Genomic DNA, 57,671 nt, shown 5'->3' on the forward strand with positions numbered 1-57,671 from the left:
GCCCGTACCGGGGTCGAACAGCAGGCCACCGCCACCCTCTGGTGGGCGCCCGGCCTGCTGCTGGTCATCGTGGCCGGCGGCTTTTTCTTCGGCCGGCGACGCCTGACATGACCCTGGACCGCTACCTCATCGCATCGATGATTCGGGGTGGCATACCCATTCTCGGTCTGCTGCTGGGGCTGTTCGCGTTCCTCACCCTTGCAGAAGAGCTCGAAGACGTGGGCAAGGGCAGCTTCGAGGTGCTGGACGCTTTGCGGGTTACGGCACTGTCCGTGCCGAAAATCATGCTCCAGCTGCTGCCCGTGACCTCGCTGGTGGGGGTGCTGGTCGGACTGGGCACCCTGGCCAGTCAGCAGGAGCTCGTCGCGATGCGCGCTGCCGGCAGTTCCTCCTGGCAACTCGCCCGACCGGTGACCCTGATGGCCCTGGTCATCAGCGCTGCGGCGCTTGCCACCCAGCAGTGGCTGGTACCGGCTTTCGAGCAGCCCATTGTCGATCTTCGCGCCAACGCGATCGAAAACGGGCCCGTCGCAGGCGAAGTCTTCTGGACCCGCAACGACCACAGCATGGTGCGCATCGGCGGTGTCCGTTTCGGCCTCATGCCAACGGATCTTGAGATCCACGAAATCGACTCCGGTGGCCATCTCAAGCGCCTGCTGCAGGCGCGCAGCGCGAACATCCTGACTCCGGCCCAATGGCAGCTCAACAACCTCCAGGTGACCGAGATCAGAGCGGCGGGCACCCAGGTAACCCACCTCGACCGGCTGCGCTGGGACAGTGTCCTCAGCGTGGAGCAGATGGCCACCCTGGTCAGCGCCGCGGACGCCCTGCCGCTGACGGAGCTCGTCGCCTACATCCGCCATCTCGACAGCAACGGTTTGGACAGCCACCGCTACCGGCTGGTGCTCTGGCAGCAGCTGAGTCTGACTCTGGGCATCTTCGGCATGGCCCTGCTCGGCGTACCCTTCGTGCTGGGCTCGACACGCAGCATGGCCGCGGGCGCCCGGATCAGTCTGGGGGTCATTGCGGGCCTGCTGTTTTATCTGCTCGAGCGAACTACCGGCCAGGTTGCCCTGCTTTACCACCTGCCCCCTGCTCCCCTGGCTGTGGGCCCGGATCTGCTGATCACGGCTGCCGCCATTGTCGCACTCAGCCGGGTGCGCTGAACGTCCAGATCCCGGTGTCCATCCGACGGAAGTCCCCTGCGCCGACCCGCTGCCAGAGCTCGGCTGACACCCTGGGGTTGCCCTGGTCGGACTCGATGTCGAAGACCCGGAAGCTGGCATCCACGCTCGAGGCAGGTCCGGTGCACAGGATCCGGGTGGCGCCCACCACCACCTCCCGATTGCGGTGCTGATGACCATGCAGTACCAGTTCCACACCCCGTCGAGCCAGGATGTCTGCCAGCACATCCGCATCCTGCAGACGTTTGCGGGCGCCGACCAGCCCGGGTACCGGCGGGTGATGCAGCAACACCACCCGCACCGCATCCGCCGGCTGCGCCAGCAGGGCATCCAGTCGTTCGCACTGGCGCTCACCCAGTCTGCCCGTCGCGGAGAATGGCTGGGTCGGACGCGCGCTGCACAGCCCGACGACCCGCACACCAGCAGAGTCCCGGACCAGGGGATACCCGGAATCCGTCAGGTGCAGGTAGTCGCCCCAGCGTGCCTGCACCCGCGCCATGGACTCGGCTGCATAGACATCATGGTTTCCGGGTACCACCAGCACCTGCTCCGGGGTACCGAGGCGCTGTATCCAGGGCAGCGCGGCATCGATTTCTTCCGCGGTGCCGGTCTGGGTCAGGTCGCCGGACACCAGAATCTGATCCGCTGCCAGGTGCCCTACGACGTCGAGCAATTCCTCATACCAGACTGCCCGAAGACTGTGGCGGCGGCGGCGCCACCAGGAAAGATAACCGAGGTAGCGCTTACCGGACTGGGAACGACCCCGATAGCTGCGCCAGCCGGGCGGACGGGTCAGGTGCAGGTCGGTCAGATGGATGAGTCTCATACAGACTCCAGCGCCGCGTCCGCACGCAGTCGATGTCGATAGCCCTGCACTATGAGCAGTGCACAGCCGATCAGGTTGACCAGTGCGGTGGCAATCGACGCAGCGCCGACTCCGGTCAGCCCCAGAATCGGCACGAGCCCGGCAAACGCACCCAGATAAACGGCTGTTGCGAGGATCTGCACCTTGAGCAGTGCGCGCGCCCTGCCCATCACATAACCCGCAGGACGCAGCGTCGCGCCGCTGAGTTCCACCGCCGCCGCTGTCAGCAGCAGAGTCAGGAGCAGACCAGCCGCCGCAAATTCAGTACCCGCAACCAGCACCAGCAGCGGCCGTGCAGCGAAGATCGAAAGCACGGCGACCGCGATCCCGACCCCTCCGGTCAGCGCGCCCGTGCGCCAGGTGACATTGAGGAAGCGGGGTAGATCATTGCGCCACAGCCTCGCCAGATCCGGGAACACGACCTGACGCAGAATACTCACCGGTTTGGCCAGCACGTTGGCAAGTTCCCGGGCGAAGGCAAACAGACCGGCAGCCGCGCTGCCGAGCAGGGTACCCGCCAGCAGGGTGGCCACCTGTTTCGGCGCTGCATCCAGGGTCGACTGCCAGTACACGGTGAAGAGAAAACTGCGGACATCGCCAGGATCGAGCGGAATCCGGCTCGCTTTCACGCCGCCGTACTGGTTCCGGAATGCGCGGTAGGAACGCCACCAGGTGTAGGCCTGTTCGACAAAGTAAGCCAGCGCCCACACCATCAGGTAGGCGCTGACCTCCGAGCGCCAGGGACTCAGCAGCAACAGCGCCACCGCGCCAAGTTTCACCGCCGGACCGACCGCCAGCTGGGTGCTCAGGGTGCCGAACCTGTCGAGCAGACGCAGCGTACCGTTGGCGGTGCCGGTGACGCTCAGAAGCATCACGGGTACATAACAGGACGCCGCCAGCCGCAGCTCCGCCGGCAGGCCGAGCTGCTCCGCAAAGAAGATCAGTAAAACCGCACCGGCGACTGCCGCCAGCAGCGAGACGGTGAGGTCCAGTCGCACGAAACGCAGCAGCAGTCCTTTGAGTTCCGCAACCCGGCCATCTTCCGCCAGGGGCACGCCGTAGCGGATGACGGCCTCACCGGTTTTCAGATTGACGAGCTGGCGGATCAGCATCGCGGTTGCCTGGACCATCACCACCAGCCCGTATTCGTCTACTCCCAGTGTGCGCGCAGCCAGTGCATTGGCGGCGAGGGCAAGCACCGCGCCCATGGTGCGGCCACCCACGAGCAGACCGAAGTTGGCGATCAGGCGCTTCGACCTGCCCGGTTTGGCGACTGTGCCGCTCACTTGAAGGCTCCACGACGGTACAGCTCCCAGACCAGAGGCCAGCCGAAGATGAGCGGATAGCGTTTCTGTTTCGGCGTGGCGGTCACCGTCACCCCCGAGTGGCGGGCCACTTTCCACAGGATGTAGTCCACCGGGTCGTCAAAGGTAAACGCGGATTTGCTGAGGCGCAGGAACGACAGCGTCTTGCCGGCCAGCCGCCGCATGCGCCAGGTGGATTGGGGTGGTGCGGTCAGCTGAGGTAATGCGGCGTGGAGGCGATCAAAATAGTCCGCATTGGCCTGATAGAGGGCGGCGTAGCGACTCGACTGCTCCGGACGCAGCTCTGTCGAGTAAGTCAGGCTGAAGGTCCGCTCCCAGAAATCGGCAGAGTTCGACACGCCCGCAGTCGCAACGGAGGCAGCCGCCATCAGTCGCTCCGCCGCTCGACACACCAGCCGCTCAAATCGCTCTGTCGTTGCCATATTCGCGCTGTAAACCAGCACACAGGGCTGGGCGAAACGCGCCCAGAAATAGGGAGCCAGATCTGTACTCACAGCGCGCTCGAGCGCATCGAGAGTCAGCACCGCGACCTTCGCCCGGGCGCCGGATGCGCTTACGTAATAGACGTTGGGTGGCAGGACGCGCAACAGTACACGCTGCCAGCGGGGCAGCGGCTCGAGATCGCGCAGCAGCACATAGAAATCGAGCAGGGTGTCCTGCTGGCCGCGGGTGAAGGAACCATAAAGTACAATGGCTTCTATCGAATCGCCGGAACCGCCAAACCGCGCCATCAGCTCGGCAAAAATGCCGGCAACCTGGGGATCTTCCAGGTAATCGTCTGACGCCGGGATGTCGGCGCTCCGGTCTGTGCCCAGCATGTGCCGGACGCCTGCCCGGAGATCAGCCATCACCATACGCGCTGCGGGTGGTCGAGAATGTCCGGTAGGCGCGCGGGTACGCCTGCTCCGCCGCCTTCGCATCCTGCATCCAGGAGACCAGGGGACCGGAGATCAGCCGCACCACGAAACCCTGCAGCAGCCGCACCATAAGCACCCCCGTGGTACCCACTGTCCAGATCACTACGGCGAGAAAGGCCCAGTCGGGACGGCCGATCAGCGTAAAAGCCGTCAACAGGATCATGCACGGATTGCGTCGAGCGGTGATGAGCCGGAAGTAGGCATCGAAAGGACGCCAGGTGAACAGCGCCAGATCGCCCAGCTGATGAAACAGCCCTTCAGCGATACGCCCGCCGATGTAACCGGCGAACAGAGCAATGTACAGCGTCTGCGCATCCTGACCCAGCAGTGCTGGTGGACTGGCCAGCGACAACCCCCACAGCCAGTACCAGAAGGGCGGATGCAGGATGTCCATCCCGTGGTCGAGCAGGTGGCCGAAGCGGCTCGACAGCACGGTGACACGCGCAAGCTTGCCATCCACCGTGTCGAGAAAGGTCATTATCCAGCCCGCAATGAGGCCGGTGACATGGAAACCTTCGTAGAAGCACCAGCCGGCGAAAACCATCAGCAGCACACCCGTCATCGTCACCGCGTTCGGAGTGATGTGACGTTCCGCGCACCAGGCGACCACACGTTTCGCCGGACGCGGCCACCAGAATTTGGTCACCAGATCCGTAATGCCTTTGTACGCACTGCCATAGAGTCTGTTGCTCAGCGCCGCCCGGTCGGATTCATTAAGTGGTGCCAGCGTCGGCGGGTCGGTCCGTCGGAGTGTGCCTTCAAACGCCTGCAGTGCCTGCGCATCGAAGCCTGGCAACTGGCGAGCGTCGCCGCCGCGGCCGTCTTCCCCTTGCAGGGCCACCAGCGCCGCCGGTACCTGGGCGGCTGGCACGTGTGCGGCGGCTGCCCGATCTTCGTGCATCAGTAAACCCAGCCGTTCGAGCAGCGCGGTGATTGTGCGCACCTCAAAGAGATAGTCGGCGCGCAGCAGCAGTGCGCTGTCGCCGTTCGCAAGCACCGCCGGGTCTTCCACAATGCGCACTTCCGGACAGGCCGCCAGCTGACGGCGAATCCGCTCCCGGGAACTGATGCCCCAGAGCACGACGGCGCTGTCACCCAGGATATATGCGTTGGTCGTCATGTTTTTCCTTCTGAAGAAACGAACAAGTGCGGATCTGCAGATATCTGATCAGAGGGTGCTACAGATCGAGAGCGGTCACCGCATCTATGATCCGGGTCACCTGTTCATCCGTGTGGGCGGCCGACAGACTGAAACGCAGCAGGCTGCCACCTTCCGGTGCGGCCGGGGGCAGCATCAGGTTGCAGTACACGCCGCCTTCGAGCAGGCGTTCCCAGGCACTCAGCGCAAGCTCCCGATCCCTCAGGCGCACGGCAACCACGGGACTCATCTCCGGACCCAGACGCAGCTGTCGCTGTGCAAACGCCGTGTAGAGACGTTCCGCATTTCGCCACAGCTGCGCTTTCAGTTCAGGGCGCGCAATGAGTTGCCGAAGTGCTTCACGGGTTGTGGCAATCACACTCGGGCAGGGAGACGCCGTGAACATGTAGGGCCGGCTCACGTAAGGGAACAGGCCGAGCTCAGCATGGCGACTGACACAGAATCCACCCGTGCTTGCCAGGCTCTTGCTGAAGGTTCCGACGACAAAATCAACCGCTTCGAGCATGCCGGTGGATTCCACCACGCCGCACCCGCGTTCACCGTAGACGCCGAGTGAGTGCGCTTCATCCACAAGCAGCATGGCGCCGTGGCGATTTTTGACTTCGACGAACTCGGCCAGCGGCGCCGTATCGCCCAGCACACTGTAGAGTCCCTCGACCACGACCAGGCTGCGTGGCGCCCGCTCCTTGAGCCGTGTCAGCCGTCTGTCGAGGCTGTCCGGGTCGTTGTGTTTGAAGCGGTAGATGCCGGCGGGTGTCATCGAGGCGCCGTCGTAGAGGCTGGCATGGGCGTCTGCATCCAGCAGCACGGCATCTTCTGCGCCCAGCAGTGCGGCGAGAGTGCCCAGATTTGCGGCATAGCCGGTGGAAAACACCATCGCCTGGGGATAACCGTAAAGGGCGGCAATTTCAGCTTCCAGTGCTTTGTGCCCGCTGTAGTTGCCGTTGGCCATTCGTGAGCCGGTAGTACCTGTTCCCGAGTCGGCAAGCGCCCGCTGACCCGCGGCGATACAGGCCGGATCGAAAGTCAGCCCCAGATAGTTGTTCGTGCCGGCCAGCACGGTATGACGGCCGTTGATCACTGCCTCGGTGGGTGAAACCATCTCATCTATCACCACCTTGCTCGGATCGGCACTCGCAAGCGCAGCTCTGGCATCCGCGATGCCGGCAAATTTGGCCAGCAGGCTCATGGCTTCAGCTCATCCACAAGGGCTGCCAGCTCGGCGATGGTCCGGATCGAGGCGAGCCGATCCACTTCGATGAGAATATCGAAGTGATCTTCCACATCGGCAATGAAGTCCATGACCTGAATCGACTCGAGGGCCAGGTCATCCACAAGGTCAGTTGCCCCCGAGAGCTCCGGACAGTCTCTGCCCTGCTCTTCTGTAAGTGCCTCAAGTGCCGGAACGAGTAACTGGCACAACCGGGCTTGTGTAGGTGTCACCAAACAAACTCCCTTTTCAGCAGGACAGATCAGGATTCAAACAGGGCTTTCACCCCGTGAGCAAGCTGGATCTGGGGAATCCAGCCGCTGGCCTCGGTGAAGGCGGTGTTGTCACAGAGCCAGGCCGGGTGAACCAGTTCGTTTACCTTACCCCGACTGAGCATCACCGCACGACCGGAAATTCGCGCGAGGGATTCATTGAGTCCTGCAAACGTCTTCAGCAGCGGCGTCGGAAGCGTCAGGTAGACGGGCCTGCGTTCGCTGACACAGGCAGCGATCGCCGGCCAGTCGTAGCCTTCCGCACTTCCGTCATGCAGGCCATAAGTTCTATGCCGGTGCCGGTCCGGCTCCTCGAGCCAGTGGCAGATCGCATTGACCAGGTCGTCGACGTGGAGGAAGGACAGCCGCTGGCTCCGGTTACCGCCCGGTACCGGCAGAAGTCCCCGCCGCGCCCAGGCCAGTGTCGATTTCAACTCCACGTCTCCCGGACCATAGACGGCGGATGGCCGGAAGACACACCAGTTGAGCGCGGTAAATCCGCCGAGCACGCTTTCGCCATCCGCCTTGCTCTGAGCATAGAAAGACAGGGTGGGCTCGGTAGCGGCCAGCGAAGACAGATGCAGCAGTGCCGGTCGCGCACTCAGCCGTGCAACGGCAGTGCACAGCGCCCGCACACCAGCAACATTGGCGGTTTCGAACTGCTGCCGGCTCATCCCGCGCACGGTGCCCGCACAGTTGATCACCGCACAGGTCCCCGCAAGCCCACGACCGAGTGCGGCAGGGTCGGCGAGATCTCCGCTGATCTGACTCGCTCTCGGATCTATATCCCGATTACGTGGCGATCCTTCCCGTACCAGCACCCGCACCGACCAGCCATCATCGAGCAGACGTGAAAGCAGACGCGCTCCGATGAAACCTGTGGCACCGGTCAGAAACAGGGAGGATTTTCGGGTTTGCGGGACCGCACCGGAAGTACCCGGGTCGAGGCGTCCACCCGAGTCACCGCTGTGTGCAGACATCCGCGGTCAGATGGTCGCGCTCAGGCGTTTGCCTGAGCTTCAACACCGGCTGCAGGCCAACCCCGTGTGTCCCAGGACATCCGGGCCATGAAATCGGCTCTCGCGCGTGATCGCGACAGCTTGCCGGAAGACGTCCGCGGCAGGGTTCTCGGCGGAGTCAGATCAATATAGGGCGTAACGCCGAAATGCTCGCGTATCAGGCCCTCAAGCTGGGCGGCAAGCCCTGGCTGGTCTTTGCGGGATTCCACCACGAGGATGGCGAGTTCTTCGCCATTGGGCCGGCTCACCGAAAACGCCGAGGTATCACCCATCCGCACACCCGGGGTGGTCTCGGCGAGATGCTCGAGATCCTGAGGCCAGAGGTTCCGGCCATTGACGATGATGACGTCCTTCTTGCGGGCTGTGATCACAATATGGGTACCGATGCGGTAGCCGATATCGCCGGTGTCCAGCCAGCCATCCGCAGTGAGTACTTCACGGGTCGCCACTGGATCCCCGAAATAACCGCGCATGACATTCGGTCCGCGCAGGCAGATGCGTCCGCACTGGCGCTCGGGCAGGGATACACCCTGTTCATCGCAGACCTTCACTTCGTAGCTCGGCAGCGGTGCACCGCAATCCACGAGCTCCAGACAGTTGTCTTCCGCAGGTTCCGCATAACCCGTTTCGATCATCAGATCTTTGTTGACCCGATCGACGGTGAAACTTTCGCCAAGCGGTCCGAAGCTGATGCCGAGTCCGACTTCCGCCATACCGTAGCAGGCGACAAAAGCTCTGGAGTCGAATCCGACCGGACCGAAAAGCTGCGCGAATCGGCGCAGGGATTCCGGATGAATGCGCTCCGCACCGACACAGGCCACCCGCCAGCTCGACAGATCGTAACGTGCGTGATCGGCTTCCCGCAGCCGGGTGGCGCACAGCGCGTAGCCGGTGGGCGGGCTGGAAGAAACCGTGCCGCGATTGTCGCTGATGAGCTTCAGCCACAGGCGCGGTCGCATCGCAAAGGTACGGGGGCTCATGTAGTCCACATTCAACTGACTGTAGAGCGCACCGAGCACGAAGGCCACGAGGCCCATGTCGTGGTAGAAGGGCAGCCAGGACACCAGGCGATCCTCTTCGGTGAGTTTTACACCGATCTCACAGATCTCCCGCAGATTGTTCAGCGCGGCTTCCTGGGTCATCTCCACACCACGCGGAAAACGCGTGCTGCCGGAGGTGTATTGCAGATAGGCGGCTTCACCCGTCGTCAGGGGCTGGAAGTCGCCTTCACGTAGCGGCAGCGCATCGAACTGCTCCATGCCGCCACAGAGCACCAGACCGAGACCGCTGGCAGCCTCTTCGAGAAAGTCGCAATAAGCGGGGGGTGCCACGGCAACCGCTGCGCCGCAGCTTTCCAGCAGTCGACGCAGCTGGGCTACGTAGGCCTTCTGTCCACCCAGTTGCAGTGCTGCCGGCAGGGGTACCGGAATGAGACCGGCGTACTGACAGGCGAAGAAAAACTGATGGAACATCGGATGGGTGTCGGCGACGATCGCCACCCGCGAACCACGGGGCAGATCGAGCGAAACCAGTCTTTGTGCAAGCGACCGCGCACTGTTGCGCAACTCGCGATAACTCAGTGAATACTCGAGCCCGCCTTTACCATCGTAGAAATTTACACCTGTCTGACAATGAGACGCAGCTTCCAGCGCTTCGGCCAGACTTGTGTATTTACTTTGGGGTTCCACAACCTTGCAGGGTGTCGAGTTCATGGTCTCGTCACTTAATTTATGTAGTTATAGTTATAAGTTGTTATTAATCCACCAAGTTTCGCCCGGAACGGCAGCCGAGTAAACCAACCGGGCGCCATTAAACCACAACGCGCGTCAATAGAAACTCCATTGTGTTTCAAGAATGATTCAATTTGTGACCTGGTCGGGCCTGTCCCGGGGTCAGTTCAGGACCGCCCGTTGTCCACCCACTCGTCGAGAAAGCTGCGCAGGTGCTCCGACCGACTCGGGTGGCGCAGCTTGCGTAGCGCCTTTGCCTCGATCTGGCGAATTCGTTCCCGAGTGACGTCAAATTGCTTCCCTACTTCTTCCAGGGTGTGGTCGGTATTCATGTCGATACCGAAACGCATGCGCAACACCTTGGCCTCCCGGGCGGTCAGTCCGCCCAGAACATCGCGTGTTGCCTCTCTTAGACCCTCGGAAGTCGCTAATTCAATCGGCGAGCCGATGGTGATGTCTTCGATGAAATCCCCAAGATGGGAGTCTTCGTCGTCACCGATGGGTGTTTCCATCGAGATGGGCTCCTTGGCGATCTTCAGCACCCGACGGACTTTGTCTTCCGGCATTTCCATCCGCTCACCGAGTTCTTCCGGGGTCGGCTCGCGGCCCATTTCCTGCAGCATCTGGCGGGACACGCGATTGAGCTTGTTGATCGTTTCGATCATGTGCACCGGAATACGGATCGTTCGCGCCTGGTCGGCGATCGAACGGGTGATGGCCTGGCGGATCCACCAGGTTGCATAGGTGGAAAACTTGTAACCCCGTCGGTACTCAAATTTATCCACCGCCTTCATCAGGCCGATGTTGCCTTCCTGGATCAGATCCAGGAACTGCAGCCCGCGATTGGTGTATTTCTTCGCAATGGAAATCACCAGCCGCAGGTTGGCCTCGACCATGTCCTTCTTCGCCCGGCGCGCTTTGGCCTCGCCGAGTGACATTCGCCGGTTGATGTCTTTGACCTCGGCAACCGTCAGGCCCGTCTCGTCACAGAAATTCTTCAGCCGCTTCTGCGCCCGGATGATGTCGTCCTTGTGCGCTTCCAGTGCGGCCGAATAGTCTTTCTTCTGTTTGATCAGCCGATTGACCCAGGTAATCGACGTCTCCGAGCCCACATAGGCCTTGCGGAAGACGTCCCGGGGTACCCCGGCGGTTCTGACACAGGTATGCAGAATGATGCGCTCCTGACGACGCACACGCTCCAGCCCGTCGCGGGCCATCAGCACCATCTCGTCATAGTGACGCGGCACCAGTTTGAAGGGGGAATAGACCTCCGCCAGTTTCTCGAGCTGCGCCTGGGTTTCCTTGTGCGCGCGACCCTTGGTTTTGATCAGTTTCTGGGCTTTGTTGTAGTGGCGCTTGAGCAGCGTGAAGCGGCGCTTCGCTTCGACCGGATCAGGACCCTTTTCCTCTTCCGTGTCATCGTCCTTCGGTTGCACCTTGACCGCGCCGGGCTGCACCTGCTGCGCCTGGGGCACGTTGTCTGTCGGATCCAGGTAACCCACCAGCAGATCAAACAGCTTGCCTTCTTTGGTGACTTCGTTATACGTCTCGAGCAGATACTCGGCGGGACCGGGGTAATAGGAGAGAGCGGAAAGCACATCCCGGATGCCCTCTTCTATGCGCTTGGCGATTGCGATCTCGCCTTCCCGGGTCAGCAGTTCGACGGTACCCATCTCACGCATGTACATGCGTACCGGATCCGTCGTCCGGCCCGCTTCGGTCTCCACCGCCGCCAGTGCAGCTGCCGCTTCCTCCGCAGCGATCTCGTCGGCGGTATTTTCGCTGTTGGTGAGCAGCTCATCCGCATCGGGCGCGATCTCATAGACCGTGATGCCCATGTCGTTGATCATCCGGATGATGTCTTCGATCTGATCCGGATCGGATATGTCGTCGGGGAGGTGGTCGTTCACCTCGGCATAGGTGATGTACCCCTGCTCTTTGCCCTTGGCGATGAGCTCCTTGAGTCGGGACTGCTGCTGTGCGATTGGGTTACTCATAGATCCTCATTCGTGATACTGATTCGGCACCCCATGCCTTCAGGTACGAAGGTTCGGGGTACGCAGGTTTGAGTTGCGCAGGACAGGGTGTCCTGTCGAACCCGTGTCAGCTTCCGCGACGGGCTATTTTACCCGTGTGCGCACCCTGATCGACCCGTCATCAGACAAACGGGCGATTGTACTCACCTATGTGAGGGCACGTAAAGCCGATTACAACCGCAACGCTTCAGTCAGCGCCACCCCGCCGCAACGCCCAGAATTCCTGGAGCTTGTCGGTCGAGGGTGCATCTTTCATCTGGGCAAGCAGACTGCGGCGGCGGCGGCGCGCATGCTGCTCCACGTACCTGGCCACACCCTCTGTGAATTCGGCAGCCAGCGCACCCTGATCCAGGTGCAGGGGTCGCGCTGCGAGGACGGCAATCTCCCCATGCGCTGGGTGGCCGGCCCAGCGCCCCAGCAGTTCGCTCAGCTCGGTTTCAGGATTTTTGTCTATATAGTTGACCACATCGACGAAAACGTCCGGCCCGGCGCATTCGGCCAGAGCGCTCAGCAGCGATCTATCCACCGAAGCCACCACCCCAGGCTCCCGCAAGGCGATGCTCAGCAGTCTGCGCGTGAGCGGAGTGAATTCCGCCGGCCCCGCAGAACCCGGCTGCCGGGCCGCCAGCGCCGGAACCGGCGTCCTGGGACCTGCCCCGCCGGATTCGGTTCCGCGTCCGGCAGCCGGATTCGAAAAGCCGGTGAGTGATTCCAGGCGCCGGGTCATCAGCTGTTTGAGCACACCTTCAGGCACGCGTTCGATGAGTGGGAATGCCAGGCTGGCTAGCTGAGCCTGGCCATCAAGATTCTGCAGGTCCAGCCCTTCTGCGAGGCGGTTGAACAGATACTCAATGGCCGGAGATGCACTGGCCACTCGATGATTGAATGCTGCACTCCCCTCCTTGCGAACCAGAGAATCCGGATCTTCTCCGTCCGGGAGGAACATGAAGCGCAACTGCCGCCCATCGGTGAGTGACGGCAGCGCGTTTTCCAGCGCGCGCCAGGCGGCCTGTCGCCCCGCCCGGTCACCGTCGAAACAGCACACCACCTCTGACGCATAGCGGTAGAGTTTGTGAAAGTGCTCGGCTGTCGCCGCTGTTCCCAGTGTCGCCACCCCATTGGCGATACCGGCCTGGGCCAGTGCCACCACATCCATATAGCCTTCCACCACGATCAGCCGGTCAATGCGACGCAGGGCCTGACGGGCCTCGAACAGTCCATAGAGCTCCCGGCCCTTGTGAAAGATCGGAGTCTCCGGACTGTTCAGATACTTGGGTCCTTCCTGGGTGCCAAGTACCCGGCCGCCGAAGCCGATCACGCGCCCGCGCGTATCCCGGATGGGAAACATGACCCTGCCACGGAAGCGGTCATAGGTTCGGCCGTTTTCATGCCGGATGAGCAGACCGGCTTCGAGCAGCAGCGCCTCGGTGACCGACGTATCCCCTGCCAGGGATTCAGTGAGCGTCTGCCACTCCTCCGGAGCAAAGCCGATGCCGAAATCCCTTGCCACCATGCCCGTGAGGCCGCGCGCGCGGAGATAGTCGATGGCCGCCGGGGAAGTCTTCAGCGCGTTCCGATAAATCTGCTCTGCCTTCGCAAGCACATCGAACAGCCCGGTGTTGTTCCGCTCGGGTTTTCCCCGACCACCTTCGCGCGGTACTTCCACCCCGACCAGCTTCGCCAGGGTTTCCACCGCTTCAACGAATTCCAGCCGGTCATGCTCCAGCAGAAAAGTCAGCGCAGTGCCGCTCACGCCACAGCCGAAACAGTGGTAGAACTGCTTTTCCGGGCTGACGCTGAAGGAAGGGCTCTTCTCGTCGTGGAACGGGCACAGCGCCTGGTAATTCCTGCCCGCTTTCTTCAGCTGCACCCGGGCATCGATCACATCAACGATGTCGATCCGCGCCAGCAGATCATTGATGAAAGATTGTGGTATGCGCCCCGCCATGGGCGATTACGTTACCAGTGTCAGCGGCCGTACACATCCTCGAATCGGACAATGTCGTCTTCTCCGAGATAGGCGCCGACCTGCACCTCGATGAGCTCGAGCGTAAGGCGCCCCGGATTACCCAGACGATGCCGCACACCCAGCGGGATATAGGTGCTTTCGTTCTCCGTCAGCGTGAGCGTCTCTTCGCCCCGGGTGACCTCCGCTGTGCCTCTGACCACGATCCAGTGCTCGGCCCGATGGTGGTGCATCTGCAGGGACAGCCGTTCCCCGGGTTTCACTTTAATGCGCTTGACCTGATAACGCTCACCCTGACCGACCGCCTCGAAGCTGCCCCAGGGGCGGAACACCTCCCGATGACTGACAAACTCCTCCCGGGCAGAGGCTTTCAGTCGATCCACCAGAAGTTTCACGTCCTGAACCTGATCCTTGTCCGCGATGAGCACGGCGTCGGCGGTCTCCACCACCACCAGATTCGACACGCCCACCGTGCCTACCAGTCGATCCTCAGCCCGAACGTAGGAACCGGTGGTCCCCACTGCCAGCACATCGCCCTGGAAATGATTGCCCGCCTCATCCTGCTCGGAAGCTTCCCACATCGCGGACCAGGAGCCCACATCGCTCCAGCCACAACTCACCGGCACCACCATGGCGCGATCGGTTTTCTCCATCACCGCGTAGTCGATCGAGATCGACGGAGCATTGAGGAAGCTTCTGCCGGGTCTGAAAAAATCCAGGTCCACACTGCCTTCGCCGAACGCAGTCTGCACAGCCGCCGCGAGATCCGGGTTATGTCGTTCGAGTTCCTGGAGATAGGCACCGGCACCCAGTAGAAACATGCCCGAGTTCCAGAGATAAGCGCCGCTGGCGAGATATTCCTCAGCGCGCGCCTGATCCGGTTTCTCGACAAAGGACCGGACGGCAACCGCTGTGCCGGATTCCCGGGCGCAATCCGGCGCTGCCGTCTCGATGTAGCCGTAACCTGTCTCAGCACGGACCGGCTTGATACCGAAGGTGACCAGCCCCCCCTGCTCCGCCGCCTGCTGCGCCTGAGCCACCGCCGCAGCGAAGGCTTCCGGTTCACGAATGAGGTGATCGGACGGCAGGACGAGCATCAATGCATCGTCCGCAACCGCTCGGCAGGCATGAGCAGCGAGCGCGATAGCCGGCGCAGTATTTCTACCTTCCGGCTCGAGTATCAGATGGGACCAGCGACTGCCCAGCGCGCGGCACTGCTCCGCCACCAGAAAGCGATGTTCTTCGTTGCAGACGATGACGGGTGCTTCGGCGCAGACACTGGCTGCCCGGGACAGGGTCTGCTGCAGCATGGACTGATCCGACAGCAGCGCGTGGAACTGTTTGGGAAACAGCGCCCTGGACAGGGGCCACAGGCGGCTGCCGGTGCCACCGGCCAGGATCACGGGAATCAGACGCATGGCATCTCCGGTTGGACAACGGTCACGGTGCCAACATACCGTAATCGCACGACGAACCGGACCTTGTGCCTGTGACAGTTTGCAAGCGGATTATGAGTGGCTGTGTCAGGGAGAACGCGGCAACTGCTGACCGGCGCAGGGAAGGATCCGCTCAGCCCAGACGTGCTTTCACCAGAGCGCTGACTGCGCCCATATCGGCACGTCCGGCGGCGGCTTCTTTGATCTGTGCCATGACTTTCCCCATGTCCCTGACCGAGGCTGCGCCGGTTGCCGCAATGGCCGCAGTTACCAGTTCGTCCAGTTCCGCCTCGTTCAGGGGTTCCGGCATGAAGGACTCGATCACGGAGATCTCGTACGCTTCCTGATCCGCCAGATCCGAACGACCCGCACTGGTGAACTGACTCAGAGAATCGTTGCGCTGCTTGAGCATCCGGGTCAGCACCGCGATCACGTCCGCGTCGGTCAGCTCCCTGCGCTCGTCGACTTCGAGGCGTTTCATTTCCGCATTGACCAGGCGCAGCGTGCCCACGCGCACCTTGTCGCGGGCTTTCATGGCAGCTTTGGTGGCATCGAGGATGCGGGTTTTCAGGTCGGTCATCGATCGGCTCCCGGGAGCCTGCACCGGCCCTGGGCGGCCCGGACGACGCCGGACCGCCTGCGGCGGCCCGTCGACGAGCCGCCGTGGCGGGTCATCAGAATGTTTTCTCGAATCTTCGCGATTCGCGCTGGAGCTTCTTCATGTGTCGCTTCACCGCCGCGGCCGCCTTGCGCTTACGCACCGAGGTCGGCTTCTCATAGAACTCGCGACGACGCACCTCTGAGAGCACGCCGGCTTTTTCGCAGGAACGCTTGAAGCGACGCAGAGCGACATCGAAGGGCTCATTCTCTTTGACTTTAACGATGGGCATAAGAAGTTTCTTGTCGAGACAATCCGATTGGAAAACGGGCGCGAATTCTACTCAAGAGCCGTACCAGATTGCAAAGGGCCGTTTCCGGGTTTTCGCGGCAACCGGCTCTGCCCGGTTTCGAAGTGCTAACGGCTCCGCCAAACCGGTATGATCCCGCGATGCTTGTGCTGGGTATCGAGACCTCCTGCGATGAAACCGGAATCGCCCTCTATGACGGCGCCCGGGGCCTGCTCGCGGACGTTCTGCACTCCCAGGTGGGAATTCATGCGCCCTTCGGGGGCGTTGTCCCGGAGCTGGCCTCCCGGGACCATATCCGCAAACTCGTGCCTCTGGTTCGCCAGGTTCTCGAGCAGGCAGATGCGACCCTTGGCGATCTGACGGGTGTGGCCTATACCAGCGGTCCCGGCCTTGCCGGGGCGCTCATGGTCGGTGCCGGTTTTGGCCGCAGCCTGGCCTGGATGCTGGGTATCCCCGGAATCGGCGTGCATCACATGGAGGCCCACCTGCTCGCCCCGCTGATCGAAGCCGAGCGACCCGAGCTGCCCTTTGTCGCCCTGCTGGTCTCCGGCGGCCATACCCAGCTGGTGCAGGTGGACGGCATCGGCGCATATACCCTGCTCGGCGAAAGCGTCGACGACGCTGCCGGGGAAGCCTTTGACAAGGCCGCCAAAATGCTCGATCTCCCCTACCCGGGCGGTCCGCACCTGGCCCGCTGCGCGACCACCGGCGATCCGCAGCGCTTCCGTTTCCCGCGACCCATGACCGACCGTCCGGGCCTCGACTTCAGCTTCAGCGGTCTGAAAACCTTCACGCTGAACACGGTGGCCGCCCACGCACCCCTGGATGACCGGGACCGGGCGGACATCGCCAGAGCCTTCGAGGAGGCGGTGGTCGACACCATCGTCATCAAGTGCCAGCGCGCGCTGGAGGCAACCGGCAACCATCAGCTCCTGATTGCCGGTGGTGTGAGCGCGAATCTGCGGCTGCGCGCTCAGCTCGAAGCCCGGCTCGATGCCCGCGTCTTCTACCCTTCCCTGCGGCTGTGCACGGACAATGGCGCAATGATCGCCTTCGCTGGATACCTGCGACTGGCAGCGGGAGAAGGGGACGAACTGGCCGTGCGGGTCCGGCCACGCTGGCCCATGGCGGAACTGACCGAGGTAGGCGGTCCGGCAGTGGTCGCAACAGCGGCACCGGTCAACTCCTGAGCGCGGGCGGATGGCTGTGGATCGAATCCTCATCGACGATCTGCAGGTACACTGTGTAATCGGAGTACACGACTGGGAGCGCTCAGTACGACAGAAACTGCTCATCTGCGTCGAACTCCTCACCAGCCTGAAGCGCGCCGGCGAAGCCGACGACCTCAACCTCACGATCGACTACGCCCGGGTCGCCGCCGACATCGAGGCGCTGGCAGAATCCGGGAAGTTTCAACTCATTGAAGCGCTCGCAGAGGCAATCGCCACTCACCTGCTCGAGCAGCACACCCTGCCCGCCGTCCGCATCAGGGTCCGCAAGCCGGCCGCACTGAGCCAGGCGGCCTCGGTCGGCGTAGCCATCGAACGAAGCCGGAAACCATGAAAAACACCACTTCCCGCGTCTGCCGTATCTTCACCCTGTCGCTTCTGCTCGCGCTGGTTGCCGGATGCGGTCCGCAACCGCCGGCCACACCCCCGGCAAGTCCGGACTCCGCAGCAGTCTCTGCCAGCGTCGACCTGCGCAGCATTGGCGCTGCCATCACCGGCCGCAGTGCGCTTGCATTGCGCGACGCCCTTGCCAGCGGAGAACTGCGTGCTGCGGAGGTCACCGCCGCGTACCTGAACAGGATCGAGTCGCTGGACGATGCCGGCCCGCAACTGCACGCGATCATCGAAATCAATCCCGACGCGCGGGCGCTTGCAGAAGCACTGGATGGGCGCTTTGCGCAGAATGGCCCCGTGGGGCCGCTGCACGGCGTGCCCGTGGTGCTGAAGGCCAACATCGACACCGCCGATGCCATGGCCACCAGCGCCGGGAGCATCGCTCTGGCGGACCATCACGCCAACCGGGACGCCTTCCTGGTGTCGCGCCTGCGCGAGGCGGGCGCCATCATCCTGGCAAAAACCAATCTCAGTGAGTGGGCCAACTTCCGCGACGACAACGCGTCAAGCGGCTGGAGCAGCCTCGGCGGACAGACCCGTAACCCCTTCGTGCTGGATCGCAACCCCTGCGGGTCCTCGAGTGGATCGGCCGTCGCCATCGCGGCAGATCTGGCGCCGCTGGCTGTCGGTACCGAGACCGATGGCTCCATCGTCTGCCCTGCGGGGATCAACGGCATCGTCGGGATCAAACCGACGCTCGGCCTGGTGAGTCGTGGCGGCATCATTCCGATCGCGATCTCCCAGGACACCGCGGGACCCATGGCCGCTGACGTGTTGAGCGCCGCCCTGCTGCTGGAAACCCTGGCCGCTGCAGACCCTGGGGACCCGGCCGCACACTCACTGCCTACCCCGGGTTTTCTGCCGGACACCGGCAAACTCCGCCTCGACGGTCTGCGCATCGGCGTGCTGCGGGAATACTTCGGTGTCGGAACCTTCCCGCAACTGGAGAATGTCTACCAGAGCGCCGTGGACCAGCTTGTTGAACTCGGCGCGGAAATCGTCGATCCGGTGACGCTGACGCGCTCGGACGATGCGCGCGATGCCGAGTTCGAAGTCCTGCTGCACGAATTCAAAGCCGGAATCGCCGACTACCTCCAGCAGCAGGGACGGCCAGCCGGTCTCGGCAATCTCGCGGATCTGATCCTCTACAACGATACCCACAGAGACCGGGTGATGCCGATCTTCGGCCAGAGCGTCTTTCTCGAAGCCGAGGCACGGGGAGATCTGACCTCGGACACCTACATCACCGCGCTGCAGGCCAGTCAGCAGGCGCTGCGCGATGCGGTGAACGGACTGTTCCAGGATCTTCAGATCGACGCGCTCTTCCATCCGGTCAACGGGCCGGCCTGGAAAATCGACTGGGTTGCCGGTGATCGCTACAGTTTCGGTGGCACCGCCTATGTGGCTGCGGTCACCGGTTATCCGAGTGTGGCAATTCCGGCGGGACTGGTTGCCGGGCTGCCGATTGCCGTGGCATTCACCGGGCTCGCCGACACGGATCAGCAGATCATCCAGATGGCCTGGGTTCTGGAACAGGCACTGGGTAAGCGGCCCCAGCCCCGGTTCATACCCACCCTCGAAACACAGCGCTGAGGGGCACCCGTTCGGAGCGTCAGGCCATCGGTGTGCGCTGCAGTGCCGCAATCGCATCGATTCGCGCCCGCGCCAGGGCAGCGCCCAGCGCCGCACCCGCAAGACCGCGGCTGCGCAGCGGCCCGGCAGTCACCGTCCGCGTCACGTCACGCACAGCCTGGAGCAGATCCGCCAGATCCACGTCGTGGAGCATCTCCAGAACTTCGAGCAGCGCAGCGAGGACTGAGTCCGGATTGAATCCACGAACCGAAACCAGTGCCTGGTAAACGTCTTCCGCCGGACTGTCACGCCAGCAGGTCAGCACATCCCGGTACTGCAGCACGGCAAGCGCAAGGGCACAGTGTCGACGCGGCGCCTTGATCCGCTCGCCGAATGCGCTGCAGGCATCCGGTTCCAGCACCGCCGTCATCGCTGCATAACGCTGCTCGATGCCGGCGAGGGACACCGGCACCACGGGCAACACCCGGGCAAACTCGGCAAACCAGGGGAACAGTGCGTCAGCCTGCTGCAGCACCTCGAAGAAACGCCCGGGTGCATCGGCAGCCAGCGCCTTTTCGAGTTCGATCCAGACCCGCTCCGCGGACAGTTCGCTGAGCCGGTGTTCTGCCGCGATCTCCCGCATCAGTTCGAGCGTTTCCGGTGCAACTTGGAAGTCCGTGAGTTTTGCCGCGAATCGGGCCACCCGGAACACCCGCAAGGGATCCTCTGCGAAGGCTGGTGAGACATGACGCAGTATCCGTGCTTCCAGATCCGCCTGACCGCCGAAGGGATCGATCAACTGACCGTCAGCCGCTTCGGCCATGGCGTTTACCGTGAGATCCCGGCGCAGAAGATCCTGCTCGAGTGTCACCTCCGCGCCCGCGTGTACCGCAAATCCGCGATGGCCCGGCCCGCTGCGTCGCTCAGTACGGGCCAGCGCGTACTCCTCACCGGTTTCAGGGTGCAGAAAGACCGGAAAATCCCGGCCTACCTGCCGGTAACCCTGATCCTCCATAGCCGCCACACTGCCACCCACAACCACCCAGTCCCGTTCCTTCACAGGCAGACCGAGCAGCCGGTCGCGTATCGCTCCACCAACCAGGTAGATTTCCATGGGCGCTGCAATTTCAACAGATCGGCCGGGCAGGATACTGGATCGCAGGCTTCCTGGCAGAATCCCGCTGCCTTGCACCGACGGCAGCCGGGACTCAGGCGGCCGCTTCTTCCGGTGGACAACTGGCAGAGGCCACCACGCTGTCCTGCCAGACGGATTCCAGATGTACGGGAAAGCCCCAGAGCCGATGCAGGTGTTTGAGCACCTCGGTCGCTGAATCCCCGAGTGGACGTCGGGCATGCCGAGTGTGACGCAGCGTGAGACTGCGATCGCCGTTCAGATCCACCTTCACCACCTGAATGTTCGGTTCCCGATCGCCCAGATTGTATTGACTGGCCAGCAGCTCCCGCACCCGCCGGTAGCCGCCGTTGTCATGAATGGCCGCTACTTCGATTTCCGGGGCCTCGTCGTCATCGACGACCCCGAACAACCGCAGTTCGCGCATCACCCGGGGAGACAGAAACTGCTGGATGAAGGACTCGTCCTTGAAATCGCGCATCGCGCCGTGCAGCACCCTCTGCCAGTTGCCGCCCGCGATGTCAGGGAACCATTCGCGATCCTCTGCGGTCGGTTCCATGCACATGCGCTTGAGATCGGCGTAGATGGCAAAGCCGAGTGCGTAGGGATTCACTCCGCGGTAGCCGGGATGATCGAATCCCGGCTGAAACAGCACCGCCGTGTGGGACGCCAGAAACTCCATCATGAAGCCGTCTGTGACCAGACCTTCGTCATAGAGCTGATTGAGCAGCGTGTAGTGCCAGAACGACGCCCAGCCTTCGTTCATCACCTGAGTCTGGCGCTGGGGATAAAAGTACTGGGCGATCTTGCGCACGATGCGGATAATTTCCCGCTGCCAGGGTTCGAGCAGGGGCGCATTCTTCTCGACAAAGTAGAGCAGGTTTTCCTGGGGCTCGCAGGGAAAACAGGGGGTTTCGTCCCGGTCCATCTCCTGTGCCCGGGGCAGTGTGCGCCACAGATCGTTGATGGTGCGCTGCACGTATTCCGCGCGCTCAGCCTGACGCCGCTTCTCTTCCTCAGCCGAGATCGGATAGGGCCGCTTGTAGCGATCCACACCATAGCTCATCAGTGCATGGCAGGAATCGAGTATCTCTTCCACCGCCTTCACGCCATGTCTTTCTTCGCAGGAGCGGATGTAGTTCCGCGCAAACAGCAGGTAGTCGATGATGGCGCCCGCATCCGTCCAGCTCCTGAACAGATAATTGCCTTTGAAAAAGGAATTGTGTCCGTAGCAGGCATGGGCGATCACCAGTGCCTGCATGGTCATACTGTTTTCTTCCATCAGGTAGCTGATACAGGGATTCGAGTTGATGACAATTTCGTAAGCAAGACCCATCACGCCCCGCTGATAGTTGCGCTGCACTTCCACGAACTGCTTACCGAAAGACCAGTGGCTGTAGCCCAGGGGCATTCCGATCGAGGCATAGGCATCCATCATCTGATCCGAGCGGATGATTTCGATCTGATTGGGATAAGTATCCAGTCCGAAGCCTTCCGCAATACGGCCGATTTCACGGTCGTAGTCGCCGATGAGCTCAAAGTTCCAGTCGCTGCCTTCCGAGAGCGGCTGTCGGGTCCGCGCCCTGTTTCCGCTCATGCTGCATCCCTCTTCTGAAAGAGATCGTGGAACACGGGAAAGATGTCGCCCGGCGTCATGATCTGTCTCTGGGCAAAGGTATTCGGAAATTTCTTCGCGACCTCTTCGTATTCGCGCCACAGCGCCTGGTGGCTGCGCTGGGTGATTTCCACATAAGCGAAGTACTGCACCAGCGGCAGCAGCTGTTCTTCCAGGACCTTTCTGCAGACCGGAGAATCGTCGTTCCAGTTGTCGCCGTCTGAGGCCTGGGCGCCATAGATGTTCCACTGATTCGGCGAATACTTTTTCTCGATCACCTCGTGCATGAGCTTCAGAGCGCTCGACACCACGGTCCCGCCGGTTTCCCGGGAGTAGAAGAACTCCTGCTCGTCCACCTCCTTGGCTACTGTGTGATGCCGGATGAAGACAACTTCGGTACGCTGATAGTGCCGCTTCAGGAACATGTACAGCAGCAGGTAAAAGCGCTTCGCCATGTCCTTGATCTGCTGATCCATGGATCCTGACACATCCATCAGACAGAACATCACCGCCTGGGAGGTCGGCAGCGGCTTCTTCAGATGCAGGTGATAGCGCAGATCGTTGGTGTCCAGAAAGGGCACCCTGGCGATCCGCCGTTCCAGTTTGCCGATTTCCTCGCGCAGCCGGTACACGGACAGTTCGTCACCATCCCGGGCTGCTTCCGCGAGTTTTTCTTCGGCGGCAGCGAGCAGCTTCCGGGACTCGCCGGACAGGGCTATGCGGCGCGCCTTGGATGCCCGCAATGATCGCAGCACCGAGAGTTTCGCCGGCACACCGTCCGTGCTGAAACCCGCATGCTCGTATTTGAAACTGTGGTTTCCCTTGAGATGGCGTTTGGTGAGATTCGGCAGGGCCAGGTCGTCGAAGAGGAACTCCAGGAACTCCTCCTGGGAGATCTGAAAGGCAAACTCGTCCATACCTTCCCCGGAATTGGCCGCCTCTCCACCTGCACCTCCACCACCGCCGCCTTCCGGACGCTTGATCCGGTCTCCGGCCACGAACTCCCTGTTGCCGGGATGGACGACGCTGCGATTTCCGCCTGAGCCGTGCTGAAAAACCGGCTCAGACAGGTCGTCTGCGGGAATCACGACTTCTTCGCCGCGATCCATATCGGTTATGGAGCGTTTGGATACCGCCTCGGTCACCGCCTCCTTGATGCGCTTCCGGTATCGGTCCAGGAAGCGCTGACGATTAACCGTGCTCTTGTTTTTCGCATTCAGTCTGCGATCGATGATGTACGACACGACACCCCTCCGTCATGTATCGATCATTGCGACTTGCGCACTCTCAGATACCATTCCGCCAGCAGCCGCACCTGCTTTTCCGTGTAGCCGCGGCGCACCATGCGGGCCACGAAATCATCGTGCTTGCGCTGATCGTCGCTGGAGGACTTGGCGTTGAAAGAGATGACCGGCAACAGATCCTCCGTGTTCGAAAACATCTTCTTCTCGATCACCGTGCGCAGCTTCTCGTAGCTCAGCCAGGAGGGATTGTGGCCGTTGTTGTTGGCCCTCGCCCGCAGCACGAAGTTCACGATCTCATTACGGAAATCCTTCGGATTGCTGATACCGGCAGGCTTTTCGATCTTCTCCAGTTCCTCGTTCAGTGTCGCCCGGTTGAGAATGTCTCCGGTCTCCGGATCCCGATACTCCTGATCCTGAATCCAGAAGTCCGCATAGGTGACGTAGCGGTCGAAGATGTTCTGCCCGTACTCCGAGTAGGACTCGAGATAGGCAGTCTGGATTTCCTTGCCGATGAACTCCACGTACTTCGGCGACAGGAACTCCTTGATGTAACGCAGCAGGCGATCCCGGGTCTCCTGATCGTACTGTTCCTGCTCGATCTGCTGTTCGAGCACGTACATCAGATGGACCGGATTTGCGGCCACTTCGGTGGCATCGAAATTGAACACTTTGGAGAGAATCTTGAACGCGAAACGGGTGGACTGCCCGCTCATGCCTTCCGCAACTCCGGCGCCGTCCCGGTATTCCTGAATGCTCTTCGCCTTCGGGTCGGTGTCTTTGAGGTTTTCACCGTCGTAGACGCGCATTTTCGAGTACACGCTGGAATTTTCGGGTTCTTTCAAACGGGAAAGCACCGAGTACTGGGCCAGCATGCGCAGCGTATCAGGCGCACAGGGTGCCGCATGCAGAGAACTGTCGGAGATCAGTTTCTGATAGATTTTGATCTCTTCGCTCACTCTCAGACAGTACGGCACCTTCACAATGTAGACACGGTCGATGAAGGCTTCGTTGTTCTTGTTGTTGCGGAACGTCTGCCATTCGGATTCGTTGGAATGCGCCAGAATGATGCCGTCGAAAGGAATCGCTCCGATGGCTTCGGTACCGTTGTAGTTGCCTTCCTGGGTTGCTGTCAGCAGCGGATGCAGCACCTTGATCGGCGCCTTGAACATCTCCACGAATTCGAGCATGCCCTGGTTTGCCTTGCAGAGGCCGCCGGAGAAACTGTAGGCATCCGGATCGTTCTGCTCGAAATCTTCGAGCTTGCGGATATCCACCTTGCCTACCAGCGCGGAGATGTCCTGGTTGTTTTCATCGCCCGGCTCGGTCTTCGCGACCGCCACCTGATCGAGAATCGACGGCAACTTCTTCACCACCCGGAACTGGGTGATGTCTCCGCCCATCTCTTTCAGGCGTTTGGCCGCCCAGGGTGACATCACACCGCGGATGTAGCGGCTGGGAATACCGTACTCCTCTTCGAGGATGGCGCTGTCCTCCAGCGGATCGAACAGCCCGAGCGGCGATTCGTTTACCGGCGAGCCTTTCAACGCGTAGAACGGCGTGCGCTGCATCAGCGACTTGAGCTTCTCCGCCAGCGAACTCTTGCCGCCGCCCACCGGACCCAGCAGATACAGGATCTGCTTGCGCTCTTCGAGGCCCTGCGCCGCATGGCGGAAGAACGAGACGATCTGCTCGATGCATTCTTCCATGCCGTAGAACTCGCCGAAGGCGGGGTAGCGTTTGATGATCTTGTTGGAAAAGATTCTCGAGAGCCGGGAATCTTTTGAGGTGTCTACGAACTCCGGCTCTCCGATGGCGAGCAGAAGTCGTTCCGAGGCGGTGGCATAGACGCTGGGGTCCTGCCTGCAGAGATCCAGATACTCCGTGAGCGAAAGCTCCTCTTCCAGCGCAGCGTCATAACGATGCTGATAGTGTTCGAATACTCCCATGGCCAGCTCTCCTTTGCTGCTTCCGGTTGTCCGAAGCTTGAAGCTACTAACGCTTCTACATTGGATCCTAGATGTGAATCACAGTTTCGCAAGAAGGAGTGCCGGTCGGATGGTCGGACGGTAGGATCTGTGCTACCAGCGGTCGCAGGGGCGGCAGCGGATGCCGGAATCAGGCAACGGCTATGTGGAATGACGCTCGATCGCCTGGACTTCTGTGTATTCACCGGTCTCGAGACACAGTGCGGTGAGCGATCGTCCCCAGACACAGCCGGTATCGAGACCGATCAGATCCGCATGGCCCGTCTGACCCTCGATGGCCGCCCAGTGCCCGAACAGAAGTTTTATTCCCAGCGGAGCAGCCGCCCGCAGCTCAAACCAGGGAATCAGCCCCGCCGGCGCCTCGGCCAGCCCGCCTTTGTGAGAGAAATCCAGAGCACCATCCGCGTGCAGCAGGCGCATTCGAGTGAGGTAGTTGGTGATCAGCCGCCAGCGATCCATGCCGGTAAGATCATCCCGCCATCTGGCCGGCCTGTTGCCGTACATGCCCTCGAAATAGCTCCGGTGCGCGTCTGAGCGCAGCACCATCTCCACTTCCTGCGCATATCCGTACGCTGCCTCCAGACCCCACATGGGGGGTATACCGGCATGCACCATCGCATATCCGAGATCGGCATCCACCAGCAGCAGAGGTTGCCGCCGGTACCAGCGGGCAATCGCATCGCAGTCGGGCGCAGCAAGCACGTCCTGAAATGTATCGCCTCGATTGGCCTTGTGGCCGCCGAGACAGATCGCCAGAAAATGGAGGTCGTGGTTGCCCAGCACAGTCACGGCTGACTGACCAAACGACATGATCAGCCGCAACACCTCGAGGTTCTGGTGACCCCTGTTTATCAGATCACCGACCAGCCAGAGTCGATCCTGGGCAGGATCGAAAGCGATCCGCTCCAGCAGCGCACACAGCTCGCCATAGCAGCCCTGCACGTCTCCTATCGCGTAGGTGGTCACGCTACGCGGCCCCGGAAACAGCCGCCGCCCGGGTCAGTGCACGATCCTCGGCATGGAAAGTGACGGGATGGAAAGTGAAAAAGCAGGAATGTCCGCAAGAAACAGGGTCCCGTCGTCCCGCTCGAACTCGTAATGTCCTTGCATGCTGCCCACGGGTGTCTTGAGAATGGCCGCACTGGTGTAGCGGAATCGCTCACCCGGTTCGAGGCGCGGCCGCTTGCCGACCACGCCCGCGCCCTTGACCTCCTCCACGCCGCCATCCGCATCGGTGATCAGCCACCGGCGGTTGAGCAGACGGGCCGGCGAGCTGCCTTCGTTGGCGATCGTGATGGTATAGGCGAAGACGAAGCGCTGCTGATCCGGATCGGATTCTGCCTCGATGTAGCGCGGTTGCACGTCGATCGATATCTGCGTCATTCATCGCTCTCCCGGGGACGACGCCACCACATTGGTGATGTCCACGTATTGTTGCACGCTGAGCTGATCGGCTCGCGCACCCGCGTCCACTCCCGCCCGGTCCCAGTCGACCTCGAAACGCTTGAGAGCGTTCGCAATACGTTTGCGACGGCCGGAAAATGCAACCCGCAGGACCTGACCCAGGGCGTGGACATCCACCTGCTGCGGAGAGGACCGCGGCACCAGGCGCAGGACCTGGGAATGCACTTTAGGCGGCGGGACGAAGGCTTCCGGCGGCACATCGAACAGCGCCTCCACTTCGCAGTGATACTGGGTGATGACGGTCAGCCGCCCCCAGGCCTTGGTACCCGGCTCGGCAGCCAGACGGGCGCCAAGCTCCCTCTGCACCATGAAGTGCATGTCGGTGATGGCACCGATGCTCTCGAACAGCTTCATCAGCAGCGGGGTGGTGATGTTGTAGGGCAGATTGCCGACGATGCGCCAGCCTGGCGGGTCGAGCAACCTGTCCACGTCTACTTTCAGAATGTCCGCGCTGTGCAGCTCGATGCCGTGGAAGCGTGCCAGCAGCGGGGCGATCAGATCCCGATCGATCTCCACAGCCTGGTAGCGTCGGCTGCTGCCGAAAAGCTGAGCCGTCAGCGCTCCATGCCCGGGGCCGATTTCGAGAAGCTGGTCATCGGCGCGGGGACGTACTGCGCTCCCGATCTGCTGGAGCACACCCTCGTCTTCGAGAAAGTGCTGGCCGAAGCGTTTTCGCGCGAAGTGTTTCATCCACCCCGGCCGGACGGTGCCGGCGGATTCATGACCAGCCGTTCTGCGAGATCGAGCGCCGCCTGCAGGCTGCCGCTGTCTGCCCTGCCAGTGCCGGCGAGGTCAAGCGCGGTGCCGTGATCGACTGAGGTCCGCACAAAGGGCAGGCCCAGCGTCACATTCACCGCCTCGCCAAAACCCTGGTACTTGAGAACCGGCAGCCCCTGATCGTGATACATGGCCAGGACCGCATCGGCACCGGCCAGCTGCCGGGGGGTGAACAGGGTGTCTGCCGGCAGGGGACCCCGCAGCCGTGCGCCGCGCGCCCGGAAAGCATCGAGCACGGGCGTAATCGTGTCGATTTCTTCCCTGCCGAGGTGTCCGCCTTCACCCGCATGAGGATTCAGTCCCGCCACCAGAACTCTGGGCCTGCGGATCCCGAAACTCCCCTCCAGCCCGCGCAGCAGAATCTCCAGCGTCTGCGTCAGTACCTCGCGCGTGAGTGCGGCGGCAACATCCTTCAGGGGGACATGGGTCGTAGCCAGCGCCACCCGGAGGTTGCCGGCGACCAGCAGCATTACCACATCGCTGACACCGGCCCGATCACGGAAAAACTCGGTGTGGCCGGTAAACGGGATACCCGCCTCATTGATGATGGATTTCTGCACAGGGGCGGTCACCAGCGCCTGGCAGCTGCCTGCCACGCAGTGATCCGTCGCAGCTTCCAGCATCCGCACCACATAGCCGGCATTGTTCACATCCAGCACCCCGGGCCGCTCACGCACCGGCAGGGCCAGGTGATGCACGGTCAGCACGGCGGGATCCCTGCTGGGGTTTTCGACGTCCGCGTCAATCTCGAGTGGCAGCTTCAGTCTCGCTGCAGCACGACGCAGCAGGTCCGCATCACCGAATACCAGCCACTGAGCGCGCCGCGTGCGCTGAGCGAGAGCGACCAGCAGATCCGGGCCTACTCCCGCCGGTTCTCCGGAGGTGATGGCGAGCCGCGTGCGCTGTCCCATGTTTTCCCGGAGTGTGTCCGCTGGACCACTGGTGTCAGATTCGAATCTCGACAAAGGCCTCGTCTCTGAGTTCCTTCAGCCACTTCTCCGTTTCCTCTTCGAAACGGCGGGTGTGGAGTATCTGCAGCGCCATATCCTTACGCGTCGCTTCGCTCATGTCCTGCTCACGGCGATCCTGCACTTCGAGGATGTGCCAGCCGTAGTTCGAGCGGAACGGCGGGCTCACGGATTTGGTCGGTGTATCGGCAAGGGCACGCTGAAACTCCGGTACGAACTCATTACCCGATGTCCAGCCCAGACTGCCGCCATTGAGCGCACTGCCCGGATCCTGAGAATATTCGATGGCAAGCTCCGCAAAGTCTTCGCCCGCAAGCACCCGATCATAGAGACTGCGGATGAGTGCTTCCGTCTCTGCCTCGGTCCGGATCGCTGAAGACTGCACCAGAATGTGCCGCAACAGACTCTGCTGCTCAGTCTGGACACCTGCCCCGCGCTGCTCCAGCAGTTTCACGATATGCAGACCACTGCCGCTTGCGATCGGTGGAGAGACTTCACCGACCTCCATCTTGATCACGTACTCCGCGAACAGACTCGGCAGTTCCGCCGCCTTGCGCCAGCCCAGATCTCCACCTTCCAGCGCGTTGCTGCCCTTGGAGTACTCCACAGCCATCTGGGCAAAATCGGCACCATCCCGCAGCCGCCTGACCAGTTCGATGGCGCCGTCCTCCGCTGCTTTCTGCGCAGCAGCATCTGCATCCGGGTCTATTTCCAGAAGGATGTGGCCGACCCGGAACTCATCCGAGAGAAGTTCCTGATAGTAGGGAGAATTGAGCAGATCGGTGATGTCCTGGTCCGTGATGGTGATGCGCCGATTCACGATGGCGCGCTGCAGACGCTGCATCACCATCTCCTTGCGGATCTGCTCCCGGAATTCCGTGTAACTGCGCCCATCGCTGGCGAGTGCCTGGGCGAACTGTTCGATCGTCATGTTGTTCTGGGAGGCGAAGCCGTTCACTGCACGGGTAAGGGTTTCATCGTCGATGAGCACACCGCGGCGATCCGCTTCCTGGATCTGCAGGCTCTCGATGATCAGACGCTCCATCACCTGACTGACCAGGTATTCGTTCGGCGGCATCTGGGAATTGTTCGACGCGAACTGAGCACGCACCATGTCCAGGCGTTCCAGCAGCTCCGAGGCGAGCACCACATCGTCTTCGACCACGGCCACGATGCCATCCAGCTCCCGGTATTCGGCCCGCACGGCAGCGGCCGGGAGCAGGTTCAGCAGCCCCAGTGCAAGCGCCAGTGTCGAAAGTTTCCGGCTGATCATCTAATTCTCCGCGCTGTAACCCGGCAGGCTCTTCGCCAGCAGGGACTCGACCTGACCGCCTATGCCGGCCAGACCCTTGAAGACCACCTGCAGATAGACGCCGAAGCTGGTCTCGGCGACATCGAATTCAGCGGCAGATGGGGTGTTGAGGTAGTGCCGGCCGATGACCCTGATCTTCCAGCAGCAGTCGTTGTACTCGATTCCACCGAGACCCTCAATGGTTCGACCGCTGTTGAGGTCGTAGTTCCAGCGTCCGACCAGGGCGTAGCGCCGACTGATCGGCCAGGTGAAACCCACATCGGTCTGATCCACGTCAGACAGCCGCTGATACCGGTAGCCGAGGTGCACGATATGGTCATTGTCCGACAGATAGCGCAGGAAGCCGCCCGCCTCGGTGACATACTTTTCATGAGGGTCCCACATCAGGTCGCCACCCAGGGCCCAGGGCCCCCGGTAGCCGGTCAGTTCGGCCGCGTACTGGGAGCTGCTGTTGAGATCGCGGGAACTCTGGGTGCCCGAGGTGGTGACTCGACGGTCCTTGAAATACTGAATCTGGCCGATGCTGGCGCGTACCAGCTCTGCGCCGGTATCCGCCCGCAGCAGTCGGCTGGTGAGTCCGAGGGAGACCTGGTCGGCATCACCGATCCGGTCGATGCCGCTGAACCGGTTGTCCCGGTACAGCTGGTCATAGCGGAAGGTCAGCTCACTGACATCAAACTGGGGCAGGTCGTCCTGATCCTCATACTGCTGGTAGAGATAAAACACCCGCGGTTCCAGCGTATGCACCAGGCTGGCACCCCCCCTGATCAGATCCCGCTCGAAGTACAGCCCGGTATCGACACTGCCGAGGCCGATTTTCCGCACCGGATCCTTGTCGACGTCGGGTTCCACATCATTGAGCTGGTAGCGGGTGTAGCGGTAACCGCCGGTCAGGTTCAGAAATCCCCAGGATCGGCTCAGGGGTAACCTGAGGCGGGGCTCCATGTGGTAACGATCACCGACGACCCGTGCCGCACCGGTCAGATCGTCGTTGTCCCGGGTGAAACTTGCGGCCGACGCACCCAGGCTCCATTCCAGGCCGAGCGGCGCATCACCCAGATAATTGACCGCCAGCTCGGGCAGCCGCTGATACGGATCAACGGTCACCTCATCGAGCCGGTCGAAGCGCTGTGCCCACAGGCGCACGTCCAGCCCTTCGTTGCTGTAGAGAACTTCGCCTCTGCGCTCCAGTTCGAGGCGCGAGCGGACATCGAGTTCGGTACCCAGATTGCGGAAGTAGTCCCGGTCACTGACAGCCGTGTAGTTCACGGTCGTGTGAAAATTCCCGACATCGCCCTCGTGGAACATCGCATACAGCCAGCGGTCGGCCGGCTGGAAGGGCTCTGTTGCCGCACCCGTCTGCAGCAGGTCGTCGTAGTCGCTTCTGTCGTAGGTACCATCGTACTCATCGTCCGATGGCAGCCAGGCGCCATAGAGCGACGTCTTCTGCCAGGCAGAACGGTGGCGGAACTCCGCATCCACTCCCATACCCCGCTTCTCCAGATAGCGGGGCACGACGGTTGCATCGTAGTTGGGTGCGAGGTTCAGATAATAGGGCGGTGCAAATTCAATGCCGTTCTGATCCGAAAAGCCCAAGGTCGGAAACAGCCAGCCGGACTTGCGCTCATCGGTCACCGGAATGCTCAGGTAGGGGGTGTAGAAAACGGGCACATCCTTCACCCGCAGCACCGCGTCTCTGGCGACCCCGTAAATGGCCCCTTCCTTGACTTCGAAGGATCTGGCCGTCACCCGCCAGTTGTTGTTGTAGGGATCACAGCGGGTGAATGAGAGTCTGTCGATCTGCAGCGTGCCGAGTTCGTCCCGATCCACTTCCTCCGCCACACCCCGGAATTCCGGTTCAATGAGCAGAAATTCCACGTCCTGGAAATTCACCGCTTTGTTGTCGAGGTTCACGCTCGCCTGCTGCCCCTGGAGGATCAGAGCAGGTTCCTCGACCAGCACACCCGCATCCACCGTACCGATGCGGGTACGGTGGTCCATGGCAACAGACTCGGCCGCAATGCTGCGGTTGCCCTGGGTGACGGTCACCGCACCATCGAGCTGCACGCGTCCGTCCTGCCAGTACTGTCCGTGCCGAGCCTGGGCCTGCACGGGATAGTCTTCGTCCCGGTCCGAGGCGGGATAGGGGAAACTGGGCCAGCGATAAGCGCCTGCGCAGAATTCCGGCACCCCCACCAGCTCGGTCGCGCTCAGGGCGTCCCGGGGGTGCCAGTACTGCCCTGCGAGCCCGGAACTCTGTGGACTCACCTTCCTCGCCGTATCTTCGGCTGCCAGCGCAACCGCCGGCAGGGTCAGCCACAGGCCGGCAGCGAGCAACAGCGCGCTCGGGCTGCACGACAACAGGCCAGTGGGGTGGTGGGAAATCATGGCGGGCGATGATACCCCATCGCGACGCGGTACAATGCCGGCCACCTGAAGAACCCTGCCCGCTACAGAGCACCGTCAGATCGCCGCGATTACCACAGCCACGGATCCGCAACTCAAAGTCTGGGTGGCCGCTGCGCTGCCGGGCAGTTTCCTGCCCGCTCAGATCCACCTGCACCCGCTCAAGGCCGAGGCAAGCTTTCGCAGTTTCTTCAGAGTGCTGGTCAGCGCGGATCAGGATGCCGGGGCCGCACAGGCAAGCGGCCGTGTGCTGATGGTTTCGCCGCCGGAGAAGGAAAACAACGCCCAGTTCAAAGCCCTGATCCCCGTGTTCCTGCAAGCTGGAGTCAGGGTCCCCGCCCTGTCGGCATCCAGAGACGAATCCGGCTGGTTTCTGCTTGAAGATCTTGGCGACCGGGATCTGCAGCATGCCTATGCGGGCGTCGAGCGTGCACCTGCGATCCAGGCTGCCCTTGCCACGCTGGCCCGCATTCAGACGATCCGCGATCCGCTGCTCGCCCCCTACACCAGGAGTCGCTTTCGAGACGAGCTGGGCATTTTCCGTGAGTGGTTCCTGCAGCGCCTGCTGCAGATCCGGCTGCCACGGCAGCTCGAAGCGACGATGGATGTGCTCGCCGCACAGCCGTCAACTCAACCCCAGTGCTGTGTGCACCGGGACTATCACTGCCGCAATCTGCTCTATTCCAGCACGGGTGAATTCGGGGTGGTGGATTTCCAGGACGCACTCATCGGTCCCTCCGCCTATGACCTGGCCTCGCTGCTGCACGACTGCTACTTCCACTTCGACAGCGAGGAGATCGACTACTGGCGCGAACACTTTCGCGCGTCCTTCGCACCCGAGCTCAGCACTGCACTGCTCCAGCGCAACGTCGAATTCTGCGCGGTGCAGCGGCAACTCAAAGCTATCGGCATCTTCACCCGCCTGCATCTGAGTCGCACCATCAGCAGCCACCTGACGCACATACTGCCGGTACTGGAACGGCTGCCCGGGCTGTGCGCACACCACGCCGAGCTCGAATCCCTGGGGCGCTGGCTGGCCGAACTCCTTCCCGCCGCCGCGCAGGTGCTGGAACCTTACCGATGAAGGCAATGATCCTCGCAGCCGGACGCGGCGAACGTCTCCGCCCCCTCACCGATCAGACCCCGAAACCCATGCTGCGCGTCCACGGCCGGCCCCTGCTCGAACACCAGATCGAGTGGCTGAAGGCGGCGGGTATCACAGATCTGGTCATCAACCTGCATCATCTGGGTGCGCAGATCGAAAATTACTTCGGAGATGGCGAACGCTTCGGTGTGCGCATCCGCTACAGCCACGAGTCCGAGCTCCTGGATACCGGTGGCGGGATCCTCAACGCTCTGCCCCTGCTCGGCTCCGAACCTTTCCTGGTGATGAACGGCGACATCTTCACCGACTTTCCGCTCACCGACCTCAAGCCCCTGCCGGAGTGGGCCGACATTCACCTGGTGCTGACTCCCAGACCGGCTTTTCGCGAATCCGGAGATTTCGAGTTTGCCGCGGGCCGCATCCTCAGCCGGGGCAACAGTTTCGTGTACTGCTGTATCGCTATCCTCCGACCACGGCTTTTCGACGGCTTCGCCCGCGCACCGTTTTCCCTGCGCGAGCGATTCTTCGAGTGCGTTGCGCGAAGGCGCGCATCGGCCCAGATCTGGACCGGTGCATGGACGGATATCGGTAATCGTGAACAACTCGATGCGCTGAACGCCGAATAAGCCCGGGCGAGGGCCGCCTGCGCATCTATGCTCAGGGTATCTCGATGAGTAAACGGTCCACCCGGACATGGTTTCCGTTCCCCTGCTCCACAATCACTGGTTCGGCAAGGCTGTTGGAGGTCTGGCCGGCCTGCTGCTGAGCCCCCTCGGGTGGGCGCCCACCCTGGCAGGATTCACGATCGGCCTGGTCTGCGGGGCTGTGTTCGATCGCTGGGCATCCCGCTATGTCGACGCCATCGATTTCCTGCAGCGGCCACTGTTCGGATCCCGTTTCCGACCGGATCCGACACGGCCATCCCTGAAGTTCACCTTCGCAGGCATGGGCCGCATCGCCAGGGCCAGCGGCCAGGTGCAGCCTGCCCACATCGCCTATGCGGAACATCTGATGCAGCGGCTCCAGTTCGGCGCCGCCGATCGGCGCCTGGCCATAGACGCTTTCACCGAAGGCAAGGCACCCGACTACCCGTTCGGCCCCCTCGCTGAACGCTGTCTCGCCCAGTTGCAGAAGGCGCCCGTGCTGCTCGACATGATCCTCGAAAGCCTCTGCCGGACCACCCTGATCGAAGACAACCCACAGGCCCGCAATACCCTCTATGCCCTCACCGAGCAGCTCGGCCTGTCCCGGGAAACCACCGGCAGCGCCTGCAGCCGCTGCCAGGAACTGCTCAACAGCCCGGACGCCGTTCTCAGCCGCGCCCACGAAACCCTCGGCACCAGCCCCGAGCTTTCCGATAAAGCCATCAGGACCGCGTACCGCCGCCAGATCGCCCGGCACCACCCCGACCGCCTCCCCGCCGACGCGCCGAGCGACCAGAAACTCGCAGCAGACCGACGCATGTCGGATCTTCGCGAAGCCCTCGACCTCATCCTCGATGCCCGCACCGGCCAGCCGTCCGTCAGCCGGTCAGATTGAAGATGTTCAGTGGTCGGGAGGCCTGGGGGCATGCGAGACCTCGCTCCGGCGCTCCGCGCTGCCCGCCTCAACCGACCAGCCCCGAAGCGGGTCTGTTCGGCGTCGTCGGCGTCGCTACACCGTCACGCATGCCCCCAGGCCTCCCGTCCTCTCAAGATCTATCCTGGCGGCTGACGGACGGCTGCCCGGTGCGTAGAATCGCCGCCCATGGAAAACTGGATAGCGCCTTCGATCCTGTCTGCGGATTTCTCACGCCTGGGTGAGGAGATTCGTGATGTCCTCGCGGCGGGGGCGGACATCATTCATTTCGATGTGATGGACAATCACTATGTGCCGAACCTGACCATCGGGCCCCTGGTGCTGGAATCGCTGCGCAGGGCGGGCATCGACGCGGTGATGGACGTGCATCTGATGGTCAAGCCGGTGGACCGGCTGATCGGGGATTTTCTGAGTGCGGGTGCCGACATCATCAGCGTGCATCCGGAAAGCACCGAGCATCTGCACCGTACGCTCAGCGTCATCCGCGAAGGTGGCTGCAGGCCGGGGCTGGTTTTCAATCCGGCGACACCTGTCGATGTGCTCGTGGAAGTCATCGATCTGGTGGATCTGGTGCTCATCATGTCGGTGAATCCGGGTTTCGGCGGACAGACATTCATCGCCAGCAGTCTCGAGAAGCTCGCCCGGGCCAGGGAGCTGATCGACGCCAGCGGCCGGGACATCCGTCTGGAAATCGATGGGGGCATCAAAATCGACAACATCGCGGACGCCGCCGCTGCGGGTGCAGACACCTTCGTTGCCGGCTCGGCAATATTCGGCAGCGGCGATTACAAGGCGACCATCGGCGCCATGCGCCAGCGCCTGGCATCGGTTTGAACCCCTACCCCGGCTACTTCTTCGATCTGGATGGCACCCTGGTCGATACCGCGCCCGACATCGGTGCTGCGCTTAACTACACCCTCTTGAGACACGGCTACGCGGAAGTGGATGAAGCACTGACCCGTCACTGGATCGGTCACGGCGCCCGTGTGCTGATCGAACATGCCCTCAAGGCGCAAGCTCTGCGCAGGGGCAAAGCAGCAGGGCTCAAGATTCCTGCAAAAGAAATCGAGCCGCTGCTCGCGGTCTTTCTCGACTACTATCGCACCCACCTCACGGAACGCGGCGCACCCTATCCGGGGGTGGTCGAAGCACTGCGCGCCATGCGCTCGAGAGGCGCCCGACTTGCAGTGATCACCAACAAGCTCGCCGGACTCTCGGTGCCGCTGCTGACCGAGCTCGGCCTCGATGGTTTTTTTCAGACCATCATCGGCGGCGACACCGCCGCCCGTCCGAAGCCGGCCGCGGACCCCGCACTGCTCGCCTGCGAGCGTCTCGATCTGCAACCGGCGCAGGCGCTCTTTGTCGGAGACTCGGCCACGGACGTCAACTGCGCCCGGGCGGCGGGCTGCCCGGTCGTGGTGGTGCGCGATGGCTACAGTCACGGTACGCCGGCGGCCGAACTGGGCGCGGACGCCGTCATTGAATCGTTTCTGGACCTCGTTTAGTCTCCCCGCTTTCCGCCATTTCGAATCGGCCCCCTGCACCATGACCACTGCTGACAACGGATCAACCGAGAGCAGCCTCCAGACCCGCTGGCGACGCTGAACACACGCGGCAAGTTCGGCACGCACCCGTACCGAGCTGTCACCACCGCAGAAGTACCCTTGTCATCACCTACTCTCCTGAGAGCCGCTCATGGACGCAAAACAATTCAGTGAACTTGCCGCGCAGGGTTTCAACCGCATCCCCATTTCGATACGGGTCCTCGCAGACCTGGACACACCCCTTTCCACCTATCTGAAGCTGGCCCGGGGACCCTACTCATACCTGCTCGAATCCGCTCACGGTGGCGAGAAGTGGGGGCGCTACTCGATCATCGGTCTGCCCTGCCGGACCGTGCTGAAAGTCGTGGGCGAACAGATTACGGTCAGTACCGACGGTGAGGTACTGGAGGCGGTCAGCGATCCGGACCCCTTGAGTTTCATCGAAGCCTTCCAGGCCCGCTTCAGGGTTCCCGATCTGCCGGAGCTGCCGCGTTTCTTCGGCGGTCTGGTCGGATATTTCGGCTACGACACGGTCCGCTACGTCGAGCCGCGGCTTAAGGGCAGCGCCCCACCGGACCCCCTCGGGACTCCGGACATTCTGCTCATGCTCTCTGAGGAAGTGGTCGTCTTCGACAACCTCAAAGGTCACATGCAGCTGATCCGGCTGGTCGATCCCGGTGATCCCGATATCTTTCAACGGACGCTGGAGCATCTGCAGGAACGAGCACGCAGCCTGTTGCGCGTGGTACCCGAAATCCCCACCACGCCGACCAACCAGCCGGTCGAGGAAAGCGATTTCGTTTCCGAATTCGGCGAGAGTGCCTTCCGCGAGGCGGTAGAGAAGATACGCGACTACACCCGGGCGGGAGACGTGATGCAGGTGGTGCTCGCGCAGCGCATGTCGCTGCCATTCGCATCCGAACCCATCAATCTCTATCGGGCGCTGCGCAGTCTCAATCCTTCTCCCTACATGTATTTCATGGATCTCGACGATTTCCAGATCGTCAGTTCCTCTCCGGAGATACTGGCCCGGGTCGAAGACGGCGTGATCACCAATCGACCCCTGGCAGGCACCCGCCGCAGGGGCCGCACGCCCGAAGAAGATCTCGCTCTGGAGAAGGAGCTGCTCGCAGATCCCAAGGAACTCGCCGAACACCTGATGCTCATCGATCTTGGTCGCAACGATGTCGGCAGAGTGGCTGCAACCGGCTCGGTCGAGGTCACCGAAAAATTCGTAATCGAACGCTACTCACACGTCATGCATATCTCCAGCAACGTGGTAGGCAGGCTCGAACCGGGCCGCACCGCCATGGACGTGCTGCGCGCCACCCTGCCGGTCGGGACGCTGTCCGGTGCACCGAAGATCCGTGCCATGGAAATCATCGACGAGCTGGAGCCGGTAAAACGGGGCATCTACGGTGGTGCAGTGGGTTACCTGGCCTGGAACGGCAATATGGACACGGCAATCGCCATCCGTACGGCGGTGATCAAGGACGGCACCCTCTACATCGAAGCCGGTGGTGGCATCGTCGCAGATTCCCAGTCACGGCTCGAATGGAAAGAGAGCATGAACAAGGGGCGCGCCATTTTCACCGCCGCCGCCCTTGCGGAACGCAGCTTCAGGGATCTGGAGTAGGCCGCGCCTGCTCCCGTGCCTGATGCACGTGCAGGGGCCGGGGTCCGGCCAGGCACAGTACCAGCAGCGCCGGCAGCAGGGTGAGGTTCGCCAGCAGCGCCAGCACCATGGCCAGCGCGACCAGCAAACCAAAAGTAACCGTGGGGACAAAATTCGAGAAAGCCAGCACCGAGAATCCGATCACGATGGTCAGACTCGTGAAATACATGGCACGTCCGATGGTCGCGTGACTCCAGGCCACCGCTTCACGGGCATCCCCCGTCCGCGCGAATTCCTCCTTGAAGCGGTGCAGGTAGTGAATGGCATCGTCCACACCGATGCCCACGGATACCGCAGCGATAGTGATCGTCATCATGTCCAGAGGAATCTGCGCATAGCCCATGAACGCCAGCACAGTCGCCGCTGCGAGCAGATTCGGTACCAGGCCGAGCAGCGCATACAGCGGAGAACGCAGCAGAATGAGAAACATCAGGAAGGTGGCGCCAACCACATAGATCAGTGTATTGACCTGCGAATCGAAGAGCTGGGTGAGCATGCTGTTGAAGAGCACCATCATACCGGTGATCTGAATCTGCTCCGCTGCAAGATCCAGGACCTGCTCTGCGTGGGCCCTTATGTCAGCGACGAGTTTCGCCCGGTCGAATGCCGGCCCGCTCTCTACTACCCGGGCAGAAAGCCGCATTCTGCCACTGGCAGGATCCGCATAAGGTTCGATGAGTTCGGCCCGCAGCTCGTCGGGCAGTTCACCCAGCACGGCGGCGATCTCAAAGGCAGACAGAGGTTCTCCACCGGTGAACTCGAGCGCCAGTGATTCGAGTGTCGCAAGAGACAGGACCTTGCCGACCTCGGGCCGCGTCTGCAGGAAGGTCTGAAGTCCCGCAACGCGATCGAGTTTGTCTCTCGTGTACCAGTAACGCTGCGGATAGGCGTCTTCCTCCCCGGAATCGAAGTCGTCGAAGTCGTCCATTTCGCCGTCTGTCAGAGCGTCTTCATCATAAGGGTCGAATGCCACCACCACTTCGAAAGGCACCGTTCCACCCAGGCGGTCATCGATAAAGCGCATGCCCGCATTGATCTCGGTGTTCTCATCGAAGTAATCGATGAAGCGGTTGTCCAGCGTCACCTGACTCAATCCGAGTACGCCCACAGCCAGCAGGCCGAGTGCTGCGAAGAGAATCGCGCCGGGTCGCCAGCGGGCGTTGAAGGAGAGAACCCGGGTGAAGGCCAGTTCCTCGTTAAGCTTCGCGCCTGGTGGCCGGCCCGGGATCAGCAGCAGGGCTGCCGGAAAAAAGGTGAAAGTCACCAGAAAACCGATAAAGATGCCCAGACACATCATCCAGCCGAAATCCTCCACCGGAACTATGCTGCTGGCCATCAGCGATCCGAAGGCCGCCATGGTGGTCAGTGTGTTGTAGACACAGGGCGCGAATTTACTGCGCATGGTTTCCACTGCGAGACCGCCAGGGGCAGCGTCCGGATCATCCCCCTCTTCAGCATCGCGCTGCAGTAGTTCCCGATAGCGAACGATCAGATGGATGTTGAGCGAGATCGTGATGATCGCGAGCAGGGAAATGAAGTTACTCGAAATCACCGTCACCGGCCGACCGGCGAAACCGAGGATCCCGACGGTATAAGCAATCGTGATCATGCTGCCGGCGACCGGCAGCAGTACCCAGCGCCAGTTGCGGAAAAAGCCGTAAAGAGAGCCGACCAGCAGCACGAATACCAGACCGCCAAAGGTGAACAGATCGTTCTTCACGAACGCGATCATGTCCGCGGCGATCATAGGCACGCCCCCGAGGTGCAGCACGCCCCTGTCGGTGAACTCATCCCGAATCCCGCGCACGGAGGCAATGAGCCGGTCTCTCTCCTCCAGGTACCGGGCTCTGGCCTCGCGACGCTGCTGCTCAACCTCTGCCAGCCGACCGCCTGCCGGGTGCACTCTGCCGGCCTGCAGAGCCTCCTGCTCAGCTTCCAGCGCGGCCAGCCTGCGGTCCTGATCGAGACTGATGCGCAGCGCGCTCGAGCGCCCATCCGTCGTGATCAGCAGCTCCCGGAACAATGGACTGGCTGTCAGTTCTGCCGCGGCCAGATCCAGATCCACATCGGCAGAGCGCAGTGTCCGGAAGCCTGCCGCCAGCTCCGTCAGCGGCACGGGTGGACTTTTCAGCAGTGGCGCATCGAGGATGGAAAATACATCGCGCACCCCCGGCACCGCCGCGAGGCGGGCGGCCAGCATATCCAGCGTAGCCAGATTGTCCGGGTCGAAAATATCGCCCTCATGGGGGGTGAAAGTCAGGAGGAGAAAATCATCGCCACCGAAAGTGGCGCTCACTTCCAGATAGGTGGCAAGGTCGGGATCCCCCTCAACGACCAGGGTGTCGGAGGACGCATCGAAGCTGAAGCCACTGCCATAAAAGACCGCGACCGTGAGCAGTCCGGCCATAACTGCGAGCAACGAGCGGGGATAGTCGAGCAGCCGGACATAAGCGGCGACGATCTGTTCCTGGAGCATGAGAGACGTACACTGGTGATTGAGGCTATTGTTGGCAGCCGCCCGGAATTTCGCAATCTTTATGACGGATCAGCCAAACGCAACGACGTCGGCCCTCCCCGCGCAGGAGCGCGCAGTCGCCACGCTGGCGGCAGAAGTCGCTGCGCGACTGCGGGACAGAAACTGGCGACTCATTGCCGCCGAATCCTGCACCGGTGGTCTGCTGGCGGCGGCGTTGACCGCGTTGCCCGGTTCTTCGAACTGGTTCGAAGGCAGCTTCGTCACCTACCGCCTCTCGGCCAAGGAGCAGATGCTGGGCGTATCGACGCAGATGCTGCAGCGCCATGGTGCGGTCAGTGAGCCGGTTGCCCGGGCCATGGCGGAGGGCGCCCTGCACAACAGCAGCGCGGACATCAGTGTCTCCATCACCGGCATTGCCGGACCGGAAGGCGGCGACGTTCGCCTGCCGGTCGGCACCGTCTGGTTCGGCTGGGGCCTGCGGCTACCCGAGATTCAATGCGCCCAGACCGCCACCCACCGTCTGCCGGGTGATCGCCAGCAGATCAGGCTGGCGGCGGTGGCGGTTGCGCTGCGTGGCATTCTTGAACTGACCTCGCCCGCTCAGGGTGCCCGCTAGAGTCCAGGCTTCCTGAATTGAGGACCTGGAGGGGCGGTGTTGTACATGCGGGGGTGGATCGGGGTATGGCGGACCTCGCTCCGGCGCTCCGCGCTGCCCGCATGAGGCGAGGACTTGGAGGGAGGAGGATCCACATGCGGGGGTGGATCGAGGTATGACGGACCTCGCTCCGGCGCTCCGTGCTGCCCGCCTCAACCGGCTTGCCCCGAGGCGGGTCAATCCGGCGTCGTTGGCGTCGCTACACGGTCCGTCATACCTCGATCCACCCCCGCATCTGCAGCGCGCTTCCAAGTCCGCCTCAAGAAGTGTGGTCTTGTGTTTCGAGCCGTCCGCAGTCCGTCAGGTGGTTGTGAAGTAGCAATACACTGCATGCGTGCGCTCCGGCCATAGGAGTCACCAGCCGAGAGGGTCATCTTCCGACAACACCAAGAGAGATGCCGGGAGAGGAACGGTCACGAACACCGGCAGGCGGTTGCACGAGTCCGCAACCGCGCTTCGGTGACGGATGCAGATCAACTTCCCGACAGCACCTTGATCTTCCGCGCCCGTGGCAGCGACGCCCGGGGTACCTTCACCTTCAGCACACCCCGTTTGTAGGTGGCCTGTGCACCCTCCCCGGCCACCTCGCCAGGCAGCGGAATGACCCGCCGGAATTCTCCGAAAGCCCGCTCGGTGATCCGCAGGGATCCTTCCTTGCGCTCAGCTTCGTAGCGTTTCGAACCACTCACCATGAGCTGGCCGTCCGCTACGGTGACATCGATGTCTTCCTTGTCCAGGCCGGGGACTTCGAGTTCCACCAGCACATGATCGGCGTGTTCCGAGACATCAACTGCCAGCACGCCCCAGCGCAGGTCCCGGCGGTCAACTTCCTGCCGGTTCTCCCGCGCCGGAGAGAAGTAGGTCAGCGCATTTGCTGCTCGACCGCTGATGGCCCGCCATCCCTCTGCCAGCCAGCGCCATGTCTGACCGGCGTCTTCCTTGAGACGATCGAAGTTCATAATGCCTCCTCAGCTTACGGGTACCTTGCGCACCGACGATGCGGAGCCCTTGGGTACTTCGATGTTCAGCACACCGTCCCTGACCTCGGCTTTCAGATTTTCCGCCTGGGCTGTGGTGGGTACTCTGAACTGCCGGACAAAGCTGCCCTGACGCCGTTCGGTGCGGACATAACCCTTGTCTTCGGTGCGCTTTTCTTCATTGCGCGAGCCCCGGATGCTGAGCACACCGTCGTGCAGTTCCACATCCAGATCTTCCGGCTTGAGACCGGGCACATCCATGAGGAAGCGGTAGGCGCTGTCGGTTTCCTTGATATCCACGGCAGGCAGCCACTCGCTGCGGCCGGTTGCCGGGAAAAGGGGCTCCCGTTCAAACAGATCACCAAAGCGGCTGAAGATATCGAAGGGGTCGTTGCGGCGAATGAGATCGTTCATTTTCGCGTTTCTCCTGATTAAACGGATCAACCTGGTTTACTTGTTACCGTGCGGATTCACTCCGCGCTTGAACCCTTTATTGGGCGCGGCGACAATTTTTCAACTGCCGCCGACTAGGTAGTTTCCACGCTCACTATCACGTATGTTCTCCCTCCTCGGGGACAGGGAATTCACATCCATGCGGTTGATCGGCACAGGGTTCTGTCTGGCCACCGGTCTGTTACTGGCCGGTGTCCCGACGCTGGCAGACCAGACCGGCAACGCGAATCCGGAAATCCCTGCATCACCTCTTGCCACGCTCACCGCAGCAGACCTGGCCGATGGCAGGCGCTTGTTCACCGTCCACTGCGCGCGCTGCCATGGCATGCTCGGAGATGGCGGTGAAGGTCCCAGCCTGAAACGGCCGCGTCTGACCCACGCAGCGGACGACCAGGCCCTGTTCGATGTGATCAACGAAGGGATCCGGGGTACCGGAATGCCGGGTACCTTCGGTCCCAATGACGAGGAACTGTGGCGCATCGCCGGCCATGTCAGATCGCTGGGCCAGCTTCCGGCGGAAGTCATGCCCGGCGATCCCGAGCGGGGCGGCGACCTCTACAACCAGCGCGGTGCCTGCGCGACCTGCCACATCCTCGACGGCCGGGGCCGCGGTGTCGGCCCGGAGCTCTCCGATGTCGGCCTGCGACGCAACGTGGAGTATCTGCGGCGTTCACTGACTGATCCTGACGCGGACTCTCCCATGCTCTCGGGCTGGCAGACCGGCAGGATCAATGCGTTTCTCACCGTCAGAGTCGTCGCCGCCGATGGCGAGTTTGAAGGCCTGCGGGTGAATGAAGACGAATTCTCGATTCAGCTGCGCGACCTGTCCGGCAATATCCGCTCCTTCGATAAACGCGAACTGCTGAACTTCGAAAAAGCTTTCGGCCACAGCCTCATGCCCGGCTACGAGGCGAACTTCACCGCAAGCGAAATCGACGACCTGGTTTCTTACCTCATGACGCTCACCGGAGAATCCTGATGCCCCGGACCGGCCTGCGCTTTCCTGCTGCTGCACTACTGGCGCTTACACTGCTGTCCACGCCCGTCAGTGCGCGCGCACCTTATGAGCGACTGCTCGCTGATGAAAACAATGGTGCGGACTGGCTGTCCTACTCCGGCGGGTACCGGTCCGAACGTTTCTCACCCCTCACCGAGATCAACCCGGCGAGCGTGCAGAGACTCAAGGGCCTATCAGATGCAGCCGACGGACATCGAAGGCGCCGGACTGCAGGAGACCACACCCCTGGTGGTGGACGGCATCATGTACCTCACCGAATCACCGAGCAGTGTGAGTGCGCTGGATGCCCGCACCGGCCGTCTGCTCTGGCACTGGTCCCCGGAACTTGCCGAAGACGTGCTGCACATCGGCTTCCCCAAGGTGAACCGCGGGGTTGCCATCCTCGATGACACCCTCTATGTGGGCACCCTGGATGCCCGTCTGTTTGCCCTGGATGCGGGTACCGGCGCCGTGCGCTGGGAGACCCGGGTCGCGGACAATGCGGTGGGCTTTTCCCTCACGCTTGCGCCGCTGGCCCTGGACGGCCTCATCATCGTCGGTATGAGCGGGGCCGAGGCCGGCGTGCGGGCGCACATAGACGCATACGATGCGAAGACCGGTACCCGGGTCTGGCGCACCTATACCGTGCCGGCACCCGGCGAGCCCGGCAGCGAGACCTGGGGCGGCGACAGCTGGCAGACGGGTGGAGGCTCGACCTGGCTGACCGGCTCCTTCGATCCGGAGCTGAATCTGCTTTACTGGACCACCGGAAATCCGGCACCGGACTGGAACGGCGATCTGCGACCGGGCGACAACCTCTATACCTGCTCACTGCTGGCACTCGATCCCGCCACCGGCGCCATCCGCTGGCATTTTCAGTACACGCCCCACGACGTGCACGACTGGGACGCCAATCAGATTCCCATTCTGATCGATGCGGAATTCGCCGGTACCCCGCGCAAACTCGTGGCCCTGGCCAATCGCAACGCCTTCTACTACCTCCTCGATCGGAGCACCGGCGAGTATCTGCTGAGCAAGGCTTACTCGAAGCAGACCTGGGCGGCCGGCATCGATGGCACCGGGCGTCCCATCGTGCTGCCCGACACTGCCCCGACAGAAGAAGGCAATCTGGTGTGGCCGAGTCTGCAGGGTGCCACCAACTGGTTCTCACCTTCCTACAATCCCGACACCGGACAGTTCTTCGTCGCCAACCGTCGCATGGGCGCCGTTTACTTCAAGGCGGATGCGGAATACGAACCGGGTACGCCGTTCATGGGCGGCGGCGAGCAGTCCCTGTCCGGCGACGATGCCTCTGGTGCGGTCCTGGCCCTGGATGCACTGAGCGGCGAGCAGCAGTGGGAATTTCCCCTGCAGTCACCGCCCTGGTCGGGGGTGATGGCTACCGCAGGGGGTCTGGTATTTGGTGCCAGCAACGAAGGCAACTTCTTCGCACTGGATGCCCGCAGCGGCCTGGCCCTGTGGAACTTCAATACCGGCGCCCACATCCGCACCAATCCGATGGGTTTCGCCATAGACGGACATCAGCGGGTGGCGATCACCGGTGGTCGGACCCTGTTCGTGTTCGGTCTGGAGTGAATCTGATCAGCCGCCTGCGATTGATTTCCGGATAGCCAGTGTCTCACCAGTACTCTGCTACCTGGATTCTGGCAATGAGCGAACTGGAATACCTGCCGGCAAGCGTGGATGTTTATACGCCAACCCGCGCTGCCCGCTATGACACGGATCATCACCGTTCCCTGCGCGCCCGGCTGACCAGTCGACGCGAACAGGGGAACCTGTTGAAAGCCCTGCAGTTTGCAGGCCTGCAGCTCGCGGCTCCACTGGACAGCGCCCTCGACCTGCCCTGTGGTACCGGGCGCTTCTGGAAGCCCATTCAGGCTGCTGGAATCGGGAAACTCATCGCCGGCGACATCAGTACCGGCATGCTGGGTGTCGCGGCGGAAAATCGGCGCTCTGCAGACCTGCCGGCCCAGCTGCTCAAACTTTCCGCCTTCGCTATCGCACTGCCGGACGACAGCGTCGATGTCGCGATCTGCATGCGCTTCTATCATCACCTCTCCCGGGCAGAGGACCGCCTGCGGCTTCTGGCCGAACTCAAACGCGTCGCGCGGCGCTACATCGCGATCTCATTATGGGTGGATGGCAACTTCCGCAGCTGGAAGGCGGGCGATCGCTTTGCCGCCACGGATGAAGCCGGTTACGGCAAGCGTATCTGCAGGCCCCGTGCAGAAGTCGAAGCGGAATTCAGCCAGGCCGGGCTGAAAATCCGCCGCCATTACGATGTCTGGCCGCACCTCGACATGTGGCGCCTCTACCTGCTTGAATTGCCGGATGCCCCATCCTCGTCCTGAGTTGCACAACCCGGAGAACGCTCTGGACTCCGGACACCCGTCACAGGATCTCCTCAGACTCTTCACCGATCCGAAGGCCCGTCAGCCGTCGGCGGCCGCACGACTGGTCAAGCCGGTGCAGCATCGGGGGGCCGGTGCCAGCTGCGTTTATCTCGACCAACGCGGGCACTGGGATGGCGGCAGCGGCAATGTCTACGTGAAACGCCAGCGGAACTACACCTGCCGCCCGCTGTGGCGCGCCTTTCTGCCCACCCCTACTCTGGCCCGTGAACACCGTGCCCTGCAGGCCATGCAGCGGATCGGAGTCACTGCACCGGAGGTCGTCAGCTACCGACAGGAAGGTCTGGCGGCGGAACTGGTCATCGCTGAGATTGCAGGCGGTCTCCCGCTCGATAAAGCGCTCGCGCTGCCGGACTGTGATCGGAAGGGAATACTCGCCGGTGTCGCCCGTCTCATTCGCCGGTTACATGATGCGGGCTGGGCCCATGGCGCCCTGAACTGCGAACACATTTTCGTGGTGCCCGGGGACGATTTTTCTGCGGCACTGATCGATTTCGAGAAGGCCCGGCGCAGTCGCCGGCTGATCGACGCCGACCTGGCACGGATCTGGCGCCGCAATCCGGCACTTACCTCAGAAGACCGCGGTCTGTTCGAAGCGGCCTACCGGGCTGGCGGGAACCGCCTCAGTCCGAACCCGCAATAGTCAGTGTCACCATCTCCGGAATCGCTGCGGCATCGACCGCGACAGTAGGGCTCTCCAGATCGGCAGCAGAGCGGACGGCATCACCCGTGCGGCTGATCCTGGCAAGCAGAGTGAAGGCGTCGACCGTGGACAGGCGATGACTGAACATCATCGCATCCGCATCACTGAGTTCGATCTCTGCAGGCAGATCAGCCAGGGTCAGTTTCTTCACCGCCAGAGGCATGGGATTGGTGCGGCTGCGGGCGAGGACGAAGACCGTCGAATCTGCCGGAAACTCCTCTGTCTGCTCAGCCGTAATCCGCACCCGCACGGAAACCGGCTCGCCCTGCGCCTGCCGGGTAATATCGGCCGCACCGGCGGTTGCGCGGAGCGCCCGGTCCTGTGTACCCGTGCCCGGGGGCGACTGGACATCGACCCCTTCCTGCAGCCGCAGCACAACGGTTTCGGGCGGATGTCCCACACTCGAAAGCCACTGACTCACTTCCACGTCTCCGGCAGTCCGCTCGACCCTTCCGGAAAAGGACAGCCGGGCCACCAGTTCAACGCCGGACAGGGGCTCAGAAACCGGCAGCGACACCCGTTTCGGCAGCTCGGCGGCAGCGAAGTATTGCAGCGCCAGGGGCATTCGTTCACCCGCCTTGCGCAGGAAGACATAGACTTTCGAATCCGCACCCACAGCGGCCGCATCCCCCGGATAGCTGATATCCACGATCACGCCGTACGGCGCCTGTGCCCCGGACTGACCTGGAGAAGCGAAAGCGTCGCCTGCAACGGACGGCATCCCGGCAGGCCCCGTACTACCCGTGGTGGTCGTTCCGTCATCACAGCCTGCCGATCCCCAGACCAGCAGGCACAGAACCGTGAATCTTCTAAAAGTTCGCACGATAACCTGCCCTCACAAACAATCCGGTGATATCAAGATCTCTGCTCGCCATTTCTCTTGTTGTCCACTGATAGCCCATTTCGAATTCGAAACGCACGCGCGGGTTATAGCGGAAATCCAACCGCAGGGAGGGTTTTACCGTCCACTGGGTATCCCCCGAGGTATCGAACGTTCTGTAGTCCAGGCGCACGCGCGGGTACAACAACCAGCTGTCAGCCAGGGTAAAGCGATTGTCCCAGTACAGGGATGATGTTCCCCCGGCATCGGAGTCCGCCTGACGGAACATCAGTGCCGCATAGCTGGCGGGTCCGAAGAGTTCGTTGCGGCGAATCTGCAGCGAGGAATAAATGGTGTTGTAGGACTCAAGCCCGATGATGTCCGCGGAAGTTTCCGTGCTCGAATAATCGCTCGCGACCAGATCCGCGGTCACCATCCAGTTCTCGAACAGGGGCAGGCTGACACCCAGGCGCAGGGTGTCGCTGGTGGCAGTCCGGTCCTCGGCAATTTCTTCCAGCTGGGTTTCGAGCAGGGCCGTCTCGAGCTCGCTGAGGCCATCATAGGCCTGGCCGATCATCGCGTTTCTCGTGGTGAGATACGGACTCCTGCGGTGTTCGTAGGAGGCCGTCAACCGGGATTCCCGGAAGCGGAAATTCCCCCTGAGGGTGATGTTGTTCAACGCCGCATAGTGCAGGTCGTAGTCCAGCAGGGAGAACAGCATCATCCGATCAGAACGCAGGTAGGACTGTACGCCCACTGCCTCCCTGTCCAGCACTCCGTCGACTTCCTGGCGGATATAAAACGGCGCTACCGAGATCCTTCCGGAGCTGGAAATCCATTCTCCACCGAGACCAAAGAAAGGCCGGTCTGCATCGGGTGATTCGAAAGCGTTGTCCACAAGTAAGCCCCCGGTGAAATCGAGCGAAAGATTTCCCAGGGGTCTGAAGGTCAGTGCCGCGCCATCGAAACGACCCAGCACCCCCGCTTTGGGTCGCGTCTGGCGGCCGACTTTGATGCCGCTGCGCAGGCGTTCGGAGTATCCATCCCAGTACAGCGAGCTGACCTGGAACTCCCTGCCCTGCGGATATTCCTCATCGCTGAAATCCAGCAGGTAACTCAGGGTCACCCGGATTTCCTGATCGAGATCAGTGCCATTACGCATGGCCAGCAGCGATGCATCGCTGAAGATTCCATCGATCGGCACCCTGCTGTCGTCATCGATTTCCAGACTCTGACGCTGGTAGAACTGCGACAGATAGCTGGCTGTCCGCCAGCGGCCTGGTTCCCTTCGTGTTGTCTGGCGTCGCTGGGACCTGTTCGGATTCAGCAGCGCGAGCAGCGCTGCCAGACGCTGGCGTACCCGCGGCGCACCCTCGCTTTCCGGGTACTGGGTGAGATAGGACTGGTAGAGCTGCTGCGCAAGCGGGAGTTCACGATTGAGTTCCCGGGACACCCCAAGCATTTCGAGCGCGCTGGCTCTGCGCTCTCCCTCGGTCATCTCGAGCAGGCGGCTGTAGAGTTCAATGGCACGCGCGTATTCACCACTTTCGAAGGCGGATCTCGCCTCGGCAAACAGCTTCTGGATCTCCGAGAGTTCGGGCGGCGCCACGGGCGGACGGCTTTCCCAGCGTGTGGTCACTTCCGCGGGCGGCGGTTCCTCACCAATGGTGCTGGGGGTGACGGGCTGAACCGTCGCCTTGACCTCCGCCACCGCTGTGGAGGGTTGGGTGACGGCCCCGGTGAATCTCGAAACCTGACCCGCAGGATTGAGCTTGAAGGATGCAGCGAAGCGCACTTCCTCTGCTGCCACCTGCTCAATCCAGGCCTCGGGAAAATAGGGGCGCAGATCCAGAGCGACCCGTTGCGCCAAGCGACGATCCGGAAAAAAACCGAGCCGCAGCCGATGCCAGAGCACATCGTCTTTTACGAATCGGGTCACATAAATCGTGTGGCTGGCGGCAAACGCCTTTGGGATATCCAGCACATCGGGCACCGACTCAACCCGGCTTTCGAGATTGATTGCATAGGCGTCGTCGGTTTTCGGTTTGCCGAATCTTTCCGGGTCCCTGAAGGCATTTCGTGGGGCAACCTTCAGCAATACCTGTCGGTCATCAAACTGGGGCAGCAGCTGCGCCGTTATACCTTCCGAGAATTCAACAACCAGTTCGAAGCCCTTCCGACCCTCGCCCTCGAGCGCGACCCGGGTAAGTAATCGATCGGGTTCTGAAAAACTCATTTCCGCTGCAGACCAGCCGTCCGATCCGGATCTGTCCACAGCCTGCAGAGAGATGAGGAGCCGATTGTCTGCAACGGTTGTGAAAGCAGCGATTTCCATGGCGCGCCCGAGCCGGATTTCGATCTGCGCGACACCGCTGTCACTCGCATACAGCACATCGCTGAGCAGCGTCTCCGCCGCAGCCAGAGGCAGGGCAGACAACAGTGTCGCCAGCAGCAGAAGGCATCTCAGGACTACCATCCGCGATCACCCCGGCTCGCAGGCGTGGCATCCGCCAGGCCGGTATCCGCAGCAGACCCGGAATCCCGAAACAGGGCCCCGAACGCCGGCTCCCAGCCGCTGGTGCTGTGGCACTCATCACACTGTTCACTGCTTGGAATGTGGTCCCCATCCTTTCCGGTCGCCCTCTGGCCATCGTGACAGCCCACACAGGCGCCGATCACCTGGGCGTGATCCATGGTGTACACGGGCTCCCAGAAGTTGACCGCATGACAATCCTCACAGATGTCCGTGGTCGGCAGGTGACCGGGGGATTTTCCGGTCGCGTCCGTACCGTTGTGGCAACCCGAACAGCCTGACGAGATGCCATCGTGATCGAAGATCACCGCCGTCCAGGTCACATCCGTGTGGCAGGCATCACACTCCTGGCTGGTCTGAATATGTCCGGGGGGGGTGCCTTCCGCCAGATTCCCATCGTGGCAGCTCGAACAGCGCCCCAGCACTTCGACATGGTCGACAAAGCTGATGGCGACCCAGCTGGCAGTGACATGGCAGGCTTCGCAGTTCGCCGTGGTCGTGGGATGAGTCACCGAACGCGCCGACTGTGCATAAACGCTGGTGCCGTCGTGGCAGGTGCCGCACTCTCTGGGCGTGCCGCGAAACACCCCCTGAACATGACAGGATTCACAGGGTACTTCACGGTGCATGCCGTCCAGATCGAAGCCCGTCAGGTAGTGATCGAATTCTGCAGCCGCTGCATCCTCCCAGCCCGCTGCGAGCATCAGCACCAGCACCCCCATACAGCCGAGTTCTTTCATGTGTGGTTCCTCATCTCAGCTCGCACGGATCAGTTCACCAGAACCGGATCGGTGAAGGATTCGTTGCTGTGGCAGTCATTGCACTGGGGTCCAAACCGGCCTCTATGCACATCGTCGCCGCGATGACACGCTATGCAGGTACTTGCCTGCTTCACCGCGGGTCGGCCGGGCTGGTGGCAGCCCTCGCAGGCCAGATCCCGGTGTGCGCCCTCGAGCGCAAAATCGGTCTGCTGATCGTGATCGAACTGCCAGCTGTCCCAGCCGACAGGATTGTGGCAATCGGCGCAGGCCGCACCGAGCCCGCCACCGTGAATGTCGTCGTCCGCATGGCAATCGCTGCAGGCGTCGGTCAGCGGCGCGAATACCAGGCTCTCATGACACTGCTCACAGCTGGTGGTGCGATGCATCCCTACCAGCGCGAAGCCGACGAGATCGTGCTGGAATCGGGGTACCAGAGTCCACTCGGACGGTTCGTGACAGTCCCCGCAGCTGCTGAGGGACTCGCCATGCGGGTTGGCAGACCCATGACAGCCTTCGCAGGTCCTGGGCAATTCATCGGTCCGGCTGCCCCGGTGACAGTCACTGCACACCAGAGACTCATGCACACCCAGCAGGGCATAGTCGGTTTCAGCCTCATGATCGAAGCGCACTTCCCAGCTTTTCTGATCGTGACAATCGGCACACAGGGAACCATTGCGGCCAAGATGCGCGTCGTCCCCTGAATGGCAGCCCTGGCAGTCCGTGGGGAGGCCTGCGTAATCGGTTTCCGACACATGGCAGTTCCGGCAGACCAGTTCGCTGTGTGCACCGACCAGGGCGAAGCCGGTTTCCGCCTCATGATCGAAGCGGGCGTCCCAGGTGTTCGTACCGTGGCAGTCTCCGCAGCCGTCCCCCCGGGCACCTCCGTGTGCATCATCCAGTCTGTGACAATCGATGCACTCCATCGGGAGCGCGTCGAAGCGCACATCGGTATGGCAGGACAGGCAGGCCAGGGGCTGATGCTTTCCGTCCAGCGGAAAATCCGTGGTGTCGTGGTCGAACTGAGCTGACTGCCAGCGTTGCGGATCGTGGCAGTCACCACAGGCCTCTCCCAGGCTCCCGGCATGGGCATCCTCTTCGAGGTGACAGCCCTCACAGGCGCCCGGTGCTTCGGCAAATCGCGCGCCGGTCTCATGACAGGCGCTGCACGTCTGCTGGACGTGTGCACCCTCCAGCGGGAAATCAGTGATCTCATGTTCAAACAGGTCCGGCTGCAGTCCCACCACATCCGCCGCACGGCCTTTGTGTTCGGTATGACAGTCCCGGCACTGAGTCTCCCCGACCCGCGGATCCCGGCCGTGCAGGCCTTCACCGGCCTCGAGATCCCCGGCAATCTCCTCATGGCACTCAAGGCACAGACGCCTCTGCGCTGTACGATCAAAAACGTCGTGACAGTTACTGCAGGCTGCTTCGAGCTCGGCGTGATCCTCGATGACAGGCCCCGGCATCACCAGAGTCTCGATACTTGCCGCCACCACGACCGTCGGCATGAGTCCCGCGGCCAGTGCGAACAACACCGCGCTGCGGAACATCCTGTGGCGGCAACTCATCCTGTCGCGGTAACTAATAGGCATGCACGGCAAACACGTGGACGATGGCGGCCACCACCATCACGAGAAAAAGGGGAAAGTGGACGATGTGCCAGAGGCTGAAAAGCCTTTCACAGCCGCTGATCTGGGCATATCTGCGATAAGTCGTCAGCCGCCTCGAAAGATAGTCCTCAGCAGCCTTGAGCAGTCGTTCCCTGTGTTGCGCGAGCACGGCGGATTCCGCCGCCCTGGCATCGACTTCCCGCTGCAGTGCGCGCTTCAGCGACCACTTCAACCGCACCGCAAGCAATGGCGTGCAGAGCGCGTCCAGCACAGAGGGCAGCATCCGGGAGGAGCGTTCCAGCACCCGTCTCTCATAGGGTTTCAGCCGTTCATCCACCAGTGCGACGATGGAGAACATCCGACTCGTCGGCGCAGGCTCGATCTCCACCTCGGCCTGCAGCGACATCAGGGTGGCGCGCTGGCCGTACATGCCATAGTGGATCTTGCCGTACAGATAGCGCCCGATTATGCCGCTGGCTGCGACGATCAGCGTGGCGAACAGCGCTATCCGGCCATTGAGCGAGCCGAGCACGAAGTTACTGTGAAAAAGAATGAGCAGCGGACCGACCACGCCGAAGATCATGTGTGTCCGGAACCAGGCCTTTACCGAGCCGAGCCCGGCCAGCCAGCGGATGCGTTTCCGCAGCGGATAGATCAGCAGCAACAGCATCAGCGATCCGCCAATGATGCCGAGCCAGTAGCCCAGACCGTCCTGAGCACGGATGAGATTCTGTTCCCGCACGGACCACAGCAGCGCGATTGAAATTCCCACAAGCGCGTATCCCACCACTGTGGCGAGTTTCATTATGCCGCCCGAGTATCGGGCAACCGCAGGATTAACGGTGGTGTTCATGTAACTAAGCCCTGGTCGTCACCAGTTTTGTGTCCTAGGACACTGTTCTCAGTATAGTGTCCAGAATCCGCGCAGACTGAGAAGTGGGAGTCACTTCCAGTGGAGATTCAATCGGTGAGCGCGCTCGCCAGCTATTTTCCATACATCACCTATGGCCTGCCGCTGCTGGCGCTGTTCGCCTGGAGCGTGCGGCGCCGTGCACGTCTCGAGGGTGTCAGCAGACACACCTTCGAAGAGGCCGTGGAAGCAGGGCTCACCCAGCCCGTGTCGCTGCATCCGATCATCGATACAGCCAAATGCATCGGCTGCGAGTCCTGTGTCCACGCCTGTCCGGAATTCCCCGCCCATCAGGTGCTGGGGATCATACGCAGCAAAGCGGCGCTGGTGTCGCCGACCGACTGTATCGGTCACGGCGCCTGTCAGAAGGTCTGCCCGGTCGGCGCCATCTCCCTCGTTTTCGGAACCTCGGAGCGGGGTGTCGACATCCCCGCGGTCAACGCCGACTTCTCGACCAATATCCCGGGCATCTTCATTGCCGGGGAGTTAGGCGGAATGGGACTCATTCGCAATGCGATCGAGCAGGGCAGGCAGGCAATGGAGTCGATCAGTACCCACATACGCGCCCAGCGCAGGAAGGCGGACAACACCCTCGACGTCGTCATCGTGGGAGCAGGTCCCGCCGGTATCGCGGCCACGCTCGGCGCCATGGAAACGGGCCTGACGCACCTGACCATCGAACAGAACAAGCTCGGCGGTACCGTCGCCAACTTCCCCAGGGGCAAGATCGTCATGACAGCGCCCGCTCAGTTGCCCAGAATCGGCAAGGTTTCATTCCGGGAAACCACCAAAGAGGCCCTCATCGAATTCTGGAACAAGGTTCAGAGAGATACCGGCATGAAGGTTCGCTATGGAGAGCGGCTGTCAGGCATCAGCCAGACACCGGCGGGAAGCTTCGAGGTCACAACCAGTGCAGGCTCCTATGTCACCAGCGCAGTCCTGCTGGCCATCGGACGTCGGGGTACACCCCGCAAGCTGGGTGTGGCCGGGGAAGAACTCGCCAAGGTTACCTACTCGCTGGTTGACCCGGCACAGTACCGCAACCAGGCGGTGCTGGTGGTGGGGGGTGGCGACAGTGCAATCGAGGCAGCCTGTGCCATCGCCGAAGAGCCGGGTACCGAGGTCACCCTCTCCTATAGATCCGCTGCCTTTTCCCGTGCGAAGAAGAAAAACCGCGACAGGATCGAGCGCATGAGCACCGCGGGTAAGGTGAATCTGCTGCTGGAGTCCAATGCGACCGCAATTTCCGCCGCTGCCGTCACCATCGAACAGCGCGGTCAGTCAATCGAGGTCCGCAATGAAGCAGTGATCGTCTGCGCAGGAGGCATTCTGCCGGACGGTATGCTCAGGGACATCGGCATTCAGATCGAGACAAAATATGGTACTGCCTGAATCGCTCAGGAACGTCCCGGCGCTGCTGGTCACCCTCATCGCCTTTTGCGCCGCCGGCCCGTCGGCTGCCGAACTGCCTGCGGAAGTGCGTCTCGCGCTGGCAGGCAGAGACTATTCAACCGCCATCGACTGGCTGAGCGCCCATACACAGGAGCCTGACGCCGCTTTCGAACTCGGCAAACTTTACCGCCTCGGACAGGGCGTGGACAAAGATCCGGACCGCGCCGCGGTGCTTTTCGAATCTGCCGCACGCGCAGGCAACAGCGATGCCCAGTACATGCTCGGTAAGCATCATGAGCGCTGCGGCAACATCGAAGACGCACGCTACTGGATGCGGGGCGCCGCCGATCTGGATCACAGTCGTGCCCGGGCCTGGCTGGAGCAGAACGCCGCTGTTCCTGCAGCTGATTCCAACCGGGAGCTCGATCTGTTCAGCGCGCTGCGCGCCAGCGCCGCGCCACCGGCTACCCTCCCGGCCGGACATTTGGGTCGCCGCGATCAGTTCGGCAGGACCGCGCTCATGGAAGCGGTGGAAGCTGATGCACAACCCTGGGTCGAAGCTCTGATCGCCGCAGGTGCCGGGCTCAATGACCAGGATCCGCTCGGCAACACGCCGCTGCATTTCGCCGTCGGCCAGGGAAATCGATCCGCGGTCGATCTGCTCCTGGCCGCTGGTGCCGATCCCGACGTTGCCGCACAGGATGGGTCGACACCCCTGCACCTCGCTGTGGCAGCGGGTGATTCCGGTCTGGTGCAGGTCCTGCTGGCCCATGCAGCCAGCACTGCCCTTCGCAACAACGCAGGCTGGTCTCCGGCATCCCTGGCGGCGCGCAGTGACGACGGCGAGATCCGTGCGGCCTTTGGTGTATCCCAGCCGACCGGCAACCGGCGCCTCAGTCGACTGGCCGAGACGGGACAATCTCAGGAAGCGTTTTCAGATTCCGCCCGCCGAGGAGACTGGGAACTCCTGGCCCAGCTGCTGGATCGCGGGGCGGACATCAACGCGACAGATGCCAGCGGTTATACCGCCCTTGCCCATGCGGTGCGTCACGGCCAGGCTGACACAGTGCAACGGCTGCTCCGCCGGGGCGCGGCCATCGGCACAGGGCTGCCCGACGGGCAGTCACTGCTGCATATCGCAGCCGCCGCCAGCCAGCCCGAGGCTCTGACTGTAATACTCACGGCAGATTCCCAGGTCGATGCACAGAACAGCAGCGCTCAAAGCCCACTCATGGTAGCGGTTGTGTCCGGCTGTCAGCGCTGTGCGGACCTGCTGCTTGCCGCAGGCGCACAGGGCGATGTCCAGGATCTCAAGGGACAGACGGCGCTCATCGTGGCGCTCAGATATGGCGCTGCCACGACAGCGCTGGATCTGGTCGAACGCGCACGGCATCTCGATCGACGGGATCAGTTCGGGAGAAACGCACTGTGGTGGGCGGCAAAGACCGGACAGACCGATGCGGTCGAGGCGCTGCTCGCACGCGGCCTCTCCCTCGTGGTGGACGAGGAGGGTGTGAGTCCTCTGCACCTGGCAGCAGAAGGAGATTACGCGGATATCGCGACCCTGCTGATCCCGCACAGCGACCTGAACGCCCAGTCGGCTTCAGGCAACACACCCCTGCTGCGTGCGGCCCAGAACAGATCGGCCTCGGTAACCGAAGTGCTGATCAAAGCAGGTGCGCAGGTTGGAATTCGCAACAATGTCGGGGACACGGCCCTGATTGCCGCTGTCCGCGCCGGGGACGTCCGCTGTGCGGAACTGCTGCTGCAGGCTGGTGCCAGTCCGAATATCCGCAATCAGCGTTTCGAAAGCGCACTGTCTCTCATCAAACAACGCGATGACCCCGAGTGGCGGGCATTGCTGAAACTGGCTGATTCGGGATTGCTCAGTCTGCTCAAGGGTTGAAGACCCTGTGCACAGTCAGGGCACCGCTGTTCCGGAATCCCTGTCTGTGCGGCGCCCCGAAGCCAGGGCCGCCTGCACCGCAGCAGCCACCGCCAGCAGGGACCGATCAGACCCGCCGGTCCCGGCCAGGGTCAGACCGACCGGCGCGGTACCCGGTTCCTGTATGGGGATCGAGATCGCGCAGCCATCGAGAAAGTTGAACACGCTGGGATTGCGCAGCAGCAGCAGATTCAGTCGCACATAGTCTTCGTCTGCGGTGAATGCATCGAGGGGTGGCGCAACAATGGGCAGCGTCGGCGAAAGCAGGGCATCAAAACCCTGCATCGCCCGCTCGAATCCGTCGATCATGGACTTCCGCTGTGCGAGCAGCTGAATGTAATCGGCGGCTGATTGTGACGCACCCCTGGCAATGCGCCCGCCGACCCGGGGGTCATAGACTTCCGGGTGTGCGCCGATCTGTGTGCGGTGATGGGCAAATGCTTCGGCGGCGGCGATGCCGCCTGCCGAATTGAGCTCCGGAAGTCGCGCCAGTTCCGGCAGTTCAATCGACACGAGATGCACTCCGGCACTCTGCAGACGCCCCAGAGCGCGTTCGTAAGCCTGTGCCACCTGGGGGTCCAGATCGGCGGTCACATAGTTGTCGAGCACGGCGAGGCGCAGACCGGTGAGATGCCGGAATGCGGCAGGCTGGCCGGTTCCACCCGCGAGCAGGTCATCGAGGATCGCGCAGCACTGCACACTGGCGGCCAGGGGTCCAACCGAGTCGAGGCTCGGGGCTAAGGGATAGACGCCCTCCCGCGGCACCCTGGACGCTGTCGGTTTGAAGCCGCTGATGCCACACAGCGCCGCGGGAATCCTGCAGGATCCTCCGGTATCCGTACCGATGGCGGCAGCCGCCATGCCATCGGTGACCGATACCGCCGCGCCTGAGGAAGAACCGCCCGGTATTCGACCGGTGGCCCGATCGAAGGGGTTGCGGGGGGTGTCGTAATGCGGGTTGATGCCCACACCGGAGAAGGC

The 57,671-nt window shown here is 62.2% G+C and carries 49 protein-coding genes and 1 pseudogene (2 of these 50 running past the window's edge); 18 read left to right on the forward strand and 32 right to left on the reverse strand.

The genetic code is table 11. The features are described 5' to 3' along the window. Both lptF and lptG read left to right on the forward strand, forming a co-directional pair. Positions 1–111, forward strand: partial view of an LPS export ABC transporter permease LptF gene (lptF, locus tag R3E82_17305; protein MEZ5552642.1) — the end only. 936 nt of this gene lie to the left of the window's left edge; the window shows 111 of its 1,047 coding nt (coding positions 937–1,047); its start codon lies beyond the left edge, outside the window; the stop codon is at positions 109–111. Continuing rightward, the gene (lptG, locus tag R3E82_17310; protein ID MEZ5552643.1) at positions 108–1,166 is read left to right on the forward strand and encodes an LPS export ABC transporter permease LptG; all 1,059 of its coding nucleotides are present in this window, start codon (positions 108–110) and stop codon (positions 1,164–1,166) included. The genes lptF and lptG overlap by 4 nt, the downstream gene beginning before the upstream one ends. On the opposite strand, the gene R3E82_17315 is transcribed toward lptG, so the two are convergent. The 13 genes from R3E82_17315 to rpsU form a co-directional block, all read right to left on the reverse strand. Further along, entirely contained in the window at positions 1,150–2,010 is an 861-nt protein-coding gene (locus R3E82_17315; GenBank protein ID MEZ5552644.1) for a metallophosphoesterase, read from the reverse strand. The genes lptG and R3E82_17315 overlap by 17 nt on opposite strands. Further along, positions 2,007–3,335 carry a lipopolysaccharide biosynthesis protein gene (locus tag R3E82_17320; GenBank protein MEZ5552645.1) on the reverse strand — a complete coding sequence of 443 codons (1,329 nt, stop codon included), beginning with the start codon at positions 3,333–3,335 and terminating at the stop codon, positions 2,007–2,009. The genes R3E82_17315 and R3E82_17320 overlap by 4 nt, the downstream gene beginning before the upstream one ends. After that, positions 3,332–4,192 carry a hypothetical protein gene (locus R3E82_17325; GenBank protein ID MEZ5552646.1) on the reverse strand — a complete coding sequence of 287 codons (861 nt, stop codon included), beginning with the start codon at positions 4,190–4,192 and terminating at the stop codon, positions 3,332–3,334. The genes R3E82_17320 and R3E82_17325 overlap by 4 nt, the downstream gene beginning before the upstream one ends. Before the next feature lie 22 nt (positions 4,193–4,214). Continuing rightward, a complete protein-coding gene (locus R3E82_17330) occupies positions 4,215–5,411 on the reverse strand; it encodes a CDP-alcohol phosphatidyltransferase family protein (protein ID MEZ5552647.1) in 1,197 nt (398 codons plus the stop codon). Positions 5,412–5,469: 58 nt separating this feature from the next. Then, positions 5,470–6,639: an aminotransferase class I/II-fold pyridoxal phosphate-dependent enzyme gene (locus R3E82_17335; protein ID MEZ5552648.1), complete on the reverse strand. Its 1,170-nt coding sequence runs from the start codon at positions 6,637–6,639 to the stop codon at positions 5,470–5,472. After that, positions 6,636–6,893, reverse strand: coding sequence for an acyl carrier protein (locus R3E82_17340; GenBank protein MEZ5552649.1), 258 nt, complete (start codon positions 6,891–6,893; stop codon positions 6,636–6,638). Before R3E82_17340 ends, R3E82_17335 begins: the two co-directional genes overlap by 4 nt. 29 nt (positions 6,894–6,922) lie before the next feature. Next, entirely contained in the window at positions 6,923–7,912 is a 990-nt protein-coding gene (locus tag R3E82_17345; protein ID MEZ5552650.1) for an NAD-dependent epimerase/dehydratase family protein, read from the reverse strand. Positions 7,913–7,932: 20 nt separating this feature from the next. Then, entirely contained in the window at positions 7,933–9,663 is a 1,731-nt protein-coding gene (locus R3E82_17350; GenBank protein ID MEZ5552651.1) for a fatty acyl-AMP ligase, read from the reverse strand. A gap of 185 nt (positions 9,664–9,848) precedes the next feature. Continuing rightward, complete coding sequence (gene rpoD / locus R3E82_17355; protein ID MEZ5552652.1) at positions 9,849–11,678, reverse strand: RNA polymerase sigma factor RpoD; 1,830 nt, start codon at positions 11,676–11,678, stop codon at positions 9,849–9,851. A 226-nt stretch (positions 11,679–11,904) separates the two neighbouring features. Beyond that, positions 11,905–13,665, reverse strand: a complete 1,761-nt coding sequence (dnaG, locus tag R3E82_17360) for a DNA primase (GenBank protein MEZ5552653.1) — start codon at positions 13,663–13,665, stop codon at positions 11,905–11,907. Between the two features lie 20 nt (positions 13,666–13,685). After that, positions 13,686–15,101, reverse strand: a complete 1,416-nt coding sequence (locus R3E82_17365; GenBank protein MEZ5552654.1) for a mannose-1-phosphate guanylyltransferase/mannose-6-phosphate isomerase — start codon at positions 15,099–15,101, stop codon at positions 13,686–13,688. 151 nt (positions 15,102–15,252) lie between these two features. After that, positions 15,253–15,699, reverse strand: a complete 447-nt coding sequence (locus R3E82_17370) for a GatB/YqeY domain-containing protein (GenBank protein ID MEZ5552655.1) — start codon at positions 15,697–15,699, stop codon at positions 15,253–15,255. A 94-nt stretch (positions 15,700–15,793) separates the two neighbouring features. Beyond that, positions 15,794–16,009 (reverse strand): 30S ribosomal protein S21, encoded by a 216-nt coding sequence (rpsU, locus tag R3E82_17375; protein ID MEZ5552656.1) that lies wholly within the window; start codon positions 16,007–16,009, stop codon positions 15,794–15,796. A gap of 158 nt (positions 16,010–16,167) precedes the next feature. On the opposite strand from rpsU, the gene tsaD reads away from it, so the two are divergent. Genes tsaD through R3E82_17390 form a run of 3 tightly spaced genes read left to right on the forward strand, consistent with a single transcriptional unit; the run spans position 16,168 to position 19,242 of the window. Then, entirely contained in the window at positions 16,168–17,217 is a 1,050-nt protein-coding gene (gene tsaD, locus R3E82_17380; GenBank protein ID MEZ5552657.1) for a tRNA (adenosine(37)-N6)-threonylcarbamoyltransferase complex transferase subunit TsaD, read from the forward strand. A gap of 10 nt (positions 17,218–17,227) precedes the next feature. After that, a complete protein-coding gene (gene folB / locus R3E82_17385; protein MEZ5552658.1) occupies positions 17,228–17,590 on the forward strand; it encodes a dihydroneopterin aldolase in 363 nt (120 codons plus the stop codon). Then, positions 17,587–19,242 carry an amidase gene (locus tag R3E82_17390; protein ID MEZ5552659.1) on the forward strand — a complete coding sequence of 552 codons (1,656 nt, stop codon included), beginning with the start codon at positions 17,587–17,589 and terminating at the stop codon, positions 19,240–19,242. The genes folB and R3E82_17390 overlap by 4 nt, the downstream gene beginning before the upstream one ends. Before the next feature lie 19 nt (positions 19,243–19,261). On the opposite strand, the gene R3E82_17395 is transcribed toward R3E82_17390, so the two are convergent. The 10 genes and pseudogenes from R3E82_17395 to R3E82_17440 all read right to left on the reverse strand — a co-directional run bounded on the left by R3E82_17395 (position 19,262) and on the right by R3E82_17440 (position 32,151). After that, the gene (locus R3E82_17395) at positions 19,262–20,335 is read right to left on the reverse strand and encodes a multifunctional CCA tRNA nucleotidyl transferase/2'3'-cyclic phosphodiesterase/2'nucleotidase/phosphatase (GenBank protein MEZ5552660.1); all 1,074 of its coding nucleotides are present in this window, start codon (positions 20,333–20,335) and stop codon (positions 19,262–19,264) included. A gap of 127 nt (positions 20,336–20,462) precedes the next feature. Next, positions 20,463–21,950: pseudogene (locus R3E82_17400) on the reverse strand (SpoVR family protein). After that, the gene (locus R3E82_17405) at positions 21,947–23,212 is read right to left on the reverse strand and encodes a YeaH/YhbH family protein (protein MEZ5552661.1); all 1,266 of its coding nucleotides are present in this window, start codon (positions 23,210–23,212) and stop codon (positions 21,947–21,949) included. Before R3E82_17405 ends, R3E82_17400 begins: the two are co-directional and overlap by 4 nt. A gap of 23 nt (positions 23,213–23,235) precedes the next feature. Beyond that, positions 23,236–25,158 carry a PrkA family serine protein kinase gene (locus R3E82_17410; protein MEZ5552662.1) on the reverse strand — a complete coding sequence of 641 codons (1,923 nt, stop codon included), beginning with the start codon at positions 25,156–25,158 and terminating at the stop codon, positions 23,236–23,238. 180 nt (positions 25,159–25,338) lie between these two features. Beyond that, entirely contained in the window at positions 25,339–26,163 is an 825-nt protein-coding gene (locus tag R3E82_17415; protein ID MEZ5552663.1) for a symmetrical bis(5'-nucleosyl)-tetraphosphatase, read from the reverse strand. A 33-nt stretch (positions 26,164–26,196) separates the two neighbouring features. Beyond that, a complete protein-coding gene (gene apaG / locus R3E82_17420) occupies positions 26,197–26,580 on the reverse strand; it encodes a Co2+/Mg2+ efflux protein ApaG (GenBank protein MEZ5552664.1) in 384 nt (127 codons plus the stop codon). Continuing rightward, entirely contained in the window at positions 26,581–27,351 is a 771-nt protein-coding gene (gene rsmA / locus R3E82_17425; GenBank protein MEZ5552665.1) for a 16S rRNA (adenine(1518)-N(6)/adenine(1519)-N(6))-dimethyltransferase RsmA, read from the reverse strand. Further along, positions 27,348–28,349, reverse strand: a complete 1,002-nt coding sequence (gene pdxA / locus R3E82_17430; GenBank protein MEZ5552666.1) for a 4-hydroxythreonine-4-phosphate dehydrogenase PdxA — start codon at positions 28,347–28,349, stop codon at positions 27,348–27,350. Before pdxA ends, rsmA begins: the two co-directional genes overlap by 4 nt. 34 nt (positions 28,350–28,383) lie before the next feature. Continuing rightward, on the reverse strand, positions 28,384–29,679 hold the full coding sequence (locus tag R3E82_17435) for a peptidylprolyl isomerase (protein ID MEZ5552667.1): 1,296 nt from the start codon (positions 29,677–29,679) through the stop codon (positions 28,384–28,386). Continuing rightward, the gene (locus R3E82_17440) at positions 29,680–32,151 is read right to left on the reverse strand and encodes an LPS-assembly protein LptD (protein MEZ5552668.1); all 2,472 of its coding nucleotides are present in this window, start codon (positions 32,149–32,151) and stop codon (positions 29,680–29,682) included. Positions 32,152–32,230: 79 nt separating this feature from the next. On the opposite strand from R3E82_17440, the gene R3E82_17445 reads away from it, so the two are divergent. From R3E82_17445 to trpE, 6 genes are all read left to right on the forward strand, one after another. Next, positions 32,231–33,208, forward strand: coding sequence for a phosphotransferase (locus R3E82_17445; protein MEZ5552669.1), 978 nt, complete (start codon positions 32,231–32,233; stop codon positions 33,206–33,208). After that, complete coding sequence (locus R3E82_17450) at positions 33,205–33,855, forward strand: nucleotidyltransferase family protein (GenBank protein ID MEZ5552670.1); 651 nt, start codon at positions 33,205–33,207, stop codon at positions 33,853–33,855. Before R3E82_17445 ends, R3E82_17450 begins: the two co-directional genes overlap by 4 nt. A gap of 67 nt (positions 33,856–33,922) precedes the next feature. After that, a complete protein-coding gene (locus R3E82_17455) occupies positions 33,923–34,768 on the forward strand; it encodes a DnaJ domain-containing protein (GenBank protein MEZ5552671.1) in 846 nt (281 codons plus the stop codon). 207 nt (positions 34,769–34,975) lie between these two features. Continuing rightward, the gene (rpe, locus tag R3E82_17460; protein MEZ5552672.1) at positions 34,976–35,641 is read left to right on the forward strand and encodes a ribulose-phosphate 3-epimerase; all 666 of its coding nucleotides are present in this window, start codon (positions 34,976–34,978) and stop codon (positions 35,639–35,641) included. Beyond that, the gene (gph, locus tag R3E82_17465) at positions 35,638–36,312 is read left to right on the forward strand and encodes a phosphoglycolate phosphatase (protein ID MEZ5552673.1); all 675 of its coding nucleotides are present in this window, start codon (positions 35,638–35,640) and stop codon (positions 36,310–36,312) included. Before rpe ends, gph begins: the two co-directional genes overlap by 4 nt. Before the next feature lie 190 nt (positions 36,313–36,502). Beyond that, positions 36,503–37,987 (forward strand): anthranilate synthase component I, encoded by a 1,485-nt coding sequence (trpE, locus tag R3E82_17470; GenBank protein ID MEZ5552674.1) that lies wholly within the window; start codon positions 36,503–36,505, stop codon positions 37,985–37,987. Here the strand turns inward: trpE and R3E82_17475 are convergent. Then, entirely contained in the window at positions 37,971–40,502 is a 2,532-nt protein-coding gene (locus tag R3E82_17475; GenBank protein MEZ5552675.1) for an MMPL family transporter, read from the reverse strand. The two genes, trpE and R3E82_17475, sit on opposite strands and share 17 nt — an antisense overlap. Positions 40,503–40,563: 61 nt before the next feature. On the opposite strand from R3E82_17475, the gene R3E82_17480 reads away from it, so the two are divergent. Beyond that, entirely contained in the window at positions 40,564–41,118 is a 555-nt protein-coding gene (locus R3E82_17480; protein MEZ5552676.1) for a CinA family protein, read from the forward strand. 512 nt (positions 41,119–41,630) lie between these two features. On the opposite strand, the gene R3E82_17485 is transcribed toward R3E82_17480, so the two are convergent. Next, the gene (locus R3E82_17485; GenBank protein ID MEZ5552677.1) at positions 41,631–42,116 is read right to left on the reverse strand and encodes an Hsp20/alpha crystallin family protein; all 486 of its coding nucleotides are present in this window, start codon (positions 42,114–42,116) and stop codon (positions 41,631–41,633) included. 9 nt (positions 42,117–42,125) lie between these two features. Further along, positions 42,126–42,548, reverse strand: a complete 423-nt coding sequence (locus tag R3E82_17490; protein MEZ5552678.1) for an Hsp20/alpha crystallin family protein — start codon at positions 42,546–42,548, stop codon at positions 42,126–42,128. Between the two features lie 178 nt (positions 42,549–42,726). Here R3E82_17490 and R3E82_17495 point away from each other — a divergent pair, with 178 nt between their 5' ends. From R3E82_17495 to R3E82_17510, 4 genes are all read left to right on the forward strand, one after another. After that, complete coding sequence (locus R3E82_17495) at positions 42,727–43,566, forward strand: c-type cytochrome (GenBank protein ID MEZ5552679.1); 840 nt, start codon at positions 42,727–42,729, stop codon at positions 43,564–43,566. A 216-nt stretch (positions 43,567–43,782) separates the two neighbouring features. After that, on the forward strand, positions 43,783–45,180 hold the full coding sequence (locus tag R3E82_17500; protein ID MEZ5552680.1) for a PQQ-binding-like beta-propeller repeat protein: 1,398 nt from the start codon (positions 43,783–43,785) through the stop codon (positions 45,178–45,180). A 74-nt stretch (positions 45,181–45,254) separates the two neighbouring features. Then, on the forward strand, positions 45,255–45,956 hold the full coding sequence (locus tag R3E82_17505; GenBank protein ID MEZ5552681.1) for a class I SAM-dependent methyltransferase: 702 nt from the start codon (positions 45,255–45,257) through the stop codon (positions 45,954–45,956). Further along, complete coding sequence (locus R3E82_17510; GenBank protein ID MEZ5552682.1) at positions 45,937–46,659, forward strand: lipopolysaccharide kinase InaA family protein; 723 nt, start codon at positions 45,937–45,939, stop codon at positions 46,657–46,659. The genes R3E82_17505 and R3E82_17510 overlap by 20 nt, the downstream gene beginning before the upstream one ends. Here the strand turns inward: R3E82_17510 and R3E82_17515 are convergent. The 5 genes from R3E82_17515 to R3E82_17535 form a co-directional block, all read right to left on the reverse strand. Continuing rightward, a complete protein-coding gene (locus tag R3E82_17515; protein MEZ5552683.1) occupies positions 46,640–47,440 on the reverse strand; it encodes a hypothetical protein in 801 nt (266 codons plus the stop codon). The two genes, R3E82_17510 and R3E82_17515, sit on opposite strands and share 20 nt — an antisense overlap. Before the next feature lie 88 nt (positions 47,441–47,528). After that, complete coding sequence (locus R3E82_17520) at positions 47,529–50,015, reverse strand: tetratricopeptide repeat protein (GenBank protein ID MEZ5552684.1); 2,487 nt, start codon at positions 50,013–50,015, stop codon at positions 47,529–47,531. Beyond that, positions 50,009–50,812: a hypothetical protein gene (locus R3E82_17525; protein ID MEZ5552685.1), complete on the reverse strand. Its 804-nt coding sequence runs from the start codon at positions 50,810–50,812 to the stop codon at positions 50,009–50,011. The genes R3E82_17520 and R3E82_17525 overlap by 7 nt, the downstream gene beginning before the upstream one ends. Before the next feature lie 29 nt (positions 50,813–50,841). Next, positions 50,842–52,368, reverse strand: coding sequence for a hypothetical protein (locus tag R3E82_17530; GenBank protein MEZ5552686.1), 1,527 nt, complete (start codon positions 52,366–52,368; stop codon positions 50,842–50,844). A 46-nt stretch (positions 52,369–52,414) separates the two neighbouring features. Further along, complete coding sequence (locus R3E82_17535) at positions 52,415–53,296, reverse strand: hypothetical protein (protein ID MEZ5552687.1); 882 nt, start codon at positions 53,294–53,296, stop codon at positions 52,415–52,417. Positions 53,297–53,410: 114 nt separating this feature from the next. Here R3E82_17535 and R3E82_17540 point away from each other — a divergent pair, with 114 nt between their 5' ends. Beyond that, entirely contained in the window at positions 53,411–54,745 is a 1,335-nt protein-coding gene (locus R3E82_17540) for an NAD(P)-binding domain-containing protein (GenBank protein ID MEZ5552688.1), read from the forward strand. Then, positions 54,732–56,651, forward strand: a complete 1,920-nt coding sequence (locus R3E82_17545; protein ID MEZ5552689.1) for an ankyrin repeat domain-containing protein — start codon at positions 54,732–54,734, stop codon at positions 56,649–56,651. Before R3E82_17540 ends, R3E82_17545 begins: the two co-directional genes overlap by 14 nt. 15 nt (positions 56,652–56,666) lie before the next feature. Here R3E82_17545 and R3E82_17550 read toward each other — a convergent pair whose 3' ends face one another. Then, positions 56,667–57,671, reverse strand: the 3' portion of a protein-coding gene (locus tag R3E82_17550) for an amidase (protein MEZ5552690.1). It continues 396 nt past the right edge of the window; only the last 1,005 of its 1,401 coding nucleotides appear in the window; its start codon lies off the right edge, out of view; it ends in the stop codon at positions 56,667–56,669.

Source organism: Pseudomonadales bacterium, from assembly GCA_041395945.1.
GTDB lineage: Bacteria > Pseudomonadota > Gammaproteobacteria > Pseudomonadales > Azotimanducaceae > SZUA-309.

Coding starts and splice junctions, on each gene's coding strand:
- R3E82_17520 (MEZ5552684.1), bottom strand. CDS start 50,015: ATGGTAGTCCTGAGATGCCTTCTGCTGCTGGCGACACTGTTGTCTGCC.
- tsaD (MEZ5552657.1), top strand. CDS start 16,168: ATGCTTGTGCTGGGTATCGAGACCTCCTGCGATGAAACCGGAATCGCC.
- R3E82_17395 (MEZ5552660.1), bottom strand. CDS start 20,335: ATGGAAATCTACCTGGTTGGTGGAGCGATACGCGACCGGCTGCTCGGT.
- R3E82_17495 (MEZ5552679.1), top strand. CDS start 42,727: ATGCGGTTGATCGGCACAGGGTTCTGTCTGGCCACCGGTCTGTTACTG.
- pdxA (MEZ5552666.1), bottom strand. CDS start 28,349: ATGGGACAGCGCACGCGGCTCGCCATCACCTCCGGAGAACCGGCGGGA.
- rsmA (MEZ5552665.1), bottom strand. CDS start 27,351: ATGAAACACTTCGCGCGAAAACGCTTCGGCCAGCACTTTCTCGAAGAC.
- R3E82_17365 (MEZ5552654.1), bottom strand. CDS start 15,101: ATGCGTCTGATTCCCGTGATCCTGGCCGGTGGCACCGGCAGCCGCCTG.
- dnaG (MEZ5552653.1), bottom strand. CDS start 13,665: ATGGCGGGGCGCATACCACAATCTTTCATCAATGATCTGCTGGCGCGG.
- R3E82_17315 (MEZ5552644.1), bottom strand. CDS start 2,010: ATGAGACTCATCCATCTGACCGACCTGCACCTGACCCGTCCGCCCGGC.
- R3E82_17370 (MEZ5552655.1), bottom strand. CDS start 15,699: ATGACCGACCTGAAAACCCGCATCCTCGATGCCACCAAAGCTGCCATG.
- R3E82_17475 (MEZ5552675.1), bottom strand. CDS start 40,502: ATGCTCCAGGAACAGATCGTCGCCGCTTATGTCCGGCTGCTCGACTAT.
- R3E82_17500 (MEZ5552680.1), top strand. CDS start 43,783: ATGCAGCCGACGGACATCGAAGGCGCCGGACTGCAGGAGACCACACCC.
- R3E82_17515 (MEZ5552683.1), bottom strand. CDS start 47,440: ATGCCGTCCGTTGCAGGCGACGCTTTCGCTTCTCCAGGTCAGTCCGGG.
- R3E82_17435 (MEZ5552667.1), bottom strand. CDS start 29,679: ATGATCAGCCGGAAACTTTCGACACTGGCGCTTGCACTGGGGCTGCTG.
- R3E82_17545 (MEZ5552689.1), top strand. CDS start 54,732: ATGGTACTGCCTGAATCGCTCAGGAACGTCCCGGCGCTGCTGGTCACC.
- R3E82_17330 (MEZ5552647.1), bottom strand. CDS start 5,411: ATGACGACCAACGCATATATCCTGGGTGACAGCGCCGTCGTGCTCTGG.
- trpE (MEZ5552674.1), top strand. CDS start 36,503: ATGGACGCAAAACAATTCAGTGAACTTGCCGCGCAGGGTTTCAACCGC.
- apaG (MEZ5552664.1), bottom strand. CDS start 26,580: ATGACGCAGATATCGATCGACGTGCAACCGCGCTACATCGAGGCAGAA.
- rpe (MEZ5552672.1), top strand. CDS start 34,976: ATGGAAAACTGGATAGCGCCTTCGATCCTGTCTGCGGATTTCTCACGC.
- lptG (MEZ5552643.1), top strand. CDS start 108: ATGACCCTGGACCGCTACCTCATCGCATCGATGATTCGGGGTGGCATA.
- rpsU (MEZ5552656.1), bottom strand. CDS start 16,009: ATGCCCATCGTTAAAGTCAAAGAGAATGAGCCCTTCGATGTCGCTCTG.
- R3E82_17325 (MEZ5552646.1), bottom strand. CDS start 4,192: ATGCTGGGCACAGACCGGAGCGCCGACATCCCGGCGTCAGACGATTAC.
- R3E82_17335 (MEZ5552648.1), bottom strand. CDS start 6,639: ATGAGCCTGCTGGCCAAATTTGCCGGCATCGCGGATGCCAGAGCTGCG.
- R3E82_17450 (MEZ5552670.1), top strand. CDS start 33,205: ATGAAGGCAATGATCCTCGCAGCCGGACGCGGCGAACGTCTCCGCCCC.
- folB (MEZ5552658.1), top strand. CDS start 17,228: ATGGCTGTGGATCGAATCCTCATCGACGATCTGCAGGTACACTGTGTA.
- R3E82_17410 (MEZ5552662.1), bottom strand. CDS start 25,158: ATGGGAGTATTCGAACACTATCAGCATCGTTATGACGCTGCGCTGGAA.
- R3E82_17485 (MEZ5552677.1), bottom strand. CDS start 42,116: ATGAACTTCGATCGTCTCAAGGAAGACGCCGGTCAGACATGGCGCTGG.
- R3E82_17525 (MEZ5552685.1), bottom strand. CDS start 50,812: ATGAAAGAACTCGGCTGTATGGGGGTGCTGGTGCTGATGCTCGCAGCG.
- R3E82_17350 (MEZ5552651.1), bottom strand. CDS start 9,663: ATGAACTCGACACCCTGCAAGGTTGTGGAACCCCAAAGTAAATACACA.
- R3E82_17505 (MEZ5552681.1), top strand. CDS start 45,255: ATGAGCGAACTGGAATACCTGCCGGCAAGCGTGGATGTTTATACGCCA.
- R3E82_17390 (MEZ5552659.1), top strand. CDS start 17,587: ATGAAAAACACCACTTCCCGCGTCTGCCGTATCTTCACCCTGTCGCTT.
- R3E82_17345 (MEZ5552650.1), bottom strand. CDS start 7,912: ATGTCTGCACACAGCGGTGACTCGGGTGGACGCCTCGACCCGGGTACT.
- R3E82_17480 (MEZ5552676.1), top strand. CDS start 40,564: ATGACGGATCAGCCAAACGCAACGACGTCGGCCCTCCCCGCGCAGGAG.
- R3E82_17490 (MEZ5552678.1), bottom strand. CDS start 42,548: ATGAACGATCTCATTCGCCGCAACGACCCCTTCGATATCTTCAGCCGC.
- R3E82_17455 (MEZ5552671.1), top strand. CDS start 33,923: ATGGTTTCCGTTCCCCTGCTCCACAATCACTGGTTCGGCAAGGCTGTT.
- rpoD (MEZ5552652.1), bottom strand. CDS start 11,678: ATGAGTAACCCAATCGCACAGCAGCAGTCCCGACTCAAGGAGCTCATC.
- R3E82_17510 (MEZ5552682.1), top strand. CDS start 45,937: ATGCCCCATCCTCGTCCTGAGTTGCACAACCCGGAGAACGCTCTGGAC.
- R3E82_17535 (MEZ5552687.1), bottom strand. CDS start 53,296: ATGAACACCACCGTTAATCCTGCGGTTGCCCGATACTCGGGCGGCATA.